Raw genomic sequence first — 57671 nt, forward strand, 5'->3', positions numbered from 1 at the left:
TCGACTTCCCCGGCACCGACCCGGAGATCACCGCCTACCAGGCCCTGGCCGAGGTGACGGGCACCGAGGCGCTCGGCGTCGGCTGGCACGCCACCCCCACCGGCGTGTACGCCCACGGCCCCGTGCCGGGCCGCATCCTGACCGTCCAGTTCACCGGGCCCCGCGCCGAACGCGACGCCCCCGTCACGCCCGAGGAGCTGGAGGCGTCGATCCGGCACGTCACCGGGGCCGAGGTGACCGTGGCCGGTATCAAGGCGGCCACGCGGTTCACCGACAACGCGCGCCAGGCGACCACGTACCGCCTCGGCCGCGTCCTGCTCGCGGGCGACGCCGCCCACGTCCATTCCCCGTTCGGCGGGCAGGGGCTGAACCTCGGCCTCGGGGACGCGGTGAACCTCGGCTGGAAGCTGGCCGCCACCGTGCGCGGCCAGGCTCCGGACGGGCTGCTCGACACCTACACCGCCGAGCGGCACCCGATCGGCGCGTGGGTGCTGGACTGGACCCGCGCCCAGGTGTCGGTCATGCGCCCGGACCCCCGCGCCCGGGCGATGCGGCAGGTGGTCCAGGACCTCGCCGGGACCGTCACCGGCACCACCTACTTCGCCAAGCGCATCTCCGGCGTCTGGCAGCGGTACGCCATCCCCGGCGACCACCCGCTCGTGGGGGCGAGCGCCCCCGACCTCGGCCTCGCCGACGGCTCGACGCTCGCCGGCCATCTGCGCGAGGGCCGTGCCGTGCTGTTCGACCTCGCCGGGGACCTCGCGCCGGTGGCCGCCGGGCACCGCGACCGCGTGACCGTGGTCGCGGTCGCCTGCCCGGAACGTCCGGAGCTGGCGGGGCTGCTGGTCCGGCCGGACGGGTTCGTCGCCTGGGCGGGCGACGCGGGCGCGGCCGGCACCGGGGCGCTGGAGCGGGCGCTCACCACGTGGTTCGGCGCGCCGGTCGCCGCGCTCGCGTGAAAGATCCTGAATACCTGGGGTGACTCCGCAGGTGGCGTCACCCCAGGCAGGGCCGGGGGATTTGTACCGGTGTTTCCGGGGTGTACGACGCCGCGACGCCGCTGGGACCATCGCCGGTGTGGCTCCGCGTGGGGCCAGGACCTGACGAGGAGAGACCATGCGGAAGATCGTCGTGAGCCAGTTCATCTCGTTGGACGGCGTCGTCGAGGCCCCGGAGACCTGGCACTTCCCCTACTTCAACGAGGAGATGGGCGAGTCGGTGACGTCCCTGCTCACCGAGGCCGACGCCCTGCTGTTCGGCCGCGTGACCTACGAGACGTTCAAGGAGGCGTTCGCCGGCGCCACGGGCGACCCGGTCGCCGAGCGCATGAACGCCCTGGCCAAGTACGTCGTCTCCGACACGCTGGACACGGCGGACTGGGCCGGCACGACGGTGGTGAGCGGCGACGTCGCCGGCGAGATCGCCGCGCTCAAGCGCGCCCCCGGCGGGACCATCGCGATCAACGGCAGTATCACCCTGGTCAGGGCGCTGCTGCGGGCCGGTCTGGTCGACGAGCTGAGGCTGCTGCTCCACCCGATCGTCGTCGGCAAGGGCACGCGCCTGTTCGAGGACGGCGGGCAGATCCCGCTGACGCTGGCCCACGCCAAGCCGTTCACCACCGGCGTGCTGGAGCTCACCTACACGTCGGCCTGAGCCGCGAGCTGGGCGGGCAGGGCGGCGGCGTGCAGGACCGTGAGCGTGGTCACCGCCCGGGTGAGGACCACGTAGAGCCGGGCCAGGCCCCGGTCCTCCGCGGTGACGATGTCGGCGGGCTCCGCGACGATCACGTGGTCGTATTCGAGGCCCTTGGCGAGCGTCGCGGGGATCAGTGAGACGCGGGACTCGGCCGAGGAGTCGGGGCCGAGGACCTCGTGGGCGACGCCCGCGGCGGTGAGCGCCGCCGCGAGGGCGGGCACGGCGGCGTCGGCGGCGATCAGCCCGACCGAGCCCTCGCGGGCCGTCACCTGTGCCACGGCCTCGGTGACGGCGGCGGGCAGGTCGGTGATCCGGCGGACGGTGAGCGACCCGGGGCCGGGGCGCAGGGACCGGGGGGCGGCCAGGGCGGGCGCCACCGACGGCAGCAGCCGGGCGGCGAAGTCGAGCACCTCGCGCGGCACGCGGAAGCCCAGCGTGAGCTCGGTGACCATGCCCTCGGCGAACCCCAGGTGGCCGAGGACCTCCTCCCAGGACCGTGCCGACCAGGGCGTCGTGCCCTGGGCCAGGTCGCCGAGTACGGTGGCCGAGCCGGTGCGGCAGCGGCGGCCGAGGGCGCGGAGCTGCATGGCCGACAGGTCCTGCGCCTCGTCCACGACGAGGTGCCCGAGCGTCGGGGTGCGCTCGATCAGGTCGGCCAGCTCGTCCAGGAGCGCCGCGTCGGCGGCCGACCACTTGGCCGACTTCCAGGACCGCGGCGGCTTCGCCCAGACCAGCGCGTCGCGCTCCTCGCCGGTCAGGTCGCTCCTGGCGGCGCGGGCCAGGAACTCGGCGTCGGACAGCAGCCGGAACAGCACCTGCTCGGGCGTGACGCGGGGCCACACGGTGTCCAGGAGCTGCTTGACGGGCTTGGACCTGGCCACGGCGTCCTGCACCCGGTCGTCGGGGGACTCGCCGCGCTGCTCCATGCGCACCAGCACGGCGTGGGCCAGCCGCTGGGCGAGCGCCGCGCGGCCGGGGCCGTAGCGCGTGGTGCCGCGCAGGGACGCGACGGTCTCGCGGACCTCGTGGTCGGCGACGCGGAACCGGTTGATGCCCCGGGTGACCAGCAGGCCCTCCTCGGGCTTGCTGACGTGCAGCCAGAGCGCGCGGTGCAGCACGGCGGCCATGCGGGCGTCGCCCTTGAGCGCGGCGACCGAGGGGTCTTCCGGGGCGGCGTGGTCGCCGAGGATGCCGGCGACGGTGGCCTGCTCGACGCGCACCTCGCCGAGGGCGGGCAGCACCGAGGAGATGTAGGACAGGAACGCGCGGTTCGGGCCGACGATCATGACGCCGCCGCGCGACAGCTTCTCGCGGTGGGTGAAGAGCAGGTAGGCCGCCCGGTGCAGGCCGACGGCGGTCTTGCCCGTCCCGGGGGCACCCTGGACGCAGACCGTGCTGGACAGGTCGGCGCGGACGATCTCGTCCTGGTCGGGCTGGATGGTGGCGACGATGTCGCGCATTGGGCCCGTGCGGGGGCGCTCGATCTCCTCGGTGAGGATGCGCGACTCATGCCGCGGCGCGCTCCGGTCCAGCGGCTCGTCCTCGTACGCGGTCAGCTCGCCGCCGTGGAAGCCGAACCGGCGGCGCAGCCGCACGCCCATCGGGTCGGAGGGACGGGCCTGGTAGAAGGCGCGGGAGACGGGGGCGCGCCAGTCGATCACCATGGGGCGGCTGCCGTCGTCGTGGACGTGACGGCGCCCGACGTGGATGGTCAGGGGCAGGTCGTCGTGGCCGGCGCGGTCGAGGCGGCCGAAGAACAGCGGCGTGTCGGGGTGGTCGGCGAGGGCGGTCACGCGCTGGTCGAGCAGGCCCTGGAGCACCTGCCGGGAGACCCAGTCGCCCGCGGCGTCGGCGGACAGGGACCGCGCGTGCTCGCGCATGGCCTTCAGCGCGTCCCGGGAGGCCGCCAGGTGGGCGCGCTCCTCGCGCAGGACGGTGTCCGGGTCGATGCCGGGGATGGGGGCGGGGGGTGGGGAATCGGGGTTCTTGTCCGGTATGTCAGGGGCCAACTGGTGTCCGGGCATGCGGACGCACTCCTCGGGTTCGAAGGGGGCGGCAAAGGCACGAACCCGCAAGCTTATACGTTCGGACCCGCGGCCGCTGGATGGCTGTGGGGGTGTGTCCGCGCAGGCGTGCGATGAGGCGCTTGTCCTGGAGTTTGCAGACTGTTGAGCTTTGGGTACGCCGTGAGGGTGACGACGCGTACTCCGGGGGCGCTGTCTCCGGTCATTCCCATCCTGGCGAACCTCCTCCTGGGAGGGTTGTGGACGTTTTCGGTCTTCGCCGGTTGGGGGTTGGAGGCCTTCTGCGGTAACGGGGAATCGCCGGAGTCGTGCGTGGACCGGCTCGGCATGGTTTCCCTGCTCTCCGGGCTGTTCGCGCTGGCCGGGGCCGTCGCGACGGTCGCCGCCCTTGTTCCACCCCTATTCCGTAAATACCCGCAAAAGTCCCTCATGCTGGTAGGGATTGCGACCGCCTCGTGGCTTATCGCGCTGGCCGTGCTTTACGTCGGCGGGTTGATCGGTCGGTGATCCTGCCGACACGTTGCGTGCAGGTATCCCAAAATCCCGAAAAAGTGGGACAATCCTTGTGATTTGGTTAGATCATCGGGTATGCCGCAGTTGGCGCCGTGGGAGCCGCTGGGCGAGGGGGTGAGTGGGGTGCGGAAGTTTAAGGGTATTTCGTGGATCTGAATCGTCAGCCACGCTGAAAGTTTTCCCGAGACGGCTTTGGGTGGGGGGCGACGGCGTGCCGCCCGGCGCTATTCGCCGGCCAGCACGTCGTCGGCGTCGATGATTTGGTAGGCGTAACCCTGCTCGGCCAGAAACCTCTGACGGTGCGCCGCGAAATCCTGGTCCACGGTGTCCCTGCTGACCACGGAGTAGAACCGCGCCCCGCCGCCGTCCGACTTCGGACGCAGCACGCGGCCGAGCCGCTGCGCCTCCTCCTGGCGTGAGCCGAACGTCCCCGACACCTGGATCGCGACCGACGCCTCCGGCAGGTCGATCGAGAAGTTCGCGACCTTGGAGACCACCAGCACCTGGATCTCCTTGTCGCGGAACGCCTGGAACAGCCGCTCCCGCTCCTTCACCCGCGTCTCGCCCTTGATCACCGGGGCGTTCAGGTGGTCGGCGAGCTCGTCGAGCTGGTCGATGTACTGCCCGATGACCAGGACCTGCTCGCCCGCGTGCCGCCGCACCAGCGTCTCGGTCACCCGCGTCTTGGACGGGGTGGTCGCGCAGAAGCGGTAGCGCTCCTCGGACTCGGCCATGGCGTACGCCAGCCGCTCCTCGTCGCTCAGCGTGACCCGCACCTCGACGCAGTCGGCGGGCGCGATCCAGCCCTGGTTCTCCATCTCCTTCCACGGCGCGTCGTACCGCTTCGGGCCGATGAGGGAGAACACGTCGCCCTCACGGCCGTCCTCGCGCACCAGCGTCGCGGTGAGCCCGATGCGCCGCCGGGCCTGCAGGTCGGCGGTCATGCGGAAGATCGGCGCGGGCAGCAGGTGCACCTCGTCGTACACGACCAGGCCCCAGTCGCGGGCGTCGAACAGCTCCAGGTGGCGGTACACCCCCTGCCTGCGGGTGGTCATCACCTGGTAGGTGGCGATCGTGACCGGCCGGATCTCCTTCTTGGTGCCGGTGTACTCGCCGATCTCCTCCTCGGTCAGCGAGGTGCGCTTGAGCAACTCCTGCTTCCACTGGTGGGCCGAGACGGTGTTGGTGACCAGGATGAGCGTGGTCGCCTGGGCGTGGGCCATGGCCGCCGCGCCCACCAGCGTCTTGCCGGCGCCGCAGGGCAGCACGACCACGCCCGAGCCGCCGTGCCAGAACGAGTCGGCCGCCTCCCGCTGGTAGGGGCGCAGCGTCCAGGTGTCCTGGGCGAGGGAGATCGGGTGGTGCTCGCCGTCGACGTACCCCGCCAGGTCCTCGGCGGGCCAGCCCAGCTTCAGCAGGGCCTGCTTGATGTTGCCGCGCTCGCTCGGGTGGACGGCCACGGTGTCGTCGCCGATGCGCCGCCCCAGCATGGGCTGGATCTTCTTGGACCGCAGCACCTCTTCGAGGACGGCCTTGTCGGTGCTGGCCAGCGTCAGCCCGTGGTGGTCGCTGTTCTCCAGCCTGAGCCTGCCGTATCTGGCCATCGTCTCGGCGATGTCCACGAGCAGCGCGTGCGGCACGGGGTAGCGGCTGAAGCCGATCAGCGCGTCCACGACCTGCTCGGCGTCGTGCCCGGCGGCCCGCGCGTTCCACAGCGCGAGCGGCGTCACCCGGTAGGTGTGGACGTGCTCGGGCGCCCGCTCCAGCTCCGCGAACGGCGCGATCGCCTTGCGGCACTCGCCGGCCCTCTCATGGTCGACTTCGAGCAGCAAGGTCTTGTCCGACTGGACGATCAGCGGGCCATCAGACACGTCTCTTCTTCTCCCCGTCTTCGGACACGATGCGCCACCCCGGCGGCGCCGTCCGACTGTCCAACAAGCCGGCGGGCCGTATCAGTCCCGTTCCTCCCGGCGCGGTGGCCCCCGCCCCGCCTGCCGGGAACCACAACTCTTATCACGACGTGGGGGACTCCCGCGCCAGCCGCGAGCGCAGCTCCCTCCTGTCGACCTTCAGCACGCTGGTCATCGGGATCGCGTCCACGAACCTGATCTCGCGGGGATGGCGCAGCCGCCCCACCCTGTCCCTGGCCCACTCCGTCAGCGCCTCCGCCGTGACCGTGGCCCCCGGTCGCAGGCGCACGAACGCCACGACCTCCTCGCCGAGCCGGGGGTCCGGACGGCCCACGACGCCGGACATCGCCACGTCCGGATGCCTGTTAAGCGCGTCCTCCACGTCCCGAGGGAAGATGGTGAAACCGCCCCGGATGATCAGGTCCTTCCTGCGGTCCACGACGTACAGGTAGCCGTCGTCGTCCACGCAGCCGATGTCGCCGGTCCGCAGCTCCCCGTCCACCAGCGCACGCGCGGTCGTCTCCGGCGAACGCCAGTAGCCGCGCATGACCGGCTCGCCGTGGACGCAGATCTCGCCGAGGTCGCCCGGCTCCACCGGCTCGCCGTCGTCGTCCCTGATCGTGATCGTGTAGCCGGGCAGCGGCGGGCCCGCGCTGCCCACCTTCCGCCGGTCCGGCGGGTTCACCGTCGCCACCGCGCTGGTCTCGGTCAGGCCGTACCCCTCCAGCAGACGCACCCCGGCCATCCGCCGCTCGAACTCCTCGATGGCCTCCCGTCCGAGCGGGGCCGCGCCGCAGGTCAGGTACAGCAGGTCGGGGAGCGGGGTGGTCTCCAGGGGCTCGTCCAGCAGGTCGCGCACCATGGCCGGCACCACCGCGCCGTACTGGACGCGGTGCTCGGTGGCGATCTGCAGGAACGCCTTGGCGGTGAACGCCCGCATCACCACGGTGTGCTGGGGTTCGGGGGAGTGCATGGCGGTGAGCGCGACGATGAGCCCGTAGGAGTGCGACAGCGGCACGGGGATGATGCCCCGCGTCACCCCCGGCCGGTAGGTGACCTCGTGGGCGGCCCTGGAGACCTGCCACAGGCCCGCGTGGGTGAGCATGACGCCCTTGGCCCGGCCGGTGGTGCCGCCGGTGTAGAGCAGGGCCGCGAGGTCGCCCTCGTCGCGGTCCACGTGCCCCTCCCCGGGGGTGTCCTCCAGCTCCGCGAAGCCGACGACCCGCCCCTCGCCCTCGGGGGCCTCCCCGGTCACGACGACCGGGAGGTCCCGCGTCGCCGCCAGGACGAGCGGCAGCAGCTCGGCGGAGACGACCAGGGCGCGCGGCTCGCCGTCGGCCACGATGTGCGCCAGCTCGTCGGCGGAGACCAAGGGCACCACCGGGGTCACGACCGCGCCCGCCGCCCACGCCGCCCGGTAGGCGATCAGCACCTCCGGCCGGTTGGCCGCCATGACCAGCACCCGGTCGCCCGGACCCACGCCGAGCCGTCTCAGGCCCGCCGTGGCCCCCCGCACGCGTTCCGCCAGGGCGTGGGCGCGATGCCAGACGCCTTCGTGGTACAGCGCGTCGAAGTCGCCGAACCCGGCCCACGACCTCTCTGCCAGACGGCCGAGCGTGCGCTCCGGAGCCATCGCGATCACCTTCTCCCGCGGCGGGACTACCGTTCCGCACGCCAACCTGATCCGGCGGCCCGTGCGGCGTCAACCCCTGTCGCGGTCAGTTCACGTCCGCGACACCGGTGATGCGGTGCAGCGCGAACCGGTGGACGGCGGCGCGCGTCTCGTCGTACGCGGTGAGGTAGCCGCCCTCCATGCGGGCGGGCTCCAGGATGCGGCTGGTCGCGTGGCCCTGGGAGTCCAGGTAGCCGATCCAGACGCGCGAGCCCTGCCGGATCGCCTCCTGCAGCAGCGTGATCGTCCCGGTCGAGGGCGTGCGCGGCACCTGACCGTCCGGCGCGGCCGTCGGACGCCTGCGCGCCCGGTGCGCCTCGTCGCCCGCCCTCATGGCGCGCACGGCCGCCGCCACCACGTCGGGGTCCAGGGCGGCGGCGCCGGGGACGGGACGGGCCGCGGGCGCCCGCTCGGTGCGGCGCGCGTCGGCCCGCGTGACCACCACGTCGCCCTCGGAGGACTCGGCGACGGGGGAGTACCCGAACGCGCGCAGCGAGTCCACCACGACCGCGCGCGAGCTGCGGGACGCCACCACCGTGGGGGCCAGGCGCCGCAGCCGCAGCGGCGTCGCCCGCTTGTCGGCCATCACCTCGTCCAGCACGGCAGGGTCGTCGCACCGCACGTAGGAGCTGGCCGTGCCCACCCGGACCCGGCCGTGCCGGCGCGCGACGTCCGACACCAGGTAGCGCAGCGGCTGCGGGACCGGCGTGGCCGAGTGCTTCTCCAGCATGGCCACCACGTCGTCCGCGCTGGCCCCGGCGTCGAGGGCCCTGCGGATCGAGCCCTCGCAGAAGCGGTAGACGGTGGCGCCGCCCTTGGACTCGACGTCGGCGACCAGCGCCAGCCAGCGGCCGAGGTCGCCGGTCAGCGGGCCGGGGGCGACTGCCGTGAGGTCGGCCTGGAGCAGCACGTGGTCCACGGGCTCGGGTAGCAGCGGCGCCAGCAGCCGGGCGGGTCCCTCCGGCCCGGCGGACCCCGGCAGCAGGGCGCGGCCGAACACCGACATGACGCCGAGCCCGGTCACCCCGAGCTGCTCGGCCTCGCGCAGCGCGAACCCGACGAGCTGGTCGCGGTAGGAGCCGCGGCGGCGCGGCTGCTCGAACGCCAGCCGCTCGCGCACCGACTCCGCCGACGGCGCCAGGCCGGGCCCGGCCGAGGCGGGCACGCGCAGCGTCCGCACCCGCACCTCGACGGCGGCCGGCCTGCGCAGCTCGGGATGCAGGACGTTGAGCAGGCGGTCGCGGTCGTCACGCTCGCCCACCAGGCCCGGCACCCGGTCGCCGGTCAGCCAGGCCGACGCCAGAAGCTCCCAGCGATCCTCGGTGGCCTTGACGCGCCAGATGTCGTACTGGGTCGTGGGCAGCCACTCGCCGTCGGAGGGCGCGCTGGAGGCGATGAGGCCCGCCGCGTGGGCCACCTCGATGACCAGCGCGGCCGTCCACTCGGGAAGGTCGAGCCCCTGGGCGGTCCGCCGGAGGTCGCGCACGGCGAGGCCGCCGGTGCGCAGCGTGCCCGGAGGATCGACGCCCCAGCGCTCGCACAGCTCCTCGACCGTGCGGACGAACGTGAACGCCTGGCCCGCGGCGGTCCGGTCGGCCAGGGCCTGGTCGCGGACGGCGCCCTCCAGCGGCGGCGGGCCGGGGCGCAGGTCGCGGTGGATCCTGCCGCCGCGCAGCGCGAGCCCGACCTCGCGGGGCAGCACGACCGACTCCTCGCCGGTCGCGGCCAGCAGGCCGCGCGCCAGCAGCTCCTCGATCGGGGACTGGGCCGTGGCCACGCTGACCTCGCGCCGGGCGTTCGGCACGCGGCCGGCGGGCGGGCCCCAGGCGAGCTCGTCCAGCGCCGCGCGGGCCTGGGGGCCGATGCCGGCCAGCAGTCCTTCGACGACGCCGTCCTCGGCCAGCAGCGCGGCGAGGCGCTCGGGCTCGCCCCGCCCCTCCCGTGCCCGCCGGGGCTTGTGCCCGGCCGCGCGGACGATCTCGGCCAGGTGGTCCGGCGGGTGGTCGCGGAACGCCTCGGCGGCAGGCGGGCCGAGCCCGGCGGGCGTGTCGGTGACGTCGCGGACCCCCGGCGCGGGGCGCAGCGCGTCGTCGGGCCCGTACACCAGGGCCAGGCCGCGCAGGCGATCGACGGCCTCGCGCAGCGGGACCTCCAGCGGCCCGGCGTCCGCGGGCACGGACCCGGCCATCGCCGCGCGCAGTTCGCCGTACGGCAGGCCGTCGCCGTCCTCCGAGGTCAGGACCAGCAGGGTCTCGACCACGGCCAGCGCGAAGCGGTCCAGCCGGTCCAGGGCGCGGCCGGTCGCGGAGGGGCTGGTGGCGCGGATCACGAGCCCTTCGAGGTGGGCGGGCACCGGGGTGATCAGCTCGGGGCGTCCGGACACCAGCGCGCGCAGCCGGTCGTCGGGGAGCCCACGCAGCCAGTCAGTGAACCGGGTGTCCATCACGCGCCACCGAACCCTCTGTTCACCGTCACCGCAACGCCCGCTCGCCGTAGAAACCGTCTTCTCCATCGTAGGAGGCCCGCCGCGCAGGCACGCCGGGCGGGCGATCACGGTCCCGCTCCGGCCGGGGGTTCACGGTCATGGCGATGACCGGGAAATGGTGCGTCCGCCGGGCCGGTGCGGCAGGATGGCGAGAATGAGCGAGCGCGCCGATCAGCTCGTCCTGGAGTACGTCAGCAAGGTCGCCGACCTGGCGCACGGCGTGCTGCGCACCGAGCAGCGTCTCGACTTCGTCCGGCGGTTGCGCGTCCGCATCGAGGAGGAACGTCGCGGCAGGGACGACGTCGCGACCGCGCGCAAGGTGATCGCCCGCTTCGGCGATCCTTCGGCGCTCGTCCATCGAGAACTCCGCCGCCTCGCCGACGGCGGGCAGGCGACCGGGGGCGGCGGGCCGTCCCCGGGGGCGCGCGCCGGCTCGGCGGTCTCCCCGCGGCGCGCCCCGGGCCCGCGCCCCGGGAGCACGGCCCGTGTTCCACCCCCGGTCCCACCCCGCGTCCTGCCGCCGGACAGGGCTCCCACCGTCCGGCCCGTGTCCGCGGAGGCCGGCACGGCGGACGACTTCGGGGACTCGGCGACGGAGGTCATCCCCGTCGTCACCGATGATCCGCCCGCGGTCGTGACGGCCCCCGTCCCGGTGGTCCCTCGGGAGGCGGGCCCCGGCCGTTCCGTGCGCCCCGGCGGCCGTCCGGCGCCGAGGAGGCCCGTGACCCCGGCCGCGCGCCGCGGGCGCGCGCCGTTGTCCGCCCGGCTGCGCGGGGCCGCGAAGGCCCGCGCGGGCGGGCGTGATCTCCGTACCGTCCTGCGCGACGGGCGCCGCGAGGTCGCCGGGATGGCGGTGCTGCTGCTGGCCGGGCTGCTCATCCCCTTCCCCCTGCCGTACGTCGCGATCTTCCCGATGCCGCTGCTGGTGTGGGCGCTCGGCGCGGTCGCCGTCCTGGCCTGCGAGGGCTGGGGGTTCAAGGACCGCATGACAGGGCTGCTGGCCCCGGTGTTCGCCTACGTCGTCGGCGGGGTCGTGCTCGGCGCGGCCAAGACGCCCGAGGCGCCGGGCGAGGGCCTGGCGGCGTTCGTCGCCTCGTTCATGAGCGTCAGCGGTCCGATGTTCATGGCCGGGGCCGCGGCGGGGGTGCTGTGGCTGGGGTACCGGCTGCTCGTCCCGCCGCCTCCGCCGTCCCGGCGGCCACTCGGCACGGTGCGCTGACCGGTATCCCGCTAACGGCGGTATTTCCACATATAAAAGGTCGGTCGATAAAAGAGCGGCGTGCCTCTGACCGGTCGTCGCGACCCTGCGGAGTACACGGGGTGTCGCGGGATTTGGCATCCTTCAAGGGTGTATTCCGTAGGATTTGATCTTGATCTCACGCTCGCGGACACCCGCGCGGGGATCGCGGCGACATTGGACGAGTTGGCGCGCCGTCTGGGCGTCCACATCGACAGCGCCACCGCGATCGCCCGGCTCGGCCCGCCGCTGGAACAGGAGTTGGCCCACTGGATGCCCGCCGAGGAAGTCCCGGCGGCGGCCGACCTTTATCGAGAGCTCGGCCTGGAGATCGCCATCCCGATGACCACCGCCATGGCGGGCGCGGCGGAGGCCGTGGCGCTGGTGCGCCGGCACGGCGGCCGGGTCATCGTCGTGACCGCCAAGCACGAGGTGAGCGCCCGCAGGATCGTCGAGGCGCTGGGCCTGGAGGCCGACCAGGTGGTGGGGTCGGTGTTCGCCGCGGGCAAGGGCGCCGCGATCAGGTCCTTCGGCGCGGCGGTGTACGTCGGGGACCATGTGGGCGACATCGCGGCGGCCAAGGCGGGCGGCGCGCTGAGCGTGGGCGTGGCGACGGGCCCGTACACCGCCGATGCGCTACGTGATCACGGAGCCGACGTGGTTTTGTCGGATTTGACGGGTTTTGGCCAGTGGTACGACGGCTGGCGTGGCCCGGAAATCGAGGCCGTTTCGACGGTCATGTGATGCTCCGCCTGGGCATAACCTACATCCATCCACCATTCATGACAGTCTGAACGAGGTCACCCTGTGCCTACTGGCAAGGTCAAGTGGTACGACGCTGACAAGGGCTTCGGGTTCCTCACCCGCGACGACGGCGGTGAGGTTTTCGTACACTCCTCGGCGCTTCCCAAGGGCGTGGAAGCGCTCAAGCCCGGTCAGAAGGTCGAGTTCGGTGTGGCCGAGGGCCGTCGTGGCCAGCAGGCTCTTTCAGTCCGCGTGCTGGAGCAGCCGCCCACGCTCGCCAAGACGGCGAAACCAAAGGCCAAGCGCAAGAAGCCGGACGAACTAGTCGTCATCGTCGAAGACCTGATAAAGCTCCTGGACGACGTCTCCAACTCCTACCAGCGTGGCAAGCACCCCGACGCCGCGCACGCCAGGAAGATCGCGACCGTGCTGCGCGCCGTCGCGGACGACCTCGACGCCTGAGACGTCCCTCGCCCGCCCTCCGATCCAGGCCCTCACACCCCTCCCCGGGCCTCGGCCGGCGCGCGGGCCGTCGTCCCGTGCGGATCCCCTCAGCCGTGCGGGTTGGTCAGTGGTTTGGTCCCGCCCGGCCTCGGGCCGTCCGAATGCGACTCCGGATACGACTCCCGGTGCGGCTCGGGACGGGCGCCGGGGCCGTCGGCGCGGACGTCCTCGGTCCGCGCCCGGTACACGTCCGTGAACGGCTTCGGCCCGGCCGGTGACGGGGACGGCCCGGCCGGTGACGGGGACGGCCCGGCGAAGACCGCCCCGGCCCGGGCCCGCAGCCTGCGCCGCCTGCGGATCAGGATCCAGGCCAGCGCGGCGACCAGCGCGGCGGCGACGACGCCGAGGCCCACCGGCCCCGCGGAGCGGCCGGACCACAGCGAGAACAGCAGGCCGGCGAGCCCGCCCGCCACCCAGGCGATCTGCAGCAGCGCCTCCACCACGCCGAAGGTCGAGGAGCGGACCTCCTCGCCGATCTCGCGCTGCACGACCGCGTCCAGCGCCAGCTTGCCGATCTCCTGCGCGAACCCGGCGACGAGGGCGATGCCGACGGCCGCCCAGAGCGAGAAGAAGATCGCCGAGACCGCCGCCGTCGCCGTGGCGAGGCCGAGCGCGACCAGCACGATCACCTGGGGCGGACGGCCCCGCACCCAGGACGCGACGGCCGCGCCGAGCAGGCCGCCGGCGCCCGCCGCGCCCGCGAGTATCGCGATCAACGCCTCCTCGGGGAGGCCGCTGCCGCGTAGGTTGCCGTCCTTGACCAGGAAGAGCAGAAACAGCACGAGAAAGCCGGACAAGACGCGAATTGCGGCGTTGGCCCGTACGGCCTCCGTCACCACCGGCCCGATGTTCAGCAGCGTGCGCCAGCGCGGCCGCGTGGCCCCGCCCTCCTCGATCTCCTCAAGGTCGGGCGCGTCGACGTGGCGGGGCAGCCGCACCGCGCCCACCCCGGCCGCGATGAAGATCACCATGGTGCCGCGCAGCACCCACTCCGCGCCGGCCCACGCCGTCAGCCCCGCCGCGACCGGGGCGGCGACACCCGCCGAGACCAGCGCGAACAGCGCGACCCGCGCGTTGGCCGTGACCAGGCCGATGTCCGCGGGCAGGACGCTCGGCATCGTGGCCGCCCGCGACACGTTGTACGCCTTGGACAGCACCAGGACGGCGAGCGCGGCCGGGAACAGCGTGAGGCCGTCGGCCGGGCCGATCGCGGCGGCCATCGCCCAGCAGAGCAGGCCGCGGGCCAGCAGCGTCCCCGCCATGATGGAGCGGCGGCCCGAGCGGAAGCGGTCCAGCACCGGGCCGACGAACGGGGCGAGGACGGCGAACGGCACCATCGTGATCAGAAGGTAGAGCGCAACCTGGCCCCGGGCCTGGTCCACGGGCAGGCCGAAGAAGAGCGTGCCCGCCAGCGCCACCGTGACCATCGCGTCGCCCGCGCTGTGGGCGGCGGTCAGCTCGATCAGGCGTCCTAGGCCGGTGCGGTCCGCTCCCTGGGCGTGGGTCAGCCTGCGGGTGGCGCCGCGGACGCCGCGCCCGGCCCGCGCCGTCCCCTTGGCGGCGGCGCCGCCCGCCCGCGCCGTCGTCCTGACGGCCGTGCGCCCGGCGCGGAACGTGCCGCGGCCCGCGTCCGCGGTGGCGCGCGCGGCGCGGGACAGCGAGCGTCTGGCGCGGTTCCAGCCGTCCCCCATCACGCGCGCGCGGACGGGACACCGTGACCGGTGGCCGAGCGATCCACGCTTCCTCCCTCACAGCGATCGGTTCCGCCGTCCATCTGCCCTATATCTGCGTCTTTTCCCCGTTCGCCGTGGCTCATGGCGGTACGCAGGTGGGCGCCCGGTCCGCGCGGCCGACGCCCGCCCCCGGCTCCTTGACGGTGGGTCTTCCCGGTCTTGGGCACCGCTTTGGTTTCCAGTCCTACCCCACCCATCGGCGTGATGTCCGCTCCCGGCATGGGTGAGAATTGACGTGTGAGCCGCACTCGTTCCCGCACCTTTGCCGTCGACCAAGCCTGCGCCGCCGCCGTGGAGCCGGCCAGGGCCGCCGCCGAAGCCATCGCCCGGCCCGGCGAGGTGGGGGAGCATCTCGGCTTCGAGGCGGAGGGCGAGCGCGTCGTCACCCACTACTTCGCCTGCCTCGACCGCGCCTACCGCGGCTGGCGCTGGGCCGTCACCGTCGCCCGCGCCTCCCGCGCCCGCAACGTCACCGTCAGCGAGACGGCCCTGCTCCCCGGCACCGACGCGCTGCTGCCCCCCGCGTGGGTCCCGTGGAGCGAGCGGCTGCTCCCCGGTGACCTCGGCGTCGGCGACCTGCTGCCCACCTCGGACGACGACGACCGCCTGGCCCCGGGGTACACCGCCACCGACGACGACTCCGACCAGCAGATGATCTTCGAGTACGGCCTGGGCCGCGCCCGCGTGCTGTCGGCCGTCGGCCGCGACCGCGCGGTGCACCGCTGGCACGCCGGCGACTCCGGGCCGCACACCCCGCTCGCGCACGCCGCGCCCGCGCAGTGCTCCACCTGCGGCTTCTACTGGCCGCTCGCGGGCTCGCTGCGGCTCGGCTTCGGCGTGTGCGCCAACGAGTTCGCCCCCGACGACGGCAAGGTGGTCTCGGCCGACCACGGCTGCGGCGCGCACTCCGAGGCCGTCGCCACGCCCCAGGGGGGCGTCGAGCACGCGGTGCCCATCCTCGACGATCTCGGCTACGACCTCATGGAGGAGGGCGCGCCGGAGGCCGGCTCGGTCGCGGCGTCCGACGGCGAGGAGGGCTCCGAGCCGCTCGGCCACTCCTGACCGTCCGGGCGGGACCTGCCCGGAAACCCGCCCGTCACGGCCCGCGTCACGATATCTCCGGAAATTTCAAGCTTTACGGCTGTGCGGCAGCCGGCCGCCCTCCAGCATGGGACACGACTGGTGACCGACGTGACAGTGACCAACGGTGTGACCGACGGCTTCGGCGCCGAGCGCGTGCGCGCGACCGTCCTCGCCGCCTGGACCGCCTCGCCCGCCCGCTTCCGCGAGGACGCCAACGCCGAGGAGGACTTCGCGCTCGGCGGCTACCGCGACCGGCTGATCGTCGAGCTGGCCCAGAACGCCGCCGACGCCGCCCTGCGCGCCGGGGTCCCCGGGCGCCTGCGCCTCACGCTGGAGGACGGCGTGCTCAGCGCCGCCAACACCGGCGCCCCGCTCGACGCGACCGGGGTCGAGGGCCTGTCCACGCTGCGCGTCTCCGGCAAGCGCGACGAGGCCGGGTCGATCGGCCGCTTCGGCGTCGGGTTCGCGGCCGTCGTCTCCGTCTGCGACGAGCCCCTGATCGCCTCCCGCGCCACCGGGGCCGTCCGCTGGTCCCGCGCCGAGACCGCCGCCCTGGTCGCGGCCGAGCCCGCGCTGGCCGCCGAGCTCGGCGCGCGCGGCGGCCACGTCCCCCTGCTGCGCCTGCCCTTCGCCGCCGAGCCGGTCGAGGCCCCCGCCGGGTACGACACCGTGGTGCGGCTCCCGCTGCGCGACAAGGCCGTCGAACAGGCCGTCCGCCAGATGCTCGACGAGACCGGCCCGGCGCTGCCCCTGGCCATGCCCGCCCTGGCCGAGATCGAGGTCCAGGCCGGCGGCGAGTCCCGCGCGATCACCGCCGAGGGCTGGACGGTGAGGGAGTCCGCGGGCGACTTCGGCCCCGAACAGGTCGCCGAACTGTTCGCCGACCGTCCCACCGAGGAGCGCGCCCGGCCGTACTGGCTGGTGCGCTGGGCGGTGCCCGCCGGCGAGGGGCCGCTGCCCAAGGACGTCGCCCCGGTCGTGCACGCGCCGACGCCGAGCGACGAGCCGCTCGACCTGCCCGCCCTGCTCATCGCCACCTTCCCCCTCGCCACCGACCGCCGGCACGTCGCGGCGGGCAGGCTCGCCGACTTCCTCGTCGAGCGGGCCGCCGACACCTACGTCGAGCTCCTGCGGTCCCTGCCGAGGACGCCGCGCCTGCTCGGCCTGGTGCCCGGCCTGATGGGCAAGGGCGAGCTGGACGCCGCGATCCGCCGGGCGATCCTGCGCCGCCTGCCGGACACCCCCCTGCTCCCCGCCATCTCCCCGCCCGCCGACGCCGACGCCGGCCAGGCCGCGCCCGGCGCGTCCGGCGGCCCCGCGGGCTCCGCCGGCCGGCCCGGTGAGCCGCCGTACGTCGTCACCGGCCGTCAGGCCGCCGTGGTCGACGGCCCGGCCGAGTTCCTGGACAAGATCGCGCATGCCGTGCCGGGCCTGCTGCCCGCGGGCTGGGCCGCCCGGCATCCCGCGCTCACCACCCTCGGCGTGCGGCGGGTCGAGCTGTCCGACGTCGTCGACCTGCTGTCCGGCGACGCCGTCGCGGACCGATCGCCCGCCTGGTGGCGCGAGCTCTACGAGACGCTGCCCGGCGACGACCGCGAGGCCCTCGGCGCGCTGCCCGTCCCCCTCGCCGACGGCCGCCTCGTGCGCGGTCCTCGCGGCACGCTGCTGCTCGGGGACGGCGGCTCCTCCCTGGACGCCGCGCTGCTGGCGCCGCTCGGCCTGCGCATCGTCCACCCCGAGGCCGCCCACCCTCTGCTGCTGCGGCTCGGCGCCGCAGAGGCCACCCCGAACAGCGTCCTGGACGACCCGCTCACCCGCGCCACGGTCTCGGAGTCCCTCGACAGCGCCGACCCCGAGCCGGTCGCCCAGGCCGTCCTCGCGCTGGTCGAGGCCGCGGGCCTGTCGCCCGGCGAGGCCCCCTGGCTGGCGGAGCTGGCGCTGCGCGGCGCGGACGGCGAGCTGTACCCCGCGGGCGAGATGCTGCTCGGCGAGGGCTCGCTGGCCAAGCTCATCGACCAGGACGTCCCCTTCGGGGTCGCCGCCTCAGACCTGGTCGAGCGGTACGGCTCGCGCGTGCTGTCCGCGGCGGGCGTCCTGGACGGCTTCGCGGTCGTCAACGACACCGACGTCCTGCTCGACCCCGACGAGTGCGACCACGAGCTCGACGCCGAGGACGAATGGCTCGAAGCCGTCCTCGACGTCCTGCCCGAGACCGCCGTCCCGCCGGTGGCCCGCGAGTTCACCGCGATCAGGGACCTCGAATACGTCGCCGACTGGCCCGCGGCGCTGGCCCTGCTGACCCGCCCGCCGCTGCGGGCCGCGCTCCAGCCGCTGCGCGCGCTCGCCGACGGCGAGGTGGTCGAGGCGCCCTCGTACACCGCGTGGTGGCTCTCACGGCACCCTGTGCTGGACGGCCGCCGTCCCACCTCCCTGCGCCTGCCCGACGGCGACCCGTTGCTGTACGGCCTGTACGGCGACGCGCCGGTCGGCCTGGACGCCACCGCGCTGTCCATGCTCGGCGTGCGCACCACGCTGGCCGACCTGCTCGCCTCGCACGGCGGGCCCGACGAGCTGCTCGACCTGCTCGCCGACCCCGCGCTGGAGGTCGACCGCGCCCAGCTCCGCGCCCTGTGGATCGCCCTGGCGGGCGTCGAGCCGTCCCGCGTCGCCCCGCCCACGGCCGTGCGCGCCGTGCTGTCCGGCCGCATCGTCGTCGCCGACGCCGACGACGGCCGCCCCATCGGCGGCAACGGCGCCGGCGACACCGTCGAGGGCCTGACCTCTGCGGGCGCGCCGGTCGTCGTCGAGGCGCCCGACCTGCTCGCGCTCGTGGCCGCGCGCCCGCTGGTGCTGGCCCCGTTCGACCTGGCCGAGGCGCTGTCGGAGCTGCTCGACCTTCCCGTGGCCGGGGAAGAGGTCACCGGGGAGGTCACCTCCTCGGGCGAGGAGCGTCCCGTGCCCGTCCAGGTGCGCTCGCTGCTGCCCGCCGCGCCCGCCGCCTACGTCGAGCACGCGGCGCTCACCGTGGACGGCGTGCGCGTGCCGTGGCGCTTCTTCGAGGGGGCCGTGCACGCGACCGGCGTCGAAGGGCTGGCCCGTGGCCTGGCCTGGGCGAGCGGCCAGTGGGGCGACCGGCTCGCGGTCGCGGCGCTGCTGCGCGACCCGGACGCCGTGCCCCTGCTGCTCGCGGAGGCCGACCTCGACAGCTAGGGGACGCTACGACGGCGTGTGGCCGGGCACCGACCGGTCCTCGCGGTCGTCGCCCGGCACCTCGGCGGGCGGAGGGGGCGCGTGCCGGTCGCGGCGCCAGACGTAGAAGCAGCCGAACAGCCCGAGCCCGATGCCCGCCACGCACGTCCAGATCCACCAGCCGCGCCCGGCGGGGACCCCGACGACGAGCAGCACGACCAGCGCGACCGCCCACAGGCCCGTGCCCACGAGGATCGCCGCGGTGTCGTTGGTCTTCAACGGGGCAAGATCCGGGGGGCGCGGCTCGTTCACGCAGTCCAGCCTAGGCGAGAACCCCCCGCGTGGGGTCCACCGGGCCTTCGTCAGGACCCGAACCGTGCACAAGTTGGTCTCGAAAGGACTACGAGCAGGTCAGAGCTCTTTTCCGTTCTGACAACGGATGCCACTCTGCCCGCGTGAGTGAGATAACCGCCCCCACATCCCCATCGTCCGGATTCCGCGGCCGGCTCGACCGGTACTTCCACATCAGCGAGCGGGGCTCGACGCTGAACCGCGAGGTCCGCGGCGGTCTGGCCACGTTCTTCACGATGGCCTACATCGTCGTGCTCAACCCGCTGATCCTCGGCGGGGTCAAGGACGCCGACGGTCAGTACCTCGGCGACGGCACCACCCAGAACATCGCCCTCATCGCGGCGGCCACCGCGCTGACGGCGGGTGTTCTCACGATCCTCATGGGCGTCGTGGCCAAGGTGCCGTTCGCCCTGGCGGCCGGGCTCGGCCTGAACGCGTTCGTCGCCTTCGGCCTGGCTCCCACCATGTCGTGGGAGGACGCGATGGGCCTGATCGTGCTGGAGGGCATCGTCATCACGGTCCTTGTGCTGACCGGGTTCAGGACGGCCGTGTTCCACGCCATCCCCGCCCAGCTCAAGACCGCCATCAGCGTCGGCATCGGCCTCTTCATCGCCCTGATCGGGTTCGTGGACTCCGGCTTCGTCCGCAAGGCCGCCGGGACGCCGCTGGAGCTCGGCATCGGCGGCTCGCTGACGAGCTGGCCGATCTTCGTCTTCGTGGTCGGCCTGCTGATCACCGTCCTGCTCGTGGCGCGCAAGGTGAAGGGCGCGATCCTGCTCGGCATCGTCGCCACCACGGTGCTGGCCATCCTGGTCGAGGCCGTCGTCAAGGTCGGGCCGTCCGCCGGAGGCAAGAACCCGCTCGGCTGGAGCCTGGTCACCCCCACCCTGCCCGACAAGATCATCGGGGTGCCGGACCTCAGCCTGTTCGGCCAGTTCAGCCTGTTCGGCTCGTTCACCAAGATCAGCGCCGTACTGGCCGTCATGTTCGTGTTCACGCTGCTCATCACGGACTTCTTCGACACGATGGGCACGATCGTCGGCGTCGGCGGCCAGGCGGGTCTCGTCGATTCGGACGGCTCGCTGCCCCGAACCCGCGAGATCCTGCTGATCGACTCGGTCGCGGCGGCGGCCGGCGGCGCGGCGTCCACCTCGTCCAACACCACCTACATCGAGTCGGCGGCCGGCGTCGGCGAGGGCGCCCGCACGGGCCTCGCCAGTGTGGTCACCGGCATTCTCTTCCTCCTCGCCGCCTTCCTGTCCCCCCTGGCCAACGTCGTCCCCTACGAGGCCGCCGCCCCCGCCCTGGTCGTCGTCGGCTTCCTCATGCTGACCGCCATCCGCCAGATCGACTTCACCGACTACGAGATCGCCATCCCGTCCTTCCTGACGATCGTCCTGATGCCGTTCACCTACTCGATCAGCAACGGCATCGGCGCCGGTTTCATCACCTACGTCCTCATCAAGGTCATCCGCGGCAAATCCCGCGAACTCCACCCCTTGCTCTGGCTGGTCACCGCCCTGTTCGTCATCTACTTCACCCTCGGCCCCATCAAGATCCTCCTCGGCCTGTCCTGATAACGACTTCCCGGGTGCCGTCGCGGTCGTTCTGGAACCGTCAGGCCCGGAACGACCGTCGAGCGGAGGCCCGGTCGGGGGGATCGGGACGCAGGTATACTGGTCGGTATGACCGTTACGACGATCAAGGTGCCGAAGAGCACGCGCGACCGTCTTCATCGGCTGGCCGCGGCCGATGGGCTGACGCTCGCCCAAGAGATCGACAAGCTGATTGATCAGCACGCACCGCGGCCCAAGCCGTCGATCGGCGGTTTCCGCAGCGCGCGACCGCTGAGCGCCGAGGAGATCGACGCCGAGCTCATCGAGGGCTTCGGTGCTCCGTGACCATCGTCGTCGACACCAGTGCGATCTTGGCGCTCTTCGATGAAGCCTACGACGAGCACAGGCCGATCGCCGAGATCGTCACGGGGGCCTCGGATCCGTTGGTCGTCTCTCCGTTGATCGTGGCGGAGGTGGATTACATGTTGTGGAGCAGGTTCGGAGCGGCCGCAGCCCGCCGTTTCGCCGAGGACATCGTCAGCGGCGCGTACGATCTGGCTGAATGGACGGCCGACGATCACGCCGCCGCGCTCGCCGTCACGAGTCAATATCAGGACGACAAGGATTATGTCGGCTTCGCCGACGCCTCGAATGTGGTGCTCGCGGACCGTTACCGCACGATCCGCCTACTGACATTGGATCAGCGGCACTTTCGCAGGCTGCGTCCTCTGTGGGGAGCGGACCATTTTGTGCTTCTGCCCTATGACGCCTGACGCGTTCGATGCTGAGTGATGTATCCGCTGATCAGCGCTTGATCGCGCGGAGGATGACGAACTTCGGGTTGCTGGCGGCCAGCTCGCAGTTGCCGAAGAGGCGGCGGAGTTTGGTGTGGTAGGCGAGGTGGCGGTTGCCTATGACCCAGAGTTCGCCGCCGGGGCGGAGGGCGGTGCGGGCGCCCGTGAACATGCGCCAGGCCGTGGCGTCGGTCGTGGCGCGGTGGGTGTGGAACGGCGGGTTGTTCAGGACCAGGTCCACCGAGCCCTTCGGCACGCCTGACATGCCGTCGGAGGCGAGCAGCTCCACCGGGGCGTCGAGGTTGGCCTTCCAGGTGGCCTCGGCGGAGGCCAGAGCCTGGTGGGACTCGTCGATGAAGAGCACCTCGGCGTCGCGGTTGTCCAGGGCCGCCGCCATCCCCAGGACGCCGTTGCCGCACCCGAGGTCCGCCACCCGGTCGTGGCCCCGGCGGTGCGGGAGGTTGCCCAGCAGGAAGCGGGTGCCGATGTCGAGCCGGTCGGCACAGAAGATGCCCGCGTGGTTGACGACGGTCCGGCCCGAGGCGATGCCGACGTCGGAGGGCAGCTCGTAGCGTCGCGGCCACGGGCTCGGGCCCGGGTGCAGGCCAGGGTCCGGCGCGCAGAAGATGAGCCGCGCCTTCTTCTCGGCGAGGGACGTCCGGGTGGGGCCGAGGATCTTCTCGAAGAGGCGCAGCGTCGAGGTGTGGATCTCGGTCACCATGCCCGTGCCCACGACCAGCGTGTCCGCGTGCACGGAGGGCGCGAGGCGGTGGAGCTGGTCCTCCAGGAGGGCCAGGCTCTTGGGCACGCGAATCAGCAGCGTGTCGACGCGCGGGGGAGGGGCGTCCCGGGTGGTCAGCAGGCGCACCGCCGCGGGGTCAACGCCGTTGCGGGCCAGGTTGGCGCGGGTGGCCTCCTGGGTGAGGAACGAGTCGGTGATCTGAACCGGACGGCGTCCGGCGAGCGCGGTCGCCAGCGCGCCCCACCGGTCGCCGAGCACCACCACGGTGCCCGGCGGATCGGCGGGCGGCACGTCGGCGCCGGCGAGATGCCGGAGCAGGTACGCGTCGGCGGCGTCCCAGGCGCGCAGCGGATCGCGAGGATCCTCGGGATGGCGGGCGAGGTCGATCTCGCCCCACGCCGTCGTCAGCCGCTCCACCGCGCCCACGCTAGCGACTCCCGGAGCTTCGGGAGTAATCCACCTCCCGGTCCGAGGCTTCGGCGTGCGGGGGGCACGTGGCGGTTAGGGTGAGGTGTGGTCGGCAAGGGGCGGCGGGGTGTGCCGGTGGAGCTTCTCGGACACCTCCGGCAGGCGCGCGACCGCATGGACCGCGACTACCGCGCGGAGCTCGACCTGGACGCGCTGGCCGCCGTCGCCGGGATCTCCAAGTACTACTTCATCCGCTGCTTCGAGGCCGCCTACGGCGAGACCCCGATGCGCTACCTCACGCGCCGCCGCCTGGAGCGCGCCCAGGACCTGCTGCGCGCGGCCAACCTGACCGTGACCGAGATCTGCATGGCCGTGGGGTTCACGAGCCTCGGCTCGTTCTCCTCGAAGTTCACCCAGCTCGTAGGCGAGAGCCCGAGCGCGTACCGCGACCGGTGGGCGGCGCGCGGCGGCCCGCACATCCCCGGCTGCTACCTGTTCATGAACGGCGTGCTCGACCTGGCGGGCACGAAGGCGCCGGGGGAGGCGGGCCCGTCCGATTGTGCAATTTTGGAGAAGCCCAGTTCAGAGAGGCCGGAGTAGCTTCTCCCGCATGATTACGAACATCTCGCTGACCACGGTCTACTGCCTCGACCAGGACGAGGCGCGTGACTTCTACGTCGACGTCCTCGGCTTCGTCCCGGCCGCCGACGTGTCCATGGAGGGCTTCCGCTGGGTGACCGTGTGCCACCCCGACCACCCCGAGGTCCAGATCACGCTCATGAAGCCGGGCCCGCCGCTGGACGAGGAGGCCGCGGCCTTCTACCGGCGGCAGCTTGAGAAGGGCCAGAGCGGCGGCCTCGGCCTCGCGGTGGACGACTGCCGCAAGACCTACGAGGAGCTGACCGCCAAGGGCGTGACGTTCCTGCAGACGCCGGAGGAGCGGCCGTACGGCGTCGAGGCCGTCATGCGTGACAACCAGGGGAACTGGATCGTGCTGGTCGAGGCCAAGGCGCGACGCTGAGCCCGGGGGCCGCCCGCGACGACGGGGGTCGCGGGCGGCCGGAGGCGGTGTCAGCCGGTTAGGCAGGTGGCTCCGTTGAGGGAGACCTTCGCGGGGGCGGCGGCGGTTCCGCCGTGTGTGGCGGTGAATCCGACCTGGGTGGAGGTGCCGGCGGGGATGGTCTTGTTCCACTGCTGGTGGGTGCCGCTGATCCGGGCTCCGTCCTGTGTCCAGGTGGCCGACCAGCCGGAGGCCAGGCGGGGCGGCGGAGAGGCGTAGTCCAAGGTCAGCGTCCATCCGTCGATCGCCGTGGTTCCGGTGTTGCGGATGGTGATGTCGGCGTTGAGGCCGGTGTTCCAGGTCGTCGCCCGGTAGGTCACCGTGCAGGATCCGGTGGGCATGCCCTCACGGGCCAGGGCGGACAGCGAGTCGGAGGGCAGGCTGAGGTTGTCCCAAGGGTCCCTGGCCACCACGTGGTAGAGGTAGCGCTTCCCCGTCTCCAGGCCCGTCTCGGTGAAGGTGGGGTGGGCGGAGGCTACGCGCGTGCCGACCTTGAGGTAGGTGGTCGCGGTCTTCCGGTAGACGTCGTAGGCCGCCACGCCGATGTTGTCGGTCGAGGGCTGCCAGCAGAACGCCACGCCGGGGTAGTCGGCCAGGCAGCCGTCGGTCAGCCCGGTCGGTTTGGTCGGCGGCGTGATGTCGTCGGGGATGGGGCTCGGCGAGATGGTGGGCGACATGCCGAGCGTCGCCACGACGGTGATCATCTGGGACGGCAGGCTGACGTTGCCCGCGGCGTCCCTGGCCGAGACGTACATCGTGTACAGGCGGCCGTAATCGCCGGAGAAGCCGCCGATGGTGCTGGTCGTGGTGGTGGCGTGGACGAATCCGGCGGGGGTCAGCTTGTAGATGTCGTATCCGACGACCCCGGTGTCGTCGTTCGAGGGTGTCCAGCAGATGGAGGCGTACCCGGTCGGGAAGGTGGGGGCCAGAGGGGGCGGGCAGGGACGTACGCCCCCGGGTTCGGACGGCGGTTTGACGTCGCCGGCCGCGGCGGCGTTCGCGGCCTGCGGCGGGAGCGCCGCGGCCACCTGGGGTGCGGGTACTGCGAGGGCGGCCTGTCCCGCGGATCCGATCACGAGCGCGGCGGCGACGAACGCCAGGGTGAGGAGAACCGCGCCTAAGGAGTGCTTGCCGATCTTCATTCCGCCCCTTTGTCGATGGGTGTCGGCGTGTATCCCCCCGCGTAGATCGTGAAGCGACTCCACGAATTCGCGAAGGGCCGAGCTTTCGAGGACCCGGGGCCGCCCGCGATGTGTCGCGGGCGGCCGTAGGGATGTCAGCCGGTTACGCAGGTGGCTCCGTTGAGCGCGACCTTCGCGGGGGCGGCGGCGGTTCCGCCGTGTGTGGCGGTGAATCCGACCTGGGTGGAGGTGCCGGCGGGGATGGTCTTGTTCCACTGCTGGTGGGTGCCGCTGATCCGGGCTCCGTCCTGTGTCCAGGTGGCCGACCAGCCGGAGGCCAGGCGGGGTGCCGGGGAGGCGTATTCGAGGGTCAGCGTCCACCCGTCGATCGCCGTGGCGCCGGTGTTGCGGATGGTGATCTCGGCGTTGAGGCCGGTGTTCCACGTCGTGGCCCGGTAGGTCACCGTGCAGGATCCGGTGGGCGAGGGGCTCGGGCTGGGCATGCCCTCGCGGGCGAGCGCCGAGAGGATGGCGGACGGCAGGCTGATGTTGTTCGCCACGTCCCTGGCCACCACGAAGTAGTTGTAGCGCTTCCCCGTCTCCAGGCCGGTCTCGGTGAAGTGCAGGAAGGGGGCGGTCTGGCGCGTGCCGACCTTGAGGTAGGCGGTCGCGGTCTCGCGGTAGATGTCGTAGGCGACCACGCCGATGTTGTCGGTCGAGGGCTGCCAGCAGAAGGAGACGCCCGCGAAGTCGGCCAGGCAGCCGTCGCTCAGGCCCGCCGGCCTCGACGGAGGCTGGTTGTCGGGGAAGGCGGTCGGGGAGGGCGACGGTGACGGGGTCATCCCGGTGACCGCGGGGACGGTGATCAGCTCGGACGGCGCGCTGACGTTCCCGGCCGTGTCCCTGGCCACGACGTAGATCGTGTACATGCGGTTCAGCTCACCGGAGAAGCCGCCCACGGTGGAGGTCGTGGTGGCCGCCTTGACGAACCCTTCGACGTCGAGGCGGTAGAGGTCGTAGCCGGCGATGCCGGAGCCGTCCGACGAGGCGTACCAGCAGATCGAGGCGTATCCGGGCTGGTAGGTCGGGGCGAGGGGCACCGGGCAGTGCCGCAGGCCCGTGGGCCGGGTCGGAGGTGTGGTGTCGTCGGCGCTCCGCGCCTGCGCGGCCGCCTGTCCCGGGAGAACCTGGGCCTGTACCGGGGCCTGGGCCGCCTGCGGCGCGGGGACGGTCGCGCGGGCGGCCTGCCCCGCGGACCCGAGGACGAGCGCGGCGGCGACGAACGCCAGGGTGAGGAGAACCGCGCTTAAGGAGTGTCTGCCGATCTTCATTCCGCCCCTTGTTCGATTGGTGTCGGCGTGGATCCCCCCGCATAGATCGTGAAGCAACTTCACCAATTCGTAAAGGGCCCGAACTTTCGTGGAGGTCACCAGCGGGACGGGGAGGGGTGGGCAGGCGGCGAGGAAATTCGATTGCCGGTGCAGGACGGTATGACTAGCGTCGGACGCCCTTGCCCCGGACGATCGGATAGTGCTCATGGTGTGGCGCGCGGCCGCACGCCGGTTTCCGGTGCTCGCGATCCGGGACTTCCGGCTGCTGCTGGCCGATCGGCTGCTCGCGCCCGCGGCCGTGGCCTTCTCGGTGGTGGGCGTCTCCTTCGCGGTCCTGGACCTGACCGGGTCCACCGCGGACCTGTCCTACGTCCTCGCGGCCCAGATCGCACCGGCCCTGGTGTTCACGCTGATCAGCGGCGTGGTGTCGGATCGGGTGCCCCCGCAGCGGGTGATCGTGGCGGCGAACGTGGTGATCGCCGTGTCGGAGGGGCTGCTCGGCGTCCTGGTGCTGAGCGGCGGCGTGCGTCTCTGGCACATGATCGTGCTGGAGACGCTGACCGGTGTGGGCATGGCCGTGCTGTGGCCCGCCATGCAGTCGATGCTGCCCAAGATCGTGCCGGACGAGCTGTTGCAGCAGGCCAACGCGGTGAGCCGGCTGGCGATGAACGGCGCCCAGATGGGCGGCGCCGCGGTCGCGGGCCTGGTGGTCGCGGCGGTGGGGCCGGGCTGGGCCATGGCCGTCTGCGGGGTGGGCCTGCTGGCCACGGTGCCCATGCTGCTGTCGATCCGCGCCTCCGGGCACGAGCGCACGGACGAGACGAGCATGGTGCGCGACCTCAGGGACGGCTGGTCGGAGTTCCGCAGCCACACCTGGCTGTGGACGATCGTCGCGCAGTACTGCGTCGTGCTGATGGCCTGGTACGGCGGCTTCCAGGTGCTCGGGCCGCCGGTCGCCAAGGAGCATCTCGGCGGCGCGGCCGCCTGGGGGGCGATCACCGCGGCCGAGGCCCTGGGCCTGATCGTCGGCGGGGTGATCTCGCTCCGTTTCACTCCGCGCCGGCCCCTCTTGCTCGTGGTCTCGATCGGCGCGATCCTGGCGGTGTCGCCGTTGTCGCTGGCCATGCGATGGCCCCTGGTGGCGATCTGCCTGGCCACGGCCGTGCTCGGCGTCTTCCTTGAGATCATGATGGTGCAGTGGAGCGTCACGCTGACCCGTAACGTGCCGCCGGAGAAGCTGGCGAGGGTCTCGGCGTACGACGCGCTCGGCTCGGTGATGGCGATGCCGGTCGGCGCGCTGGTCGCGGGCCCGCTGGCGGACGAGATCGGGCTGTCGGCCACGCAGTACGGCGCTGCGGCGCTGATGGTGGCCGCCTCGTCGCTGGCGATCCTGCCCCGCGACGTGCGCCGGATGCGGTCCTCGGACGGCAGGAGCGCGCCGTCCGTGCCCGCCGCCTCGCCGTCGGGGTCCTGACCGCCCGAGCGTCGCACCGCCCCGGTGGTGGGGGTGGGCTGGCCTGCGCCGGTTGCGGAGCGCGCCCTTTGTGTGGCAAGACGTAGCAAATGATCTCGGCGTCTCCGGCATTTTCGGACATCCCGGACGTATCTGCGGGGGCGTGCGGGAATCAGGGCCACGGGTATATAGTTAGCAAAGGTAATGAGTTATGACGAACACCACCACAAGGACGGAGCGCCCGGCGGTCCCGCGCAGCGACGCCGAGCTGGCGTCCGCGCTGCGCGTATCTCTGGCGCGTCTGAACAGACGGCTGCGGCGGCAGGCCGGAGCCAACAGTCTGACCCCCACCCAGTTCGCGACCCTCGCCGCCGTCGAGCGGCACTCCGCTATAACGCCTGGCGAGCTCGCCGAGCTGGAGAAGATGCAGCCCCCTTCGATGACGCGGGTGATCGCCGCCCTGGAGCACAGAGGACTGCTCGCCCGCACCCCTCACCCGACCGACCGGCGGCAGGTGACCGTCAGCGTGACCGAGGCCGGTCGCGGGCTGATGAAGGAGGAACGCCGACGGAAAGAGGCGTGGCTCGCCATGCGGCTGATGGAGCTGTCGCCCGAGGAACGGGCGACGCTGCGGGCCGCGGCGCCGATCCTGGAGAAGCTCTCGCAGACCTGACCCATCCCCAGGCTGTGGATTCCGCTGTGGCCACCGCCCGCGAGGTGCGGGTGACCGAGCTACGCGAGGTCCAGGCCGAGGAGACGCAGGGCGCCGAGCCCGTCGCGCGCTCCCGCGGCGGGATGTTCCGGTCGCTCAGAAACTACAACTACCGCCTGTTCGTCTCGGGCAGCGTCGTGTCCAACGTCGGCACGTGGATGCAGCGCACCGCGCAGGACTGGCTGGTCCTGGAGCTGAGCCACGGCAGCTCGGCCGCGCTCGGCGTGACCACCGCCCTGCAGTTCCTGCCGGTCGTGCTGTTCGGCCTGTGGGGCGGGATGCTGGCGGACCGCTACCCCAAGCGCCCGCTGCTGATGGCGGCCCAGTCCCTCATGGGCCTGCTCGCGCTGGCCATGGGCGTGCTGACGATCACCGGCCACGCGCAGATCTGGCAGGTCTACGTGATGGCGTTCATGCTCGGCTGCGTGTCGTGCGTCGAGGTGCCCACCCGGCAGTCGTTCGTCGTCGAGATGGTCGGCCGCGGGGACCTGCCCAACGCGATCGCGCTGAACAGCTCGACCTTCAACCTCGCCCGGGTCGTCGGCCCCGCCGTCGCCGGCGTGCTGATCTACGCGCTGGGCGGCACCGGCCCGATCTTCCTGCTGAACGCCCTGTCGTTCGCCGCGGTGATCTCCGGCCTGGTCCTGATGCGGACCTCCGAGCTGCGCACCCCCGAGCCGGTCGCCCGCGCCAAGGGGCAGCTCCGCGCGGGCCTGCGGTACGTGTGGCAGCGGCCGGAACTGCTGATGCCGATCCTGCTGGTGGCGTTCGTGGCGATGTTCGCGACGAGCTTCTCGATGAGCATCGCGCTGATGGCCAGGCAGGTGTTCGGCCAGGACGCCTCCTCGTTCGGCGTGGCCTCCAGCGTCTTCGCGGTCGGCGCCCTCGGCGGCGCGCTGCTGGCCGCGCGGCGCGGCCGTCCGACCCGCCGGCTGTTGATCGTCGGAGGCATCGTCTTCGGCGTCGCCCAGATCGTCGCCGGGCTCGCCCCGACGTACGCGGCCTTCCTGATCCTGCTCGTCCCCGCGGGCATGGCCATGATCACGACCAACACGGCCGCGAACTCCTCGGTGCAGCTCGCCGCGTCGCCCGAGATGCGCGGACGGGTCATGGGAATCTATGTCCTGGTGTTCACCGGTGGCGCCCCCATCGGCGCGCCGTTGATCGGCTGGGTCGGCGAGCTCGCCGGGCCACGCCTCGGAGTGGTGATCTGCGGGGTGATGTGCCTGGCCGGAGTCGGGCTGGCCCTGCTGCTGACCAGGTTCGCCGCGGGAAGGACGCGCCGTGCGGTTGTTCGTGGCGTTGTCGCCGCCCCCGGAGGTGCTCGCTGAGGTCGCCGGGGCCGTCGGCGCGTGTCCGGAGCGCTGGCCGGACCTGCGCTGGGTCGCCGGCGAGACCTGGCACATCACGATGGCCTTCCTCGGCGAGGTCCCCGAGAGGGCGCTGCCCGAGCTGCGGACCCGCCTGGCCCGCGCGGCCGGACGCCACGCGCCGATGACGCTGCGCTTCGAGGGGGCCGGGGCGTTCCCCTCCGCGCGGCGGGCCCGGGTGGTGTGGCTGGGGCTGGCCGGCGGGGGGACGGCGATCTCGCGCCTGGCGGCGTCCCTGGCCGCCGGGGCCGCGCGTGCCGGGGCCGTCGACGCCGACAGGAAGCCCTTCCACCCGCACCTCACGCTCGCCCGCGCGCGCCCGCGCGACGGCCTGGACGCCAGGCCCCTGGTCGAGGAGCTGAAGGACTTCGGCGGCACGCCGTGGCGCGCCGAGACCGTCCACCTCATGCGCAGCCATCTCGGCCCCAGAACCCGTTACGAGGCGCTCGGATCGTGGCCATTGGGGGGCGGCGGCTAGGCTTCAGGACGTGGACCGTCCCCGTCGCTGGCTGCTGCCCGCAGTGCTCGCGCTGCTCGTGGCGATCGTCGTCGTCGGCGCGCTGCTCACATAGCCGCCGGTCATCGAGGCCGTGCCGCCCGTCGCGGGGCGAGCACGGCCTCGGACGTCCCGTCGCGGACGACGGGCCCTCCTACCAGGCGTACGCCTCGGGGGCGGGGCCGCCGGGGCCGGGGAAGATCTCGTCGAGCCGGGCGAGCGCCTTCTCGTCGAGCTCGATCTCCAGGGCCCTGAGGCTGCCGTCGAGCTGCTCGATCGTGCGCGGGCCGATGATCGGGCCGGTGACCGCCTTCTGCGCGAGCAGCCAGGCCAGCGCGACGTTCGCCGGGTCCTCGCCCAGCTCGTCGCAGAACGCCTCGTACCGCTCGATCTTGTCGCGGTGCTTCTCCAGCTCGCCGAGCATCCTCTCGGACGCCGACCGGCCCTTGTCGATCTTGCGGAGCACGCCGCCCAGCAGGCCGCCCGCCAGCGGGCTCCACGGGATCACGCCGAGCCCGTAGTCGTCGCACGCGGGCAGGACCTCCAGCTCGACCTGGCGGACGAGCAGGTTGTAGTGCGACTGCTCCGACACCAGGCCGGAGAACCCGCGCCGCTTGGCCGCCTCCTGCGCCTTGGCGATGTGCCACCCGGCGAAGTTGGACGACCCGGCATAGATGATCTTGCCCTGCTGGAGCAGGACCTCCATCGCCTCCCAGATCTCGTCGATCGGGGTGTTCCTGTCGACGTGGTGCATCTGGTACAGGTCGATGTAGTCGGTCTGCAGCCGCTTGAGCGAGGCGTCGCAGGCCCGGCGGATGTTCAGCGCGGACAGGTACGACTCGTTCGGCCAGTCGCCCATCGAGCCGTACAGCTTCGTGGCGATGACCGTCCTCTCACGACGGCCGCCGCCCTTGGCGAACCACCGCCCGACGATCTGCTCGGTTATCCCCTCGCCCTTCTTCCAGCCGTAGACGTTCGCCGTGTCGAAGAAGTTGATGCCGACGTCGTGAGCCTTGTCCATGATCGCGAACGAGTCCTCTTCCGAGGTCTCGGGCCCGAAGTTCATGGTGCCCAGGCAGAGGCGGCTCACGGACAGACCGGCGCGTCCCAGGTGTGCGTATTCCATGGGCATCACCCTAAGCACCTGGAGCGTACTCCAGCCCAGCCGAGTCGTGCCGAAACGCGTCGTACGTCAGGAAGCGGCCACGGGGACGACGGTCTCTCGACCAGACCTATCCCAACTCCAGCCCCGAACCCGCGCCGACGGTCGGACGCGGCGCCCGTGGTGGCGGGGCATGATGTGGCAATGGGGAGTAGACGGGTGATCGCGGGGGCGCTGACGGCGCTCGCCCTGGCGCCGCTGGGAGGCGCGATCGCGTCCCCCGCGCACGCCACGGCCGGGACGGGGAAGGCATCCGGGGGGACGTCGGGGTCCGGGGACGGCAAGGAACGGCTGCTGTTCCGCTTCAAGGACCCGCGCATCGGCGAGTCCAGCGGGCTCGCCGTCTCGCCCACGCACAAGAACGTGTACTACACGCACAACGACAGCGGGTCCGGCCCGCAGTTCTACGCCGTCGGGCCCGACGGCCGCACGCTGGCCACCTTCACGCTGGCCGGCGCGGCGGCCCGCGACTGGGAGGCGATGGCCGCCTCGGTGGACCCGGCGACCGGCCAGAGCTCCCTGTGGTTCGCCGACATCGGCGACAACATGAACGGCGCCTGGCCCGACTACTCGATCTACAAGGTCGCCGAGCCGAAGGTCATGCGGGACGCGACCCTCCAGGCGACGCGGTACCGCTTCCGGTACAAGGACGGCGGGCGCAACGCCGAGGGCATCATGGTCCACCCCACGACCGGGCGGCTGTACGTCGTCAGCAAGGAGTTCGCCGGGTCGATCTACGCGGCCCCGGCCAAGCTGCGCACCGACAAGGTGAACATCCTGCGGCGGGTCGGCCCCGCGCCGATCATGGCGACGGACGCCGCCTACGCGCCGGACGGGTCGAGCTTCGTCATCCGCACCTACTTCTCCGCCTCGCTCTACAAGGCGCCGGGGGATCTGATCGGCCGGGTGACCATGCCCGCGCTGGACCAGGCCGAGTCGATCACCTACGCGCGGGACGGCAGGCACCTGCTCACCGGCACGGAGGGCGCCTCCAGCCCGGTGTACGCGGTGCCGCTGCCCGCCTCGGCCGTCGCCAAGCCCGCGAAGCCCGAACCGGCCCGCAGCGGAGGGCCCGCGCGCACGGCGTCCGCGCCGGACGTCGCCGCCTCGCACGCCGCCGGGAGCACCGGCGACGACGGCGTCCCGGCCGGGGTGATCGCGCTCTGGCTCGGCGTGGCGCTCGGCGCGACCGGCATCATCGCCGTGCTGGCCCGCAAGGCCGGCTGACCCTCACATGGACCGATAACGGGAGAGCCCGCCGGGCGGTGGTTCGCCGGCGGGCTCTCCCGTCCGTCCGGACCGGGTCTCGGCCGGACGTCACGCGAACGCTTCTAGCGCGCGGGGCGCGGCAGCGGGACAGGTGTGTCCGGCGGGGCGATCAGGTACCCGTCGGCGAAGTGGTCCGGCGCCTGCGCGGGCCTGGTGTGCCCCGCGGACGTCCCCGGCTTGGCGTGGGACGGAGGCGCCAGCGGCGTGCCCGCGACGATGGGCGGCGCCACCGGCTTCTTGACGGGCGTGTTCTTGATGGGCGTGGCCGGCGTCACCGGCTTGGCGTCCGGGGCGTACGGAGGCGTGACGGGCTTGGCTCCCGGCGGCGTCACGGGGTGGGCGTACGGAGGCGACACGGGCTTGGCCCCCGGAGGCGTGACGGGGTGGGCGTACGGAGGCGTCACGGGGTGGGCGGGTCTGGCGCCCGGGGTGACCGGCTGGCGCGGCTGGATCGGCAGCCCGAGCGCGTCGCACGCCTTGGGCGAGTTCCTGGTCGCCTTCGGGCACGGCGGCGTGCAGAAGACCTCCACCGAGTCCAGGAAGTTGCCGTAGCTCGGCGAGCCCGCGGCCGAGGACACCGACTCGACCGCGATGCGGGTCACCCTCTGCCCCCTGGGCACGCGGTAGATCCCCGTGTAGTGGCCCCAGGAGATGCCGCCGTCCGCGATGTCGCCGGAGGCCTGGCCGAGCGGGATCTGGACGGTCTGCGCGCCCGGGGTGCCGATCTTGACGCGGACGATGTCCTTCTGGTCGGAGGTGGTGCTGCGGGCCCGGTGGGCGATCCGCCACACCAGCACCGTCCGAGGGTTGGTCGCGACGTCCTGGTAGAGGGTGGAGACCTGCGTCCCGTTGAGCTCGGCGAACTGCCTGCCGCTGTCCGCGGCGACCTCGCCGCCGTTGGCGCCCGCGTTGCCGGGGCCCCAGATCTCGATGGCGCCGTCGCCGGCCGTGGTGTGCCAGGCGGGGATGTCGGTCCTGAGGTTCCCCGCGCTGGTCAGCCCGCCGGGCTGCTCGAAGCCGCCGTTGCCGGACGCGCACGCGGCCGGTGGGGGTGTCTTGGGAGGCGCCGGGTGCGCGGCCGCGCCGGCGGCCCCCGCGGCGGGGACCGTGAGGAGCGTGACGGCGCCGCCGAGCAGGAGGACACGCTGAGGCAGGGGTACCAGAGCATGGATTCGGTTCATGAGATTCCCCTCGATCGATGACCGCCCCGGGAGGTCGGGGCGGGCACGCCGCGAACATCAGTGCGAATCATGTCGGCGTGCCTGTCGAGGTATGCCCTGCTGAAACGGGGAACCCTGGGACCGGAGTGACTCTTGGGACCGGCCGCCCCATGCTTTTACCTAGGCGATCTTCTTTGTCCTGACTCGTCCAGGCGGGCGACGAAGGGCTCGCCGCGCAGCGCCTGCTCGACGAGCGCGATCGAGGCGCCGAGCTCGACCAGCCGCGGGCCTTCGCGGCGGTAGGCGGCGAGGACGGCCTCGACGGCGTGCGGCGGAAGGTGCTCCTTGAGGTCCACGGCCGCGGTGCGGTAGCCGGCGCGCGCGGCCTCGACGGTGGCGTTCACGTGCTGGCGCGCCATGCGGGCGAGCGCCAGAGGGTACCGTCTGAGCACCCCGTAGGCCCGGTAGTCGGGCGGCACGGCGTCGAGCAGCCAGGTCACCGCCGAGGTCTCCCAGTCCGGGCTCCCTGGCGGCAGGACCTCGGAAGGCCAGCCCGGTGGCAGGTACACGTCGGGAAGTGTATCGAATGTCCGTTCGAGTTGAGGTATAGGCGTTATGTCGGTTGTGAAGATCCTGCCGGTCCGAAGCCCGCCGTCCCGACGGTCCGGAATCGGGTGGTCCGTGCATCATTTCCCGGTGTCCTGGCGCCTGCTGTGGAAAACGAGGAAAATATCGAAGTGTGAGTGAGCGAATCGGGGTGATCGGCGCCGGCATTCTGGGGTTGGCCGTGGCCAGGGAACTGGCCGCGCGTGGCGCCACGGTGACCGTCCTCGACAAGGAGGACCGGGTCGCCGCGCACCAGACCGGCCGCAACAGCGGCGTGGTCCACGCCGGCATCTACTACGCCCCGGGGTCGCTCAAGGCGCGGCTGTGCAGGACCGGCGTCGCGCTGCTGCGCGAATACTGCGCCGAGCACCGCATCCCATACGAAGAGGTCGGCAAGCTCGTCATCGCCTCCAGCTCCGCCGAGCGCGCCGGGCTGCGCCGCATCGCCGAGCGCGCCCGCGAGAACGGCGTCCCCGGCATCGCCGAACTGGACGCCCTCGGCCTGCGCGAGATCGAGCCGCACGCGGTCGGCGTCGGCGCCGTCCACTCGCCGCACACGGCGATCGTCGACTTCCCCGCCGTCGCGCGCCGCCTCGCCGAGGACGTCAAGGAACTCGGCGGCTCCGTCCGGCTCGGCCACCCGGTGCGCGCGCTCCGCGAGACCGCGAGCGGCGTGCAGGTGCTGGGCGGTACCACCAAGTTCACCTTCGACCGGCTCGTCGCCTGCGCCGGGCTCGGATCCGACGCCGTCGCCAAGATGGGCGGCCACGCGGGCGACGTCCGGATCATCCCGTTCCGCGGGGAGTACTACAAGCTCGCCGGCGGCGCCAAGGACCTCGTCCGCGGGCTCGTCTACCCCGTGCCCGACCCGCGCTACCCCTTCCTCGGCGTCCACCTCACCCGGCGCATCGACGGCGAGGTGCTCGTCGGCCCCAACGCCGTCCTCGCCCTGGCCCGCGAGGGCTACACCTGGCGGGACGTCTCGGCGTCCGACCTGCGCGAGATCCTGCTCTGGCCGGGCACGCGCAAGCTCGCCGCCCAGCACTGGCGCACCGGCGTCTCCGAGGTCTACGGCTCGCTGGTCAAGAACGCCTTCCTCAAGGCCGCCCGCCGGTACGTCCCCACGCTGACCTCCCACGACCTCGTCCGCACGCCCGGCGGCGTGCGCGCCCAGGCCGTGGCCAGGGACGGCGGCCTCGTGGACGACTTCGTCGTGGACGTCCACGGACGGGTGATCCTCGTGCGCAACGCCCCCTCGCCCGGCGCGACCTCCAGCCTGGCGATCGCCCGGCACATCATCTCTTTCATCTCGGCTTAAGCCGGGCAGGTCACTATAGGTAGGTGACCGAATCGTCTGAAGCCCGACTGCTGATCGTCGAGGACGACCCCAACATCCTTGAACTGCTCGCCGCCAGCCTGCGCTTCGCCGGGTTCGACGTGGACACGGCCGCGAGCGGGACCACCGCCGTCGAGGCCGCCCAGCGCCGCCGCCCCGACCTGATCGTCCTCGACGTCATGCTGCCGGACATGGACGGGTTCGACGTCGTACGCCGCCTGCGCGGCGGCGGCGCGCACACGCCGGTCGTCTTCCTCACGGCCAGGGACGCCACCGAGGACAAGATCAGAGGGCTCACGCTCGGCGGGGACGACTACGTCACCAAGCCGTTCAGCCTCGAAGAGGTGATCGCCCGCATCCGCGCCGTCCTGCGCCGCACCGCGGGCGACCCGGCCGTGCCGCCGCCCCGCATGACCTTCGCCGACGTCGAGCTGGACGAGGAGAGCCACGAGGTGTGGCGGCAGGGCAAGGTCATCCCGCTGTCGCCGACCGAGTTCAAGCTGCTGCGCTACTTCATGGCCAACGCCGGGCGGGTGCTGTCCAAGGCGCAGATCCTCGACCACGTGTGGGACTACGACTTCCGCGGCGACGCCGGCATCGTCGAGTCCTACGTCTCCGTCCTCCGCAGAAAGATCGACAACACGCCCCCCCGCCTCATCCACACCCTCAGAGGTGTCGGCTACGTCCTCCGCCAGCCCCCGAAATGACCTCCAATCTCCCTCGACCCACCTCCGGATCCGCGAGATGAACCCCACCGCGCCTACGCCGGGCCCGCCCCCGCCCGAGAACCCGCGTCCGCTGCCGTACCCGGCTCCGCCCGCGCCCGCCGCAGCCGTGCGGCCACGCAAGCGTTTCCTCGCGTCGCTGTCCGGACGGACGCCGCTGCGCGTCAAGCTCATCTCCACCATGCTGGCGCTCGTCGCCGTCGGGCTGGCCGGCATCGGCGTGGGCAGCGTGTCCGTGCTGCGCGGGCACCTCGTCGACCGCGTCGACCAGCAGCTCGACACATGGGCCCACGACGTCGCGCGACGCCTGCAACGCGCCCCCGGGCTCGGCCTCGGCACCCGGATCCCGCCGGACGGCCTCGTACAGGTCCGCGACGCGAACGGCCAGGTCGTCGCCGAAGCCGTGGGGCTGGAGGCCGAATCACAGCCCGGACCCGCCCTGCCCGCCACGATCTCGTCCTGGGAGCCCCAGACCGTCCCCGCCGCCACCGGAGGCGGCGACTGGCGGGTCCGCGTCGTCCCGGTGACCGGCGTCGGCAGCGTCGTCATCGCCATCGACCTCACCTCCGTCGACCAGATCACCTCGCGGCTCATGATGAGCGAACTGCTCGGCGGCGGCATCGTCATGGTCGTCCTCGCGGTGCTCGGCGTCGTGATCGTCCGCAGGAGCCTGCGCCCCCTCGTCGAGATGGAGCACACGGCCGCCGCCATCGCGGGCGGCCAGCTCGGCAGGCGCGTGCCAGACGCCGACCCGCGCACCGAGGTCGGCAGCCTCGCCGCCTCGCTGAACGGCATGCTCGCCCAGATCGAGGCCGCCCTCCACGCCCGCGAGGTGTCCGAGGCCGCCGCCCGGAGCTCCGAGGAACGCATGCGCCGGTTCGTCGCCGACGCCTCCCACGAACTGCGCACGCCGCTCACCTCGATCCGCGGGTACGCCGAGTTCTACCGCCAGAACCCCTCGGGCGACCCGGCGAAGCTCATGCGCCACGTCGAGGACGCCGCGGCCCGCATGGGCCTCCTCGTCGAGGACCTGCTGCTGCTCGCCCGCCTCGACCAGCAGCGCCCGCTCACCATGGGCCCCGTCGACCTGCTCGCCCTGGCCGCCGAGGCCGTCCAGGACGCCCGCATCCTCGCCGCCGACCGCGAGATCGGCCTGGAGGTCGCCGGCGACACCGCCCCGATCGTCTCCGGCGACGAGGGACGGCTCCGCCAGGTTCTCGGCAACCTGATGACCAACGCCCTCACCCACACCCCCGCGGGCACCCCGATCCGCGTCCGCGCCGGCACCGACGCCGCCACCGCCTTCGTCGAGGTCATCGACAAGGGCCCCGGCCTCACCCGCGACCAGGCAGAACGCGTCTTCGAACGCTTCTACCGCGCCGACCCCTCCCGCACCCGCACGACAGACGACAAGAACGACACGGACCCGGCCAGCCGAGGCACCGGCCTCGGCCTCGCCATCGTCGCCGGCCTGGTAGCCGCCCACACCGGCACCGTCACCATCAAAACCGCCGTAGGCACCGGCTCCACCTTCCGCGTAACCCTCCCCCTGGCCCCCGAAGTCCTCGCCTCCGACTGACCAGCACGTTTCTACTGGCTACCGGCCTCCGCCGTAATGGTCCTCGCTCCGCGAGGGCTGTGTTCTCTCCGTCCTTCTACCGCGCTACCCGCGGTTTCGAGACCGGTTGTGTTACGCCGTCGTGGGAGGGGTGGGCCGGGGCGTCCGCCGAAAAGGGCCTCCGCTCCGGACTGTTTCCCAGAGGCCCACCCCTTCGAACCAAGCTGCATGAGGCAGCTACAGGTCACCGTTCTTCAGAGCGGTACGGAAGGCACCCCATCCTGCGCGACTAAAACCCAGAATCGGCCCATGAATATCCTTGGAATCGCGCACCAGGTAAAGTGATCGATCCTCCGCTCCATGCTCCGCGCGACTCGCGTCGTGCGAGACGGCGACCTCCACGCAGGCTCCACCGTTGTTGCTGTAGCTGCTCTTGCGCCACTGAGCGTAGGGTCGGAGCTTGTCGTTCATCGGAGTCCTTCCTAGGAAGCCGGGCTCTTCACAGATCTCTGACCGTCTGTTCGATCAAGGCGCGTGAATCCACGGGGTCAAGCGCCTTGGCGCGCAGTTGATCAAATACCTGGTGGTATCGATCAACCTGCGCACGGTCTTCGAGGTACAAAGCCCCAGTTTGACTCTCCAGGTACACGACGTCCAGGTCGGCAGATTCTGGGAAGCCGACGATGGTGAACGGTTCGTCCATTGCCGGATGCATGCCCGTGGCGAAGGGCAGCACCTGGACTGTCACCTTCGGATTTGTCATGCGCTCCAGGATGTGATTGAGCTGAGCTTTCATGACGACAGGGGATCCGGTGAGGCGTCGTAGCGCGGCTTCGTTCATGATCGTCCAGTAATTGGGCGCATCGGTGGTGTCGAGCCGAGCTTGGCGAGCCTTTCGTACTTCGATCTTGCGTTCCCTCTCCTCGTCGCTGTCGGCCACAGGAGATGTCCGCATGAATGCACGGTAGTAGTCCGGTGTCTGCAGTAGTCCGTGCACGAGTTCCGGCTGATAGGTACGCAGGGTGCTCGATTCGGCCTCCAGGCCCACGTACACCTCGAACCATCCCGGGATCACGTCACCGTACGAGTGCCACCAGCCCCGCTGTCGGGCATCGCGCGCGAGTTGGAGCAACATGTCGCGCTCCTGATGACGTTCCGGGACGCTCAGACCGTACAGATCAAGCATCGCCCGCACATCCGGAACCCGGATGGGAATGGTGCCGCGCTCCATCTTGATCTGCTTGCTCTCCGACCAGTCGAGCTGCTGGGCGACCTCCACCTGCGAGAACCCGGCTTCCAGCCTGAGGCGTCGTAGTTCCTGCACGAGTCTTCGCTGGCGCACCGTGGGACTGAGGACAGCCACGGACCCCTCCTTGAGTCTTTGCTGGAGTCACAGCCTGTTTTCCACCTGGAAAATGCTTGCCCGGCGTGACTTCCAGGTGCATGGTTGACACACCGCATCCGTCCAGGTGCAGAGTGTAGTCACTATGGTCTGGTGCGGGTGACCTTTCGCGACCGATGGCACTCGTCCGGGCCTTTAGGGCTCGAACGGGCGCAGCGAAGCCTCGAAGCGTGCGTCGGAGGTCCTAGCAGTGTTCAACACCAACAACTCGTCCATACGGGTAACGCGAGTGCGCTGGCGGACGGGCCGCGTGAACAGGCGAGAGCAGGAACAGCGGCCAAGTGGGCGGCACCGGCGAGGAAGACCGATCGAGCAGGTCACCCGGAGACGATGGGACCTCGCCGAACGCGCTGCCGCCCACCAACTGGACCAGATGGAGCCCGCGTGGTCCGTCTGGTACGGCGTCGGCACTCGACGCTATTACGCCGTCGCCACTTGGCGGGCATCAGAACCCTTGCTCGTGCGGGCCCGCGCCGTCGGCGAACTCCGTGACCTGATGCGGGAAGCCGAGCAGGCGGCGCCTACGCGACCCGCGATCGCGTCATACGCACCGCCGCAAGCGCCTTCGTCCGTGTCCAGCAGGCCCGGTCAGGCTTCCGGCCCGGCCGTACACCTTCCACCCTTCCAAGGAGTCTTCATGCCACAGACACCGGACGGAGTTCGTACCGTCTGCTGGGATTTGCCCAACGACGTGTCGATGGTCGGCAAGACGCGCGGGATGGTACGGGAGACCCTCGCCATGTGGACATTGGACGAGTTCGCTGACGACGTGGTGTTGGTGGTCGGGGAGCTGCTCGCCAATGCGATCAACTACGGTGACCCTCCGATCAGGCTCTCCGTATGGGCTTCGACTACGGACCTGTGCGTAAGGGTCACCGACCACGGGGACGAATAGCCGCGTCGCCTCGACCTCGGCGTCGAGGCGACGCACGGACGCGGCCTCGGCATCGTGGCCTCCCTCGCCCACGACCACGGTGTCACCGCACTGACCGATGGCTCCGGCAAGACGATTTGGGCCCGCTGGCGGTACACCCACCAGAACACCTCTGAATCCTCAATGACGGGATCTTGCTGATCCGCCCATTCCCGTTGTCTCTGAGGCACGGGTAAGGCGGCAGGGGGACGGAGGAGCACAGCCCGAGCGGAGCGAGGACCATTTCCAAAGGACGCGGTCATGAGCTGCGTTGGGGCGTGGCTGGGGCGAGTATGGCGTGAGAACTCAAGGAGAGGTCGGGCGGGGCCGGCCGGGGGTGACGAGGCCGCATTCGTAGGCCAGGGCCACGGCCTGGGCGCGGCTGGTGAGGTGGAGTTTGGCCATGGCGCGGTTGAGGTGGGTTTTGACGGTGGCCTCGCTGACGCCCAGGCTCGTGGCGATCTCGGCGTTGGAGCGGGCGTGGCCGACGTGTTCGAGCACCTCGGCCTCGCGCGTGGTGAGGACGTCCAGGGCAGGGGACGGTGCGGCGGGGGCGGCGGGTAGGTCGGGGCGGCGGGTGTAGGCCTCGATCAGGCGGCGGGTGACGCTGGGGGCGAAGAGCATGTCGCCGGCGGCGATCGTGTGGATGGCGGCGATGAGCCGTTCGGGCGGGGTGTCCTTCAGCAGGAATCCCGAGGCGCCGACGCGCAGCGCGTTGTAGATGTACTCGTCGAGGTCGAAGGTGGTGAGGATGAGCACCCGCGGCTGGTGGTCGCCCTGGGCCGCCAGGATGCGTTCGGTCGCGGTGACGCCGTTCATGCCCGGCATCCTGATGTCCATGAGGATGACATCGGGGCGGAGGGCCGCCGCCTGGCTGACGGCCTCCTCGCCGCAGGCCGCGTCTCCGACGACGTCGAGATCGGGCACGGCCCGCAGCAGTGCCACCAGGCCGGCACGGACGAGGACCTGATCGTCGATGACAAGTACCTTGATCATGGCTTCGGCTCACTGTTGTCGGTGGGCGACTGATCGTTGGTGTCCGGAACGGACAAAGGCAAGGTGGCCACGACCTCGAACCCGCCTGCCGGTCCGGGTCCGGCCTTGATCGTTCCTTTGTAGAGCTTGACGCGTTCCCGCATGCCGATCAAGCCGTGGCCGTCGTCTCCCGGGGCGACGGACGCGCCGGGCCCGTCGTCGGTGATGCGCAGCTCCAGGTCGGCTCCGTAGTGCAGGTGGACGCGCGTCGTGGCCCGGCCCGCGTGTTTCAGCACGTTGGTGAGGGATTCCTGCACGATCCGGTAGGCACACACGTCGATGCCGGGCGGCAGCGGGCGCACCGTGCCGGTGATCGACACCTTCACCGGCACGCCGGCGGCACGCATCCGTTCCGCCAGCGTTTCGAGCCGTCGCAGGCCGGGCGCGGGGGCGTAGTTGTCGGCGTCGGGGTCGTCGTCGGCGGCCACGCGTAGGACCGCGAGCAGCCGCCGCATCTCGCCCATGACCTCGGTGCCGGTGTCGGCGATGGTGGACAGCGCGCCACGGGCGGTGGCGGCGTCGGAGTCGAAGACGTACCGGGCCAGCCCGGCCTGGATCACGATGACGGACATGTGGTGGGCGACCACGTCGTGCAGCTCGCGGGCGATGCGCACCCGTTCCTCGGTGACGGCGCGCCGGGCCCGGTCCTCCAGTTCCCGGTGCAGCCGGGCGCCGAGTTCGGCGAGCCGCCGGTTGCGCTCGACCAGCATCCGGGTGCTGGTGCCGAATGACCACGCGATCGCGATGAGGCCGCTCGTCTGCACGATGCTCGGCCAGATCATGTCGTCCGGGCCGAGGATCGCGGCATGCCACCACTGGGCCGCCACGACCAGCGCGCAGGGGACCGACACGGCCGGGAGCCGGGAGCCGGCGACGGTGTAGAGGGCCACCAGTGGCGCCACCTCGTTGAGCTTCGCGTTGTAACCGGCGGCGTGGAAGACGGCCGCCGTCGCGCAGGAGATCAGCAGCACGGTGAGCGGCGCCCGCCGCCGCCACGCCAGCGCCAGGTTGCCCAGCAGGGTCAGCGCCAGGCCCGCGGCGTCCATCGGACGCTGCGCCGACTCTGGATCACTCGCGCTCGCCGTGAGCGCGGCCGCGAAAAGCAGCATGATGCCGGTGATCAGCAAGCTCAATAGCAAATCGACGAAGAAGGGATTCGTCGTGGCGAGCCGTCGCAGGGACGACAGCACCTTTGCGCCCATCGGCGCATATTAGCCGCCGGCCACGCCATTGCTCATTCACCATTCGGTTGATCGGTACTAGGACCGGCGCGGTAGGCGGGCGGCGGATCGTCTACCGCGCGGGTTTACCCGTCGGCGGCGCCCTACGGCGGACGGCACGGCGGATGTTCATCCGGCGGGCTGACGCCCTGTTCAACCGGCCTATTTCACAATGGGCACGTTTCGGATCGCCGGCATTTCGCGTGCGGCGGGTCCCGATGAGTACTCCGTGGAAATTCGTTACGCCGATTCTCTGGGGGCTTCATGCGTCGCCGCACCCGTCGTGGTCTCCCTGCCGTCGTCCTGTCGCTGATGGCCGGCTGCCTGGTCGCCGTACCCATGACGACGACGCCCGTACGCGCGGAGACGCCGGATGTCCCCGCACAGACGGAACAGCAGGCCCTTGACCGCGCACGCGGGACGAAGCGGCAGGTCGAGGTCCTGTCACTGCGTACGGAGACGCGTCAGGTGTTCGCCAATCCCGACGGGTCGTTCACCTCGCAGACCTCGGCGCTGCCGGAGCGGGTACGGCGCGGCGGCGGGTGGGCCGACGTCGACCCGAGTCTGGTCTTCGCCGCGGACGGGAGCGTGCGGACCGTGGCCACCCCGCTGGAGCTGACCTTCTCCGGCGGCGGGACGGCCCCGGTGGCCGCCATCGGCGACGGCGGCCGTTCGGTCGCGATGACCTGGCCGCGGAGGCTGCCCAAGCCGTCCCTCGCGAGGGACACCGCGACGTACGCCGAGGTCCTGCCGGGAGTGGACCTGAAGCTGACCGCGTCGGTGCTCGGCTTCTCCGAGGTGCTCGTGGTCAAGTCCAGGCAGGCCGCCGCCGACCCGGCGCTGAGCAAGCTCGCCTTCGGCATGCGCGCGAAGGGGCTGAGCGTGCGGAAGACGGCGTCCGGCGGCCTGAGCGCGGTCACGACCTCGGGAGCCGAGGTGTTCCACGCGCCCGCGCCCCGAATGTGGGACTCCTCGGGCGCGCCGGCCGCCGCGGCCATGGCGAAGACCGGGCCGCCGGCCGAGGGCAGGCAGGCGGTCATGGGCGTGGACCTGGCCGGGGACCGTCTCGTGATCACGCCGGACCAGAACCTGCTGACCTCTCCCGGCACGACGTACCCGGTCTACATCGACCCGCAGTGGTCGGGGTCGAAGATGGCCTGGACGTACGTGGACAAGGCCTACCCCTCCCAGGAGTACTGGAACTCCAGCCACATGGCGGAGGCGGGCTACTACGGGAGCGGCGTCAAACGGTCGTACTTCCGGATGGACTCCGACAACATCAACGGCAAGCACATCCTCAAGGCGACGTTCCGCATCAACCAGATCAAGTCGTGGGGCTGCACCTCCGATCCGCAGGCCGTGCAGCTCTGGCTCACCGGCGGCATCTCCACGTCGACGAACTGGAGCCGCCAGCCGTCCTGGAGCGAGTATCAGGACAGCGTCTCCTCCGACGCCGGCTACAGCTCCTCCTGCCCCGACAAGGGCGTCGAGTTCAACGTGACCAGCGCGATCGTCAGGGCCGCCAAGTCCGGCTGGCCCAACACCACCTTCGGGCTGAAGGACTACAACGACACCAGCGGCAGCGTGTGGGGCTGGAAGGGCTTCAGCAACGCGCCCAAGCTGGTCATCGACTACAACACCCCGCCGGCGGCCCCGTCGGGCATCGGCACCTACCCGGCCACCCCCTGTGTCACCGGCGCCGCCAGGCCCGCCGTCAACGCCGGCGACGCCGCGAACCCGCTCCAGCTCAAGGCCAAGATCTACGACCCGGACAAGGCCAACGACGGCGTGCGGGCCGAGTTCGTCCTGAACCACTACAACACCGCGACCGGCGCCTGGGACGACGTCACCGCGACCATGCCGGGCGGCGGCAAGACCGCCTACAAGTCCACCACCGCGGCCACCGACCACTCGGTCAAACTGGCCGGGCTCCTCACCGGCCACAGCTACTCCTACAGAGTCAAGGCCTACGACGGCACCGACTCCAGCGCGTGGAGCAAGTGGTGCGAGTTCACCGTGGACACGATCGACCCCGCCACCCTGCCCAAGGTGACCTCCCTGGACTATCCGGCCGACACGCCGGACGACTGGCAGGGCAGTGTGGGCTGGGCGGGCGCGTTCACGCTGGCCCCGGGCGACGGCGAGAGCGACGTGACGGCCTTCCGGTGGGCGCTCGACGACCCCTCGCTGGCCACCCCCGCCACCCAGGTGACGATCCCCGCCGGGCAGACCACCGTCAACGTGCGCCTCGCACCCCGCCACGACTGGCTGAACGCCCTGTACGTCTACCCGGTCGACCGGGCGGGCAACGTCGGCAACACCCCCGCCGTCTACGGCTTCTACGTCAACGCCGGATTCGGCCCGGAGGGGCACTGGCGGCTGGACGAGACCTCGGGCACCACGGCGGCCGACTCGGGGGCGACGGCACACCCGGCGACGATCGGAGGCGGCGCCACCTGGGCCGGTGCCCGCGTGGCCGGTGGACTGCGCCTGGACGGCGGCACCGGGTACGCCGGCACCAGCGGCCCCGTGGTGCACACCGACAGGAGCATGAGCGTCTCGGCCTGGGTGCTGTTGAGGGACAAGAGCAAGAACTCCACGGTGGTCAGCCAGAACGCGGTGCGCGGAACGGGCTTCCAGCTCTATTACGCCTCGTACTCCAAGCGATGGGTCTTCAGCAAGTTCGACGCCGACGTCGACGACAAGGTCACTGTCCTGGCGATGAGTGACGCCGAGGTGACGGCCGACATCTGGACCCACCTGACCGGCGTGTACGACGCGCCCCGCAGGCAACTGCGCCTGTACGTCAACGGCATCCTGCAGTCCAAGACAGGCGCCTACCCCTACCAGCCCTGGGACGCGACCGGCCCGCTGCAGATCGGACGGGTGCTGTGGCACGGCACCTACATCGAGAACTTCGCCGGCGACATCGACGACATGAAGATCTGGAAGCGGGAGCTGTCCGACGACCCGCGCACCGTCAACGACCCCGCGCTCGGCGACGAGATCGCCGCCATGGCCAAGCAGCCGCCCATCCAGCGCGGCTGGTGGGCGTTCGAGGAAGGCGCCGGCACCACCGCCGCCAACACCACCGACAGCCGCTGGCCCGCGGCGCTCACCGGCGGCGCCACCTGGTCCGGCGACGGCTTCGACGGCGGCGGCGTGCTCAGGCTCAACGGGACCACCGCCTACGCGGCCACCCCGTCGGCGCCCTTGCGGACCGACCACAGCTACGCGGTGACGGCCTGGGTGCGCCTGAGCGGCGACGACACCTGCGTGCTGCCCGACCGCGCGATGACCGTGCTCGCCCAGGACGGAGGCATCTACAGCTCCTTCTACCTCGGCTATCGGCTCCTCGCCGAGAACGGCGTGGTGGTGCCGCGCTGGTCGTTCTCGATCACCGCGATCCCTGACGCCACCACCGGAGCCCTGACGCACACAACTTCGGCCGAGCGCGTCGACTGCTCGGCGCTCAACACCTGGACCCACCTGGCCGGGGTGTACGACGAGCAGTCCAAACAGATCCGCCTCTACGTCAACGGCCAGCTCAACGACCAGCGAGCCGTCACCGGCAGCTGGGCGGCCGGGGCGATGCAGATCGGCCGGGCCAGATACCGCAGCGCGTCCGTCGACTACTTCGGCGGCGACATCGACGACGTGCGCGCCTACACCGGCACCCTGACCGACCGCCAGGTCCTCAACATCGCGATGAACCTCCCCATCGACTCCTAGACCCTCCCCGTCACCGACGTCCGTTCACGTTCACCGACCCCCTCGGAGGAAGTCGTGCCCGGTTCCAGGCGAGGCTGGACCAAGATCGCCCTCATCCTGGCCATCGCGGTACCGGCCACGCTGGCGCCGCCGATCGCCGCGCGGGCGACCGCCGATGATCCGGCCTGGCAGAAGGCACAGGAGCAACGTCCGGTGCCCGGTCACGCCGTCACGTCACGCGGCCCTTCGACGGATCCGGGCGCCGCCTACGACCTGAAGGACGCGCCGGCCGTCTCCTGGCCGGCGCCGGCCACGGCGGCCGTGAACCTCCCGCCACCCGCCGCCGCCACGGCGGCGGCGCGCGGCGGCGACACCGCCAAGGTGCGGGCCGGAGCACTGCCGGTCTGGTTGAGCCAGGCCGCCCCGAAGAACGGCGGTACCCCGGCCGCCGCCACCGGCGTCCAGGTGCGCACGATGGACGCCGCCACCGCCGGCAGATCCCGCATCACCGGTCTCGGCGTCCAGCTCACCCCGCGGACCCGGCCCGCCGGTGAGACCCGCCTGACGGTCGAGGTCGACTACTCGGGCTTCCGGTACGCCTACGGCGGCGACTGGGCCTCCCGCCTGCGCCTGGTCCGATTACCCGAATGCGCGGCCACCACGCCTGACCTGCCCCGATGTCAAGGTAGAACGCCGCTGCCCACCCGCAACGACGTCAAGGCCGGCCGCCTGACCGCCGACGTCGGCTTCACCACCGCCGGCACGATGACGCTGGCCGCCGAGGCGGCCCCGTCGGGCGCGGCGGGCTCGTACGAGGCCACGTCGTTGTCGCCGTCGGCCACCTGGGAAGTCAGCAACCAGAGCGGCGCGTTCTCCTGGTCCTATCCGCTGCAGCTGCCGCCGACCCCGGGCGGCCCGACCCCCGAAATCGGCTTCGCCTACTCCTCCGGGAGCGTCGACGGCCGTACGGTCGCCACCAACAACCAGGCGTCCTGGATCGGCGAGGGCTTCGACTACTGGCCCGGTTTCATCGAGCGCCGCTACAAGTCGTGCGCCGACGACGGCGTCACCCCCAAGCGCAACGACCAGTGCTGGGGGAACCACAACGCCACGTTGTCCCTGAACGGCCAGGCCACCGAGCTGATCCTGGACGACGCGACCGGCACCTGGCAGCCGAAGGACGACGACGGCTCCAGGATCGAGAAGTTGTCGGGCGCCGACAACGGAGACAACGACGGCGAGTACTGGCGCGTCACCACCCCCGACGGCGCCCAGTACTACTTCGGCCGCGACCACCTGCCGGGCTGGTCCAGCGGCAAGGCCGAGACGCAGTCGACGTGGACCGCCCCGGTGTTCGGGGACGACGACGGCGAGCCCTGCCACAAGGACTCCTTCTCCGACTCCTGGTGCCGGCAGGCATGGCGGTGGAACCTCGACTACGTCGTCGACACCCACGGCACGGTCAGTACCTTCTGGTACGGCCGCGAGACCAACTACTACCGCCGCGACGTCACCGTCCTGACCAACGGCGTCCCGAACGGCACCCCGACCGTCTACGACCGGGGTGGCTACCTCAAGCGCATCGACTACGGCCAGCGCTCGGACGCGATCTTCTCCTCCTCGGCTCCGGCCCGGGTCGTCTTCGACGTGAGGGAGCGATGCATTCCGACGTCCAGCTTCGACTGCGCCGAGGGCAAGTTCACCAAGGACAACGCCAAATACTGGGCTGACGTCCCCTACGACCAGAACTGTGACTCCGGAGACAAGTGCGTCGACCGCTACTCCCCGACGTTCTGGACGCGCAAACGCCTGGCCGCCGTCACCACCCAAGTGCTGTCAGGAAGCGCGTACACCGACGTCGACACCTGGGCCCTCGACCAGCAACTGCGCGCCCCGGGCGACGGCACGGCGCCGTCGCTGTGGCTGGCCGCGATCCAGCACACGGGAAAGGTCGGCGGAACGGCGTCGCTGCCGCCGGTGCGGTTCTCCGGCGTGCAACGCCCCAACCGGGTCGACGCCCTGGAGGGACGCCCGCCGCTGACCAAGTGGCGCGTCTCCGCGATCGACAACGAGACCGGCGGCGCCCTGTCCATCACCTACTCCGACGAGGACTGCACCGCCGGGAACACCCCCGCCCCGGACGCCAACACCCGCCGCTGCTACCCGCAGTACTGGACCCCCGAGGATGCCACCTCCCCCAAGTCCGACTGGTTCCACAAGTACGTCGTCACCCAGGTCCAGCAGATCGACCGGACCGGTGGCGCCCCCGACGTACTGGAGACCTACGAATATCTCGGCGGCGGCGCCTGGCACCACGATGACGACGACGGCCTGACCAAGGAGAAGTACAAGACCTGGTCGCAGTGGCGCGGCTACGGCAAGGTCCGGGTGCTGCGCGGCGCCCCCGGCGAGCAGCGCTCCAAGGCGGAGTACACCTACTTCCGCGGCATGGACGGCGACGAGCTGTCCGGCGGCGGCAGACGCGACGTCAAGGTGACCGACTCCACGGGCGCCGCCGTCGACGACGCCGACCATCTGCAGGGCCGCGTCCGCGAGGAGATCCACTACGACGGCCCCTCCGGCCCCGCCATGACCGGCACCATCACCGGCTACTGGACCAGGCAGACCGCCAAGCGCGTCCGCTCCTGGGCCACCACCACCGCCCACATGGTCCGCGACGACAAGACCCGCACCCGCACGGCGCTGGCCTCCGGCGACTGGCGGTACGCCACCACCGACGCCGACTACAACACCGACGGCCTGCCGACTCAGATCAACGACCTCGGCGACGACGCCACCACCGACGACGACCAGTGCGTCCGCACCACCTACGCCCGCGACGCCGCCCGCTGGCTGGTCTCCTACGCCGTCCGCGTGGAGACCGTCACCAAGGCGTGCGCCCTCACCCCGCAACGTCCCGGCGACGTGGTCTCCGACGTGCGCAAATACTACGACGGCAAGGCGTTCGGCGCCGCGCCGTCCGAAGGGGACGTCACCAGGACCGAGAAGCTCGGCTCCTGGAACGGCGGCCCGCAGTACGTCACCGTCGGCTCCACCACCTTCGACGTCTACGGCCGGCCCCTGGTGGTCACCCACCCCAACGGCGCCACCACCAGGACGTCCTACACCCCGGCCACCGGCCTGCTCACCCTCAAGCAGGAGACCAACGCGCTCGGCCACGTCACCAGGACCGAGATCGAGCCCGCCTGGGGCCTGGCCAAGGCGACGACCGACGTCAACGGCAAGCGCGCCGACCTGGCCTACGACCCGCTCGGCCGGCTGACCGGCGCCTGGCTGCCCGGCCGCGCCAGGGCGACGTCCCCGGCCACGCCGAACATGAAGTTCGGCTACCAGGTCCGTACCGACGGCCCGACGACCGTCACCACCTCGACGCTGCGCGCGGACGGGACGACGTACACCACCGGCTACGCCCTCTACGACGGCCTCCTGCGCCCCCGCCAGGCCCAGGAGCCCGCCCCCGGCGGCGGCCGGCTGGTCAACGACACCTTCTACGACACCCGCGGCCTGGTCTACAAGACCAACGCCGACTACTACACCGAAGGCGCCCCCGGCAACGCCCTGTGGGTGCCGGGCAGCGACGACGACGTCCCCGGCCAGAGCGTCACCGTCTACAACGGCATGGAGTGGCCGACCGCGCAGATCTTCCGCAAGCGCGGCACCGAGCAGTGGCGCACCACCACTACCTACGGCGGCGACCGCGTCAGCGTCGACCCGCCCCCCGGCGCCACCCCCACCACCATGATCACCAACGGGCAGGGCGAGACCGTCGAGGTCCGCCAGTACAAGGGCGACGCCCCGACCGGCGACTACGACGCCGTCAAGTACACCTACACCCGCGCCGGGCAGCCGGCCACCATCACCGACGCCGCGGGCAACACCTGGGCCTACCGCTACGACCTGCGCGGTCGCCTGACCCAGCTGGACGACCCCGACAAGGGCGCCGCCGAACTCACCTACAACGACACCGACGACCTGCTCACGACGATCACCGACGCGCGCGGCTCCAGCCTCTTCTTCACCTACGACGCCCTCGGCCGCAAGACCGCCGAGTACGAGGGCACCTCCGCCGCGGGCACCAAGCTCGCCGAGTGGACGTTCGACGAACTGCCCGACGGCACCGTGGTCAAGGGCCAGCCGACCGCCTCCACCCGCTACGTCAAGAACGCCACCACCGGCGCCATGGACGCCTACACCAGCGCCGTCACCGGCTACGACAACGCCTACCGGCCCACCGGCGCCCAGACCGTCATCCCGGCCGCCGAAGGCGCCCTGGCCGGCACGTACACGACCACGACGGACTACAACGCCGACGGCACCGTCCACCGCACCGTGCTGCCCGCCGCCGGCGGCCTGCTCGGTGAGACGCTCCTGTACGACTACGACGACCTCGGCAACCCCACCACGATGCGGGGCCTGACCAACTACGTCACCTCGACGACCTACTCCAAGCTCGGCCAGGTCCTCGACACGACGATGAGCACCGGCCTCAAGCGGGTCAAGGAGACCAACTTCTACGAGGAGGGCACCAACCGGCTCACCCGTTCGGTGTTCGAGCGGGAGACCGCCCCCATCTCGGTGGCCGACGCCAACTACACCTACGACCCGGCCGGCAACGTCACCAAGATCGCCGACACGCCCTCCGGCCAGACGCCCGACGTCCAGTGCTTCCGCCAGGACTACCTGCAACGCCTGACCGACGCCTGGACGACGACGACCGGCGACTGCGCCACCGACCCCACCCAGGACATCGTCGGCGGACCCGCGCCCTACTGGCAGTCCTTCACCTACGACGTCGTCGGCAACCGCACCAAGGAGATCGACCACCGAGCGGCCGGCGACATCGCCAAGACCTACGCCTACGCCGGACCCGGCAAGCCTCGGCCGCACACCCTGACCTCCGTCGCCTACGAGGGCGGCCCGCGCGACGGCCAGACCGATGCCTACACCTACGACCAGGCCGGCAACACCACCCAGCGCGGCGCGGGCCGCCTCCTGGACTGGGACGTCGAAGGCCACCTGGCCAAGTCGACGGACCCCTCCGGCGTCAGCACCTACCTCTACGACGCCGACGGCGAACGGCTCATCCGCCGCGACCCCACCTCCACCACCCTCTACGTCGCCGGCATGGAGATCCGGCTCGACGCCAAGACCGGCGCCAAGAGCGCGACCCGCTACTACGACTTCGCCGGGCAGACCATCGCCGTCCGTACCGGCAAGGGCGTCACCTGGCTCGGCGCCGACCACCACGGCACCGCAGACGGCTCCGTCGACGACACCGCCGCCCAGGCGACGAGCCGCCGTCGCTTCACCCCCTTCGGCGGGCAGCGCGGCACGCCACCATCGTCCTGGCCCGGCCAGAAGGGCTTCGTCGGCGGCGTCATCGACGACGCCACGGCCCTGACCCACCTCGGCGCCCGCGAGTACGACACCGAAACGGGCCGTTTCATCTCCGTCGACCCCATCTTCGACGTCGCCGACCCGCAGAGCTGGAACGGCTACGCCTACGCCGACAACAACCCGGTCACCGGCTCCGACCCCACCGGTCTGATGTACGACGGCGGCACCCAGTGCGGCATCATCGCGTCGAACCCGTGCAACCCGCCCAGCCACCGGGGCGGTGGCGGCGGTGGCGGCGGCGGTGGTCGCTCCTATTCGCCGACTCCTCCTCCGAACAACCCGCCCCACTGCGGCCGCTGGAGCGTCGGCTGCAAGGCGAAGAACATCTGGAAGCAGCACAAGGCCACCATCGTCAACGTCACCGTCTCGATCGTCGTCACAGTCGGCTGTGAGGTGGCCACGAGAGGCGCCGGCCAAATCGGCTGCGTCTCCGTGGGCGGAGCGGCGGGAAACCTGGCGGGCTACCTGGTCTCGACACCCCCCGACGAATGGAGCACCGGGGACGCGGTCAAGGCCGCGACGATCGGCGCCTTCTTCGGGGCCGCCTTCGGCGCCCTCGGTAAGGGTCTGGGCGCGTTACTCGGCAAACTCGCCACCACAGGGGCCGGCAAGGTCGTCGCCGCGGCGGTGGGCAAGGTCGCCGGCAAGACAGGAAGCGTCCTTGGGCGTGGCGGCGGCCAAGCGGTCGGCGGACTCAGAAATGTGCCGAGCGTCCGTGGAATCGCCAAGAAGGATCCTGTGAAACCCGTATTCGGTAAGGCCGAGGGTTGGACGCAGGGCAAACGGCTGGAGAGATTGCAGCAGCAGGTTCCTGCCTTTGCGCTACGAAACCGTACCTCCGGCACAGCGGGCCGAACGTACGTAGGCGCGCTGAACACCAGAACAGGCGAGACCGTACTGGCAGGTTCTGGCGGAGTTCCAGGATGCAGCCACTTCTGCGCCGAGGGGAATGCGCTGCGCGCTCTCGGTGGCGATCCCAGCGAAGTGCTGTTCACGGCGGCCTTCACTGTCAGGAGAATTGCCGGCACCCTCCAAGCGGTACCGAAGCCGGTATGTTGGAGATGCCAGATCGACTTTCCCGACAGGTCAAGCTTCGCTCCTGGCGTGAAGGGCCAGCCTGGCGGATCCTGGGGCGACTAGGATGCTTTCATGAACCTCGTGAAGCTGGAGATCGAGCGGCACCGCTGGGATGAAATGCAGTGCGGCTGTGATCGGTCCGCTGCGCACGTGGCAACAGATCTGCTGCGACTGGCCCAGGGCGGCGAACGCGGATTCGACGTCGAAACTCTTGACGGCCACGTGTACATTTCGTCGGTGCTGTTCGAGCCTTCCGTTCCCACGGTGTCCGTCGCATTGGCGGCGCTGGCCGATGATATTTCTCCGGACGCGCGGCAGGGTTTCCTGGAAGTACTGCTTTATCTGGTCGCCGGAGAAGGGCAGTCCATAAAGGCGGAAGCCGAGGGAAGAGACCTGATCGATGAATGTATCCACGCGGCAAGAAGCGGGATCTGGCTCCTGTATTCCGAGATGTTCTCTGGGCGGTCTGTGGACGCGGCCGGCTATGCCTATGACGTGCTGACTCAGGTCGATGACGATGATGACCGTGTCAGGCGCGCCCAAGCCGCTGCCGCGGACCTCTTGCCATGGGATCTCCGGCCTGAATGATCGAGGCCGCGCCGGCACCTGGACGTCGCCCATCTCGCCTGGGCGGCGTGGTCGAGGGAAGTCCGCCACCTCCGTGGTCTGCCCATCCCGGGCGCGAGCCGCGCGACGACTTTCCTGGCGGGAAAGTAGATGCTACTTTCCTCACAGGAAAGTAGTCATGCCGACCACGGGGGTGGACTTTTTGAACCCGCACGACGCTCAGTCCTCGCTCGATGACATCCGCCGGTTCCAGGACACGACCAGGAACGAGATCGTTCGTCGTGCCTTCGCGATGCCTCGCGTGATCGTCGTCGCGCTCGGGCTCTTCCTCGGCTTCGCCTCGACCGACCTGGGAACGCCCTGGCAGCCTGTCTGCTTCGCGCTCGGGTTCGTCCTGTACATAGGGGTGGGCATCGTTTACGAGTATCGGGCCTCGGTCCAGAGGCAGCCCACCATGCAGGAGATGCTGTACCACGGCATGGTGCTGATCGGCGTCTTCGTGGTCTTCGTCGTCGGGCGGGTCCTCGGTTTCGCGCTCTTCCACGCGCCCGCTCACGGCCTGATGTCCCAGGCCATGGTCGGTGCCGTCCTTGCGGCCGTCGCGTACGTCGCGGCCACGCCCATCAACCGGTCGGTGATGAGGTCGCTCGTCCGGCAGGGCGGCGGGCGGGGCTGATGGACCCACAGTTCGACGAGTTCCTGCACGTATCGGCACGACTGTCGATCGTGGCGGTGCTGGCGCCGGCCGACTGGGTGGACTTCGGCTTCCTCCGGGACTCGATCGGCACCAGCGACTCGGCCCTGTCCAAGCAGGTCTCCGCGCTGGCCGACGCCGGATACGTCACTGTCCGCAAAAATCAGGACAAGCGGGCGCGGCGTACCTACGTGCGGCTCACCCCGCAAGGGCGGGAGGCGTTCGTGCGGCACGCGGCGGCACTGGAGCGGATCGTCGCGCTCGCCCGCCCGTTCGAGGAGCGACCCGCCGCCGAGAGCGTTCCATCGTCCAGGGCCGGAGACGGCCCGGACGCCGCGCCGGCAGGCTGAGAACGCACCTCTCCCGTCCTGGTCAGGGGGTGGGGAAGGGGTCGGTGGGGAAGCCGGCCGAGTCGGGGGTGGGAAGCTCTATTCGGTCGCCGTCTTTCAGGCCGGCGCGGATCTCCACGTACTGGTCGCCGCGGATGCCCGGTTCGATCTGGCGGGTGGTGGCGCGGTCGCCGTCACGGACGGTCACGGTGGCCGTGCCGTCGCTGCCGGGGCGGACGGCCTGGGCGGGGATGTAGACGGCGTCGTCTGCCTGGGCGGTCGTCACCTGGACGGTCGCGGTCTGACCGACCAGCAGGCCCTTCGGCGGGTGGTCGAAGGCGACCGTGACGCCGTACTGGACCAGGCGTCCATTGGTGGTCGCGGTGGGGTCGATGTGGGTGACCTTGCCGGGGTACGTGCTGCCGGAACGGGTGGCCAGGGTGACGGACGCGGGCCGGCCGAGCTTGAGGCGGCTGACGTCGGTCTGGGAGAACATGGCCTTGACCTGGAGCTCGTCGAGGTCGCCCAGGGTGAGGAAGCTCGCTCCCGCGGTGGCGTTCGCGCCGGTGGTGCCGGAGACGGTGAGGATCGTGCCCGCCGCCGGGGCCTTGATCGTGACACCGGCGAGGGCGCGCTCGGCCGCCGTCAGCGTGGTCTGGGCCTTGCGGACGTTCGCCTCGGCTTGGGCGACCGTGGTGATCTGCTGACCCCCCTGGCCTCCTTGATCGGACCGGCCACCTTGCCCGGATTGACCGCCTTGGCCTCCTCCGGCGCCGCCGCGTCCTCCGGTCTGGGGGATCTGACCTCCTTGGCCGTTCTGACCTGAGGTGCCCTGGGGCGGGGGCGCCTGCTGCCCGTTCGGGGTCTGGCCGTTGCCGTTCGGAGCCGTGCAGCCGTCCGTGGGCTTCCTCGTGGGCGTCGCGGTCGGCTTGGTCGGTTTGGTGGGTTTGACCGTCGGCCTGGTCGGATCGATCGGTACGACAGTGGGCCTGGTCGTCGGCTTCGGGGTGGGGGTGGTCGGCTTGGTGGTCGGCGTAGCGGTGGGCTTGGGAGCTCGGGACGGGCGCGTATGTCCGTCGGGGGTGCGGTCCTTGGTACCCGGCGACGTCCTCTTCGCGCTGTACGCGGCGGGAACGACCGGGCGTGGTGTGACGGTGTAGCCGTAGTTCCCGCCGTCGTCGTTGCGGACGGTGGGAGTGGGGGAGGGGGACGGCGTCGAGGGAGGGCAGGTGGAGGTCGGTCCTGATGACGGCTGTCCCTGCCCGGTCGGTGTGCCGGTACCACCAGAACCACCGGAACCGCCTGATCTGCCCGAAGCTCCGGATCCGCCAGAACCGCCCGATCCGCCGGTGCCGCCGGAACCTCCTGTACCTCCCGATCCGCCGGAGCCGCCGGCCGCCGTGCCTCCCGTGGGCAGGGTGCCGTTCTCGATGGCGTCGAGGGTTTCCTCGGCGGCGGCCAGGGAGGCGCGGGCCGCGGTGAGGTCCTCCTGGGCGGGCGTGTCGTCGATTCGGGCGAGGACCTGGCCCTTCTTGGCCTTGTCGCCGGGCTGGACGTACACCTTCTCGACCGTGCCGGAGGCGCCGAAGGTCAGGTCGCGGGTGTGCGTGTCGACGGTGTTGCCCGCCGCCGAGACCGTGCTGACCACCGTGCCCCGCCTGGCGGAGGCGAGCTGGACCCGCGCCGGGGCCGTGCCGTCGCCGCCTCCCGCGTACACCAGCCCGGCGCCGGCCAGGACGACCACGGCCGCGAGGGCGAGGCCGCCGACGCGGACCACGGTGGGGGGAATGCTCGATCTCATGCGGGTCATCCTGGCGGTCCGACGTCATGCCCAGCTCAGCCGGACCTCCAGGTTTCCTGTGTAAAACCCGGCGAAAGGGGCGCGGTGAGCTGCGATTTCTTCGCACCATAGGATGCTTTGCACGTCGATCGGCCACATATCGCGACGTTGCCAGGAAACGTTCAGGTATGCCGGAGGTTCGCCCAAGCGGCGTGCACCAGGCTCGGCGTCGTGAAGCTGTCGACCAAGCGCAGAGCGCTGATCGTGAACGGCGCCCTCGCCGTGGTGCTGCTGGGAGGTGCCGGTGTCGCCTACGCCTCGCTGAACCAGGGCACGGCCGCCGAGGCCACCCCGCAGACCACACGCGTCGTACGCGGGACCGTCCTGTCGGCGGTGTCGGCCTCGGGCTCGGTGGAGAGCGCGCGGACCCGCTCGCTGGACTTCGGCACGAGCGGCACCGTAGAGAAGATCTACGTCGAGGCCGGCGACAAGGTGACCAAGGACCAGATCCTCGCCAGGATCGACGACACGGCGGCCAGGGACGCGCTCGACGCGGCACAGGCGAGCCTGGACGCGGCCGAGGACGGCGACACGACCACCGCGTCCGGCTACTCGCAGTACATCCAGGCCAGGAACTCCTACCGCGAGGCCCGGCGCGCGGTGAACGCCACGGTGATCAAGGCGCCGTTCGGCGGGATGGTCACGGCGGTGAACGGCACGGTCGGCGGCTCGTCCTCCGGAAGCGGCTCCAGCGGCTCGTCCGGGTCCAGTGACTCGTCCGGCGGCGCGGGCGCGGCGGGCGGGTCCTCGGGCGGCTCCTCCGGGAGCGGCTTCATCGAGCTGGCCGACGCCGGCCGCCTCCAGCTCGTCGGCGACTTCACCGAAGCCGACGTCACCAAGCTGAAGAAGGGCCGGCCCGCCACCGTGACGTTCGACGCGCTGCCGGGTGTCACCGCGAGCGGCAAGGTCACGCGGATCGACCCCGTCGCCCAGACCAGCGACAACGTCGTCCAGTACGCCGCCACGATCTCGCTGAGCGACGTGCCCGCCACCGTACGGCTCGGCCAGACCGCGTCCGTCCAGGTCGTCGTCGCCAAGGCCGACGACGCGCTCACCGTGCCCACCTCGGCGATCAGGACCGCCGGAGGCCAGAGCACCGTGACCGTGCTGGAGAACGGCCGCCAGGTCGCCAAGCGCGTCGAGGTCGGCGTGAAGGGCGACACCACGGCCGAGATCACCGCGGGGCTGTCCGAGGGAGACCAGGTGGTGCGCGCGACGGGCGGCACGAGCGGCGGCTCGCAGGGCGGCTTCCCGGGCGGGGGCTTCCCCGGCGGAGGGCTCACCGGCGGCGTCCGCGTCGGCGGCGCGGGCGGGGGCGGGCGATGACGACGCCGGTCCTGGAGGTCCGCCACGTCAGCAAGGTCTACGGATCCGGGGACGCCCAGGTGCACGCCCTGCGCGGCGTCTCCCTGATCGTCGAGCGCGGCGACTACGTGGCCATCATGGGCGCGTCCGGCTCCGGCAAG

At 71.6% G+C, this 57671-nt stretch carries 46 protein-coding genes (2 of these 46 running past the window's edge); 29 read left to right on the forward strand and 17 right to left on the reverse strand.

The window, feature by feature from the left end:
* Together BJ982_RS09910 and BJ982_RS09915 are read left to right on the forward strand one after the other, a co-directional pair.
* Positions 1–959, forward strand: the 3' portion of a protein-coding gene (locus tag BJ982_RS09910) for an FAD-dependent monooxygenase (protein ID WP_184878662.1). Its footprint begins 619 nt before the window's first position; the window shows 959 of its 1578 coding nt (coding positions 620–1578); its start codon lies off the left edge, out of view; the stop codon is at positions 957–959.
* A 157-nt stretch (positions 960–1116) separates the two neighbouring features.
* Complete coding sequence (locus BJ982_RS09915) at positions 1117–1653, forward strand: dihydrofolate reductase family protein (protein WP_184878665.1); 537 nt, start codon at positions 1117–1119, stop codon at positions 1651–1653.
* Here BJ982_RS09915 and BJ982_RS09920 read toward each other — a convergent pair.
* Positions 1638–3719 carry a HelD family protein gene (locus tag BJ982_RS09920; RefSeq protein ID WP_184878668.1) on the reverse strand — a complete coding sequence of 694 codons (2082 nt, stop codon included), beginning with the start codon at positions 3717–3719 and terminating at the stop codon, positions 1638–1640. The genes BJ982_RS09915 and BJ982_RS09920 overlap by 16 nt on opposite strands.
* Before the next feature lie 168 nt (positions 3720–3887).
* On the opposite strand from BJ982_RS09920, the gene BJ982_RS09925 reads away from it, so the two are divergent.
* Positions 3888–4226, forward strand: a complete 339-nt coding sequence (locus BJ982_RS09925; protein WP_184878671.1) for a hypothetical protein — start codon at positions 3888–3890, stop codon at positions 4224–4226.
* A 230-nt stretch (positions 4227–4456) separates the two neighbouring features.
* Here the strand turns inward: BJ982_RS09925 and BJ982_RS09930 are convergent, their stop codons facing one another.
* The 3 genes from BJ982_RS09930 to BJ982_RS09940 form a co-directional block, all read right to left on the reverse strand.
* Positions 4457–6103, reverse strand: coding sequence for a DNA repair helicase XPB (locus tag BJ982_RS09930; protein ID WP_184878674.1), 1647 nt, complete (start codon positions 6101–6103; stop codon positions 4457–4459).
* Positions 6104–6245: 142 nt separating this feature from the next.
* Positions 6246–7775, reverse strand: a complete 1530-nt coding sequence (locus BJ982_RS09935) for a class I adenylate-forming enzyme family protein (protein ID WP_184878677.1) — start codon at positions 7773–7775, stop codon at positions 6246–6248.
* An 85-nt stretch (positions 7776–7860) separates the two neighbouring features.
* Complete coding sequence (locus BJ982_RS09940; RefSeq protein ID WP_184878680.1) at positions 7861–10257, reverse strand: helicase-associated domain-containing protein; 2397 nt, start codon at positions 10255–10257, stop codon at positions 7861–7863.
* Positions 10258–10453: 196 nt separating this feature from the next.
* Between BJ982_RS09940 and BJ982_RS09945 the strand changes: the two genes are divergently transcribed.
* From BJ982_RS09945 to BJ982_RS40345, 3 genes are all read left to right on the forward strand, one after another.
* Positions 10454–11518, forward strand: coding sequence for a hypothetical protein (locus tag BJ982_RS09945; RefSeq protein ID WP_184878683.1), 1065 nt, complete (start codon positions 10454–10456; stop codon positions 11516–11518).
* Positions 11519–11647: 129 nt separating this feature from the next.
* On the forward strand, positions 11648–12280 hold the full coding sequence (locus BJ982_RS09950) for an HAD family hydrolase (RefSeq protein ID WP_184878686.1): 633 nt from the start codon (positions 11648–11650) through the stop codon (positions 12278–12280).
* Positions 12281–12343: 63 nt separating this feature from the next.
* Positions 12344–12742, forward strand: a complete 399-nt coding sequence (locus tag BJ982_RS40345) for a cold-shock protein (RefSeq protein WP_184611400.1) — start codon at positions 12344–12346, stop codon at positions 12740–12742.
* Positions 12743–12831: 89 nt separating this feature from the next.
* On the opposite strand, the gene BJ982_RS09960 is transcribed toward BJ982_RS40345, so the two are convergent.
* On the reverse strand, positions 12832–14475 hold the full coding sequence (locus tag BJ982_RS09960; RefSeq protein ID WP_184888627.1) for an MFS transporter: 1644 nt from the start codon (positions 14473–14475) through the stop codon (positions 12832–12834).
* A gap of 279 nt (positions 14476–14754) precedes the next feature.
* Here BJ982_RS09960 and BJ982_RS09965 point away from each other — a divergent pair, with 279 nt between their 5' ends.
* Together BJ982_RS09965 and BJ982_RS09970 are read left to right on the forward strand one after the other, a co-directional pair.
* Positions 14755–15579: a DUF3027 domain-containing protein gene (locus tag BJ982_RS09965; RefSeq protein ID WP_184878689.1), complete on the forward strand. Its 825-nt coding sequence runs from the start codon at positions 14755–14757 to the stop codon at positions 15577–15579.
* Between the two features lie 120 nt (positions 15580–15699).
* Positions 15700–18810: a sacsin N-terminal ATP-binding-like domain-containing protein gene (locus BJ982_RS09970; RefSeq protein ID WP_307784660.1), complete on the forward strand. Its 3111-nt coding sequence runs from the start codon at positions 15700–15702 to the stop codon at positions 18808–18810.
* 6 nt (positions 18811–18816) lie between these two features.
* Here BJ982_RS09970 and BJ982_RS09975 read toward each other — a convergent pair whose 3' ends face one another.
* Positions 18817–19101 (reverse strand): DUF2530 domain-containing protein, encoded by a 285-nt coding sequence (locus tag BJ982_RS09975; protein ID WP_184878691.1) that lies wholly within the window; start codon positions 19099–19101, stop codon positions 18817–18819.
* Positions 19102–19244: 143 nt separating this feature from the next.
* Here BJ982_RS09975 and BJ982_RS09980 point away from each other — a divergent pair, with 143 nt between their 5' ends.
* The 3 genes from BJ982_RS09980 (at position 19245) to BJ982_RS09990 (ending at position 21469) form a co-directional block, all read left to right on the forward strand.
* On the forward strand, positions 19245–20717 hold the full coding sequence (locus BJ982_RS09980; RefSeq protein WP_184878694.1) for an NCS2 family permease: 1473 nt from the start codon (positions 19245–19247) through the stop codon (positions 20715–20717).
* Positions 20718–20825: 108 nt separating this feature from the next.
* The gene (locus BJ982_RS09985) at positions 20826–21041 is read left to right on the forward strand and encodes a YlcI/YnfO family protein (RefSeq protein ID WP_184878697.1); all 216 of its coding nucleotides are present in this window, start codon (positions 20826–20828) and stop codon (positions 21039–21041) included.
* Positions 21038–21469 (forward strand): PIN domain-containing protein, encoded by a 432-nt coding sequence (locus tag BJ982_RS09990; RefSeq protein WP_184878699.1) that lies wholly within the window; start codon positions 21038–21040, stop codon positions 21467–21469. The genes BJ982_RS09985 and BJ982_RS09990 overlap by 4 nt, the downstream gene beginning before the upstream one ends.
* Positions 21470–21500: 31 nt before the next feature.
* Here the strand turns inward: BJ982_RS09990 and BJ982_RS09995 are convergent, their stop codons facing one another.
* Entirely contained in the window at positions 21501–22649 is a 1149-nt protein-coding gene (locus BJ982_RS09995; protein ID WP_203959399.1) for a methyltransferase, read from the reverse strand.
* 126 nt (positions 22650–22775) lie between these two features.
* On the opposite strand from BJ982_RS09995, the gene BJ982_RS10000 reads away from it, so the two are divergent.
* Positions 22776–23240, forward strand: a complete 465-nt coding sequence (locus tag BJ982_RS10000; protein ID WP_239123540.1) for a helix-turn-helix transcriptional regulator — start codon at positions 22776–22778, stop codon at positions 23238–23240.
* A 10-nt stretch (positions 23241–23250) separates the two neighbouring features.
* On the forward strand, positions 23251–23661 hold the full coding sequence (locus tag BJ982_RS10005; protein ID WP_184878703.1) for a VOC family protein: 411 nt from the start codon (positions 23251–23253) through the stop codon (positions 23659–23661).
* Between the two features lie 50 nt (positions 23662–23711).
* Here the strand turns inward: BJ982_RS10005 and BJ982_RS40350 are convergent, their stop codons facing one another.
* Together BJ982_RS40350 and BJ982_RS10015 are read right to left on the reverse strand one after the other, a co-directional pair.
* Positions 23712–24842, reverse strand: coding sequence for a cellulose binding domain-containing protein (locus BJ982_RS40350; protein ID WP_184878706.1), 1131 nt, complete (start codon positions 24840–24842; stop codon positions 23712–23714).
* 134 nt (positions 24843–24976) lie between these two features.
* Entirely contained in the window at positions 24977–26152 is a 1176-nt protein-coding gene (locus BJ982_RS10015; RefSeq protein ID WP_184878709.1) for a cellulose binding domain-containing protein, read from the reverse strand.
* Between the two features lie 205 nt (positions 26153–26357).
* Here BJ982_RS10015 and BJ982_RS10020 point away from each other — a divergent pair, with 205 nt between their 5' ends.
* From BJ982_RS10020 to thpR, 4 genes are all read left to right on the forward strand, one after another.
* A complete protein-coding gene (locus tag BJ982_RS10020; protein ID WP_184878712.1) occupies positions 26358–27626 on the forward strand; it encodes an MFS transporter in 1269 nt (422 codons plus the stop codon).
* A gap of 190 nt (positions 27627–27816) precedes the next feature.
* On the forward strand, positions 27817–28278 hold the full coding sequence (locus tag BJ982_RS10025) for a MarR family winged helix-turn-helix transcriptional regulator (RefSeq protein WP_184878715.1): 462 nt from the start codon (positions 27817–27819) through the stop codon (positions 28276–28278).
* Between the two features lie 122 nt (positions 28279–28400).
* On the forward strand, positions 28401–29648 hold the full coding sequence (locus BJ982_RS10030; protein WP_184888634.1) for an MFS transporter: 1248 nt from the start codon (positions 28401–28403) through the stop codon (positions 29646–29648).
* On the forward strand, positions 29602–30165 hold the full coding sequence (thpR, locus tag BJ982_RS10035) for an RNA 2',3'-cyclic phosphodiesterase (RefSeq protein WP_184878717.1): 564 nt from the start codon (positions 29602–29604) through the stop codon (positions 30163–30165). Before BJ982_RS10030 ends, thpR begins: the two co-directional genes overlap by 47 nt.
* A gap of 172 nt (positions 30166–30337) precedes the next feature.
* Here thpR and BJ982_RS10040 read toward each other — a convergent pair whose 3' ends face one another.
* The gene (locus BJ982_RS10040) at positions 30338–31309 is read right to left on the reverse strand and encodes an aldo/keto reductase (protein ID WP_184878719.1); all 972 of its coding nucleotides are present in this window, start codon (positions 31307–31309) and stop codon (positions 30338–30340) included.
* Positions 31310–31489: 180 nt separating this feature from the next.
* Between BJ982_RS10040 and BJ982_RS10045 the strand changes: the two genes are divergently transcribed.
* Entirely contained in the window at positions 31490–32572 is a 1083-nt protein-coding gene (locus BJ982_RS10045) for a YjiK family protein (RefSeq protein ID WP_184878721.1), read from the forward strand.
* Positions 32573–32676: 104 nt separating this feature from the next.
* On the opposite strand, the gene BJ982_RS10050 is transcribed toward BJ982_RS10045, so the two are convergent.
* Both BJ982_RS10050 and BJ982_RS10055 read right to left on the reverse strand, forming a co-directional pair.
* A complete protein-coding gene (locus tag BJ982_RS10050) occupies positions 32677–33795 on the reverse strand; it encodes a hypothetical protein (protein ID WP_184878723.1) in 1119 nt (372 codons plus the stop codon).
* A gap of 155 nt (positions 33796–33950) precedes the next feature.
* Positions 33951–34343 carry a hypothetical protein gene (locus BJ982_RS10055; protein ID WP_184878725.1) on the reverse strand — a complete coding sequence of 131 codons (393 nt, stop codon included), beginning with the start codon at positions 34341–34343 and terminating at the stop codon, positions 33951–33953.
* Positions 34344–34513: 170 nt separating this feature from the next.
* Between BJ982_RS10055 and lhgD the strand changes: the two genes are divergently transcribed.
* From lhgD to BJ982_RS10070, 3 genes are read left to right on the forward strand one after another with little or no spacing between them, the layout of a single operon-like run.
* Complete coding sequence (gene lhgD, locus BJ982_RS10060) at positions 34514–35698, forward strand: L-2-hydroxyglutarate dehydrogenase (protein WP_239123535.1); 1185 nt, start codon at positions 34514–34516, stop codon at positions 35696–35698.
* Positions 35699–35721: 23 nt separating this feature from the next.
* Positions 35722–36423 (forward strand): response regulator transcription factor, encoded by a 702-nt coding sequence (locus tag BJ982_RS10065; protein WP_184878727.1) that lies wholly within the window; start codon positions 35722–35724, stop codon positions 36421–36423.
* A 37-nt stretch (positions 36424–36460) separates the two neighbouring features.
* Entirely contained in the window at positions 36461–38020 is a 1560-nt protein-coding gene (locus BJ982_RS10070) for a sensor histidine kinase (RefSeq protein WP_184878729.1), read from the forward strand.
* Positions 38021–38236: 216 nt separating this feature from the next.
* Here BJ982_RS10070 and BJ982_RS10075 read toward each other — a convergent pair whose 3' ends face one another.
* Together BJ982_RS10075 and BJ982_RS10080 are read right to left on the reverse strand one after the other, a co-directional pair.
* A complete protein-coding gene (locus BJ982_RS10075) occupies positions 38237–38470 on the reverse strand; it encodes a DUF397 domain-containing protein (protein ID WP_184878732.1) in 234 nt (77 codons plus the stop codon).
* A 28-nt stretch (positions 38471–38498) separates the two neighbouring features.
* Complete coding sequence (locus BJ982_RS10080) at positions 38499–39362, reverse strand: helix-turn-helix domain-containing protein (RefSeq protein WP_184878735.1); 864 nt, start codon at positions 39360–39362, stop codon at positions 38499–38501.
* A 676-nt stretch (positions 39363–40038) separates the two neighbouring features.
* Here BJ982_RS10080 and BJ982_RS10085 point away from each other — a divergent pair.
* Positions 40039–40296, forward strand: coding sequence for an ATP-binding protein (locus BJ982_RS10085; RefSeq protein ID WP_184878737.1), 258 nt, complete (start codon positions 40039–40041; stop codon positions 40294–40296).
* A gap of 324 nt (positions 40297–40620) precedes the next feature.
* Here the strand turns inward: BJ982_RS10085 and BJ982_RS10090 are convergent, their stop codons facing one another.
* Positions 40621–41310, reverse strand: a complete 690-nt coding sequence (locus BJ982_RS10090; protein WP_184878739.1) for a response regulator — start codon at positions 41308–41310, stop codon at positions 40621–40623.
* Positions 41307–42551 (reverse strand): sensor histidine kinase, encoded by a 1245-nt coding sequence (locus BJ982_RS10095; protein WP_184878741.1) that lies wholly within the window; start codon positions 42549–42551, stop codon positions 41307–41309. The genes BJ982_RS10090 and BJ982_RS10095 overlap by 4 nt, the downstream gene beginning before the upstream one ends.
* A 282-nt stretch (positions 42552–42833) precedes the next feature.
* Here BJ982_RS10095 and BJ982_RS10100 point away from each other — a divergent pair, with 282 nt between their 5' ends.
* From BJ982_RS10100 to BJ982_RS10120, 5 genes are all read left to right on the forward strand, one after another.
* Complete coding sequence (locus BJ982_RS10100) at positions 42834–46301, forward strand: LamG-like jellyroll fold domain-containing protein (protein ID WP_184878744.1); 3468 nt, start codon at positions 42834–42836, stop codon at positions 46299–46301.
* A gap of 54 nt (positions 46302–46355) precedes the next feature.
* Positions 46356–52838 carry an RHS repeat domain-containing protein gene (locus BJ982_RS40355; protein WP_184878746.1) on the forward strand — a complete coding sequence of 2161 codons (6483 nt, stop codon included), beginning with the start codon at positions 46356–46358 and terminating at the stop codon, positions 52836–52838.
* A gap of 9 nt (positions 52839–52847) precedes the next feature.
* Entirely contained in the window at positions 52848–53363 is a 516-nt protein-coding gene (locus tag BJ982_RS10110; RefSeq protein ID WP_184878748.1) for a hypothetical protein, read from the forward strand.
* Positions 53364–53520: 157 nt separating this feature from the next.
* Positions 53521–54018, forward strand: a complete 498-nt coding sequence (locus BJ982_RS10115; RefSeq protein ID WP_184878750.1) for a hypothetical protein — start codon at positions 53521–53523, stop codon at positions 54016–54018.
* Positions 54018–54386 (forward strand): winged helix-turn-helix domain-containing protein, encoded by a 369-nt coding sequence (locus BJ982_RS10120; RefSeq protein WP_184878753.1) that lies wholly within the window; start codon positions 54018–54020, stop codon positions 54384–54386. Before BJ982_RS10115 ends, BJ982_RS10120 begins: the two co-directional genes overlap by 1 nt.
* Positions 54387–54408: 22 nt before the next feature.
* Here BJ982_RS10120 and BJ982_RS10125 read toward each other — a convergent pair whose 3' ends face one another.
* Complete coding sequence (locus BJ982_RS10125) at positions 54409–56166, reverse strand: efflux RND transporter periplasmic adaptor subunit (protein ID WP_184878755.1); 1758 nt, start codon at positions 56164–56166, stop codon at positions 54409–54411.
* A gap of 210 nt (positions 56167–56376) precedes the next feature.
* On the opposite strand from BJ982_RS10125, the gene BJ982_RS10130 reads away from it, so the two are divergent.
* Positions 56377–57531: an efflux RND transporter periplasmic adaptor subunit gene (locus BJ982_RS10130; RefSeq protein WP_184878759.1), complete on the forward strand. Its 1155-nt coding sequence runs from the start codon at positions 56377–56379 to the stop codon at positions 57529–57531.
* Positions 57528–57671, forward strand: partial view of an ABC transporter ATP-binding protein gene (locus BJ982_RS10135; protein WP_184878762.1) — the 5' end (the start) only. It continues 588 nt past the right edge of the window; only the first 144 of its 732 coding nucleotides appear in the window; its start codon is at positions 57528–57530; its stop codon lies off the right edge, out of view. The genes BJ982_RS10130 and BJ982_RS10135 overlap by 4 nt, the downstream gene beginning before the upstream one ends.

Source organism: Sphaerisporangium siamense (assembly GCF_014205275.1).
Lineage (GTDB): Bacteria > Actinomycetota > Actinomycetes > Streptosporangiales > Streptosporangiaceae > Sphaerisporangium > Sphaerisporangium siamense.

Bases quoted from the DNA above. Each gene is read 5' to 3' on its own strand.
- BJ982_RS10040 (WP_184878719.1), bottom strand. From the start codon at position 31,309: ATGGAATACGCACACCTGGGACGCGCCGGTCTGTCCGTGAGCCGCCTC.
- BJ982_RS09945 (WP_184878683.1), top strand. From the start codon at position 10,454: ATGAGCGAGCGCGCCGATCAGCTCGTCCTGGAGTACGTCAGCAAGGTC.
- BJ982_RS10020 (WP_184878712.1), top strand. From the start codon at position 26,358: ATGGTGTGGCGCGCGGCCGCACGCCGGTTTCCGGTGCTCGCGATCCGG.
- BJ982_RS10115 (WP_184878750.1), top strand. From the start codon at position 53,521: ATGCCGACCACGGGGGTGGACTTTTTGAACCCGCACGACGCTCAGTCC.
- BJ982_RS10120 (WP_184878753.1), top strand. From the start codon at position 54,018: ATGGACCCACAGTTCGACGAGTTCCTGCACGTATCGGCACGACTGTCG.
- BJ982_RS10050 (WP_184878723.1), bottom strand. From the start codon at position 33,795: ATGAACCGAATCCATGCTCTGGTACCCCTGCCTCAGCGTGTCCTCCTG.
- BJ982_RS09985 (WP_184878697.1), top strand. From the start codon at position 20,826: ATGACCGTTACGACGATCAAGGTGCCGAAGAGCACGCGCGACCGTCTT.
- BJ982_RS10015 (WP_184878709.1), bottom strand. From the start codon at position 26,152: ATGAAGATCGGCAGACACTCCTTAAGCGCGGTTCTCCTCACCCTGGCG.
- BJ982_RS10005 (WP_184878703.1), top strand. From the start codon at position 23,251: ATGATTACGAACATCTCGCTGACCACGGTCTACTGCCTCGACCAGGAC.
- BJ982_RS10090 (WP_184878739.1), bottom strand. From the start codon at position 41,310: ATGATCAAGGTACTTGTCATCGACGATCAGGTCCTCGTCCGTGCCGGC.
- BJ982_RS10110 (WP_184878748.1), top strand. From the start codon at position 52,848: ATGAACCTCGTGAAGCTGGAGATCGAGCGGCACCGCTGGGATGAAATG.
- BJ982_RS10030 (WP_184888634.1), top strand. From the start codon at position 28,401: ATGTTCCGGTCGCTCAGAAACTACAACTACCGCCTGTTCGTCTCGGGC.
- BJ982_RS10095 (WP_184878741.1), bottom strand. From the start codon at position 42,551: ATGGGCGCAAAGGTGCTGTCGTCCCTGCGACGGCTCGCCACGACGAAT.
- BJ982_RS10070 (WP_184878729.1), top strand. From the start codon at position 36,461: ATGAACCCCACCGCGCCTACGCCGGGCCCGCCCCCGCCCGAGAACCCG.
- BJ982_RS09915 (WP_184878665.1), top strand. From the start codon at position 1,117: ATGCGGAAGATCGTCGTGAGCCAGTTCATCTCGTTGGACGGCGTCGTC.
- BJ982_RS10125 (WP_184878755.1), bottom strand. From the start codon at position 56,166: ATGAGATCGAGCATTCCCCCCACCGTGGTCCGCGTCGGCGGCCTCGCC.
- BJ982_RS09920 (WP_184878668.1), bottom strand. From the start codon at position 3,719: ATGCCCGGACACCAGTTGGCCCCTGACATACCGGACAAGAACCCCGAT.
- BJ982_RS09960 (WP_184888627.1), bottom strand. From the start codon at position 14,475: ATGGGGGACGGCTGGAACCGCGCCAGACGCTCGCTGTCCCGCGCCGCG.
- BJ982_RS10045 (WP_184878721.1), top strand. From the start codon at position 31,490: ATGGGGAGTAGACGGGTGATCGCGGGGGCGCTGACGGCGCTCGCCCTG.
- BJ982_RS09940 (WP_184878680.1), bottom strand. From the start codon at position 10,257: ATGGACACCCGGTTCACTGACTGGCTGCGTGGGCTCCCCGACGACCGG.
- BJ982_RS10025 (WP_184878715.1), top strand. From the start codon at position 27,817: ATGACGAACACCACCACAAGGACGGAGCGCCCGGCGGTCCCGCGCAGC.
- BJ982_RS10100 (WP_184878744.1), top strand. From the start codon at position 42,834: ATGCGTCGCCGCACCCGTCGTGGTCTCCCTGCCGTCGTCCTGTCGCTG.
- BJ982_RS10085 (WP_184878737.1), top strand. From the start codon at position 40,039: ATGCCACAGACACCGGACGGAGTTCGTACCGTCTGCTGGGATTTGCCC.
- BJ982_RS09935 (WP_184878677.1), bottom strand. From the start codon at position 7,775: ATGGCTCCGGAGCGCACGCTCGGCCGTCTGGCAGAGAGGTCGTGGGCC.
- BJ982_RS10075 (WP_184878732.1), bottom strand. From the start codon at position 38,470: ATGAACGACAAGCTCCGACCCTACGCTCAGTGGCGCAAGAGCAGCTAC.
- BJ982_RS40350 (WP_184878706.1), bottom strand. From the start codon at position 24,842: ATGAAGATCGGCAAGCACTCCTTAGGCGCGGTTCTCCTCACCCTGGCG.